This is a genomic window from Sporosarcina sp. CAU 1771, assembly GCF_054482775.1.
The window spans coordinates 1-55,967 of the sequence record NZ_JBTLRN010000005.1 but is presented as its reverse complement, the minus strand read 5'-3'; the positions used below and the strand labels follow the sequence as shown (position 1 = coordinate 55,967).

Genomic DNA, 55,967 nt, shown 5'->3' with positions numbered 1-55,967 from the left:
AAGACTAAACCCAACAATTCCGAAAATAATCCCCGTTCCTAAAATTAGATCTGGTAATTTGGAAACCAGAGCTGGAATTCTAGAGATTATCCCTTCTTCACCAGTCGTTCTAGAAGTTGCGAGCGCCTCCATGTTCGGAAGGAAATATCTTCGAAAGGCAAGTAGAAGCAACGTAATGAAAATAAATAACGTAATTGGATAAGCTAATAGACTCTTCACTTTTTCACGTGCATCATCCCTTTTTTTCAAGCGAATAGCTAAACCATTTAACGCTTCTGGAAGCCGACCATCAGCTTCCGCAAGTGAAATTGGCAACAATAAACCCGGGGGAAATCCTATAGTGTTTAAAATATGAGAGACTCCAAATCCTTCCCTAAAGCATTTATCAACTTTAAATAAAGCTTCTTCATATTCCTTTACATGATGCGGTAGTAAAAGATTCAAAGCGTCGTGAAATGTAAAGCCTTCTTTTAATAGAACGGCGAGTCTTGCTAAAAATGATGAACGGTTGATTAAATCTGTTTTATTTAACCGATTTGACTTATTCATTGTTTTCGCTATGCACGTCCATGTACTTCATCGCAAGCTCATCAATTCTCTGCTCTTTCGGAAACACAAACCGCTCTCCCTTCATGATTGTGTCCATCATGTCCTCAAGTTTTTGTTCCATAACAATCTTAAATACTGCACGAACATCTCCACTAGTTTTTCGAATTAAACGTTGCGTTGCAATGCATACTACAGTCTGCCTAAGTTCTTCGGCTGAAACACCAAAATCCATCATCCTATGAATACATCCCGCTGGATTTTTCGAATGAACTGTAGAAAGTACTAAATGCCCTGTTAATGCAGCACTAACTGCAACTTTTGCTGTTTCACTATCGCGAATTTCACCGATCATTATTACATCTGGAGAATGCCTTAATATCGCTTTCAGGCCTGTTGAGTAAGTCATTCCAGATTGTTCATTCACCTGAACTTGAAGTAAATGAGATTGTTTATTTTCAACAGGATCTTCAAGTGTGATTACATGTCGATTCAACTGATTCACGCAATAAGCGGTTAATGAATACAAGGATGTCGTTTTTCCACTTCCTGTCGGGCCGCTCAAAAAAACTAACCCTTGTTGTTCATTTGCTACTTGACGAAAATCATCTGCCCACGTTTTTTCAATACACAAATTATCCAAAGATACAATTTTGTCATGCTTCTGCAATCGGATGACAACACTTTCTCTTAACTGAATAGAAGGAATGGTCGATACTCGGAAGGAATAATTCTCACTTTGTATATTTTTGTGGAAGGAACCACTTTGGGGCTTGCGTTTATCACTAATATCTAATGATGAAAGAAATTTGTAGTACGAGATCATTCGATCCGCTAACTGTGGGGGAAGTGTGTAGGACTTTTCAAGCCTTGCATCTTTTTTAAATGAAACATCATACCCTTCTCTTGTGGGAACTAAGTGAATATCCGTGGCTTCAAAACTAAGTGCTTTTTCAAGTAGTTCAATACATTTTTGCTCAATAATATTACCTTGGCTTTCCAATTAACCCCCCTCTTTCTAAACTCAAAAACTTTGGTGTATTTCACATTCAGCTAAATGATAAGGACGAGTGACCGCAACTCGCCTTATTCAAATTATACAACGCGGGATTGACTTTTGGAATGGCATTCCCCATAGCCGAATTGTGTCAAGTGAAAACCGATTCAATTTTATAATTCAGTCCGAATTACGGCCCAAAAATCAAATTTCAATTTTGCGGGTTAAAAAACGACCTAACTACACCTCTTTGTCACAATCATTAACCAATTGAAGTTTACTTTTATAAGTGGTATCCTTTATAATGAATATGAGCTTATTGTAATGTTTTTTTAAGGAGGGACGCACACATGGATAACATGTTTAAACTGATGGGCTGGTGGACTGGTATTTTCGCAGTGATGTTTTTTGTAGGTGGAATGTATACTGCTTCACTTCTTTTTGTCGCTAGTACAATTTTCTTCTTACTGCTTGGATACCTAAATCTGACAGAGCGTATGTACATGTACATGTTCGGCGCTTACCTGATGGTGTTCATGGTCGGTTTCAGTTATTACTCGACATTCATACACGTTCCAGGACAGCACTAATCGAAACAAAAAAACAGCCTATCAATGGCTGTTTTTTTGTTTCAGTATTTTATTAAAAACCTCTTAAAAACGGATTCGAAGCCTTTTCACGTTCTGGTGTAGTTTTCGGACCGTGTCCCGGATAGATTACAAAGTCGTTATCCAAGGTCAACAACTTAGTACGAATGGAAGACAGCAACAAATCTGTGTCACCGGCAATTAAATCCGTTCTTCCAATACTATTTTGAAACAACGTATCCCCTACAACTGCAAACTTCCCTTCCTTAAAAATAAAGGAAACACTCCCAGGAGAATGCCCAGGGGTGTGACGTGTTTCTAAAGTAAACGACCCTATTTTCAAAGTTTTATCTCCATATAACAAATGTTCTGCTTCTCGAGTTGCAACATTCGGTAATCCTGGATACTTACCCGATCCATTAAGAGCAGGATCTGTGAGCCATTCATTTTCATCTTGATGAATATAAACGGCTATGGAAAAGTAATCTCTAATTGCATCGAGAGCGCCAATGTGATCGAAATGTGCATGCGTTAATAAAATTGCTGTAGGTATTAATTCAGCTTTTTCAACTTCTTTAATAATTCTCTGGCTCTCTTCACCAGGATCAATAATTAAACAATGACCCTCTTCGTTTTGAACAATATAACAATTCGTTTGAATTGGACCTAATGGATATGTACTAATTTTCAACATTTAGTCAGCCTCCCTATAGCTATATTAACGAACCGACGTAACGATTTCAAACAATCGTCACTTATTAACCTCGACAAACTTACTTGTAAACATTACAATAGAGGAGGAGTATTACTAAATTTGTATTTAATTTTTTTGTCTTGAAAGGAGTGTCATTACGATGAACTTATTAATGATTATTTTTGGTCTCGTTGGAATTCTTGCGGCTGTCGGTACATTTCAAGCTATTAAAGAACGTAACGTTTTGGGCATCCTTTTCAACGTTGGTGCTTGTGTAGTTTTCGGTGGTTTCACAATCGCGACAATTATTTTCCAAGGCTATCCAGTTTATTTGTAACAGAAAAAGAACCTTTGCATAATTTGCAGAGGTTCTTTTTTTATTCATCAAAATGAATCCATCTATTTTTTTCACCTAAAGGTATGTCAATTAGATTCTCTCCAAAATCTCCGGTCAAACACTTCGTACCCTCCGGTGAGCATCTTAAAAAGGTAGACAAACCAACGTCCGCCACAACCTTCTTTTCTCCATCTACTATATGAAAGAGTCGATAAGGAGACGTAAGCTCATCAAGTTGTCCCCCCTCATCAGGCGAGGACATAAAGAGCTTGTCTTCAGATATCCAAGAAAATTCCGGGAAAATCCATTCAGAATAATTGCTGACGGCAGGATTAAACCATTCAACAGTAGGATTTCCCTCCACATCGATTAATGTATAAATTGCTTTCTGCTCACCATCAACTTTAACTGTCAGCAGTGAATTACCGTATGTATCAAGGTAAACGATATTTGTAAGATCGGTAATTTCTTCTTCCCCAGTATTCATATTTAATAGCATTAGTGTACTGCCATCTAATGGATGACCTTCAAATAAATTTATGACGATACGATCTGTACCGTACCACTTTGGAAACGGATCTCCGCTTTCAATTAATTTAAGAACTTCTTCATCCGGATTGTATAAAAACACATCGAAAGACCAGTCTTGATGAAACGCCGTTAACAGAACAAGTGACGGATCTAAATCATTCCATTCAATTGCAAGTTCAGAAGACTCTAACGTAATCTCATGATGAATCGTACCGTCTAATGAAAGTATTTTAAGTACTGCGGATGTAGGATTGTCAGTCGTATGAAGTAGAATATACTCCTTCGAAGGATGGATGAGGACGTCTGCAATTATCGATATGTCTTTATGTATTATTTCTATTTTTCCTGTTTCCAGGTTAAATGATTTCACATAATAAAAGTTCGATTCTTTCTCAACAAATAAAACCTCAAAGTCTGAAAGCCAATCGGCAACAAAGTGGAATTTAGAAGTATTTGTTTGCAGTGTTTTAAGCTCTACTTCTTCTTTAATTGGATTTTCTTCTATAGGTTCAAGTGGTTGAATTGGTTCTTCCACGTCTTCTGTCTTCGCTACGCAGCCTCCCATCAATAATAGTGTCACAATTAAGAAGTAAAGCAATCGTCTCACCAGCACACGCTCCTTTCTATCCAAGTTCTACTTTCTATAAAAAAATTCTGCACGGAGTAACTCCGCGCAGTAGTTATTGGTTTTATTTCATTTTATTTTCGCGAAGTATTGGTTGATTCCTATCGTCTTCTTTAAAACGAAGAAGATCTCCAATAATTGTCCGATCTGAATATCCAAGTTCTGTTGCTGCTCGCTCGATAAATGGTTCACAGCCAGCAATATCTGTTTCTTCACTTGTTTCAGTATCGTAACAAACATCTTTCACAAAAACATGTTGATTCGTAACGAATCGACCATCCCTGAAGATTACAAACGGTTCATGATCTGGCGACAGTATATCTGAACCGAACTGAAGGTCTCCCTTTGTTTCGATACCCATAAGATGTAGCAATGTCGGGCGCAGATCTAATTGTCCAGAAACCTCATCAATAACTTCACCTTCACCTGAGCCGGGAATATGAATATATAATGGAACACTTTGCAATTTAGCATTGTCATATTCAGTAATTTCTTTATCCAAATACATACCCATCGCTTTATTATGGTTTTCAGAAATACCATAATGGTCACCGTACATCACGATAATCGAATTATCATATAAACCTTTTTCTTTCAATTCATCAAAAAGTACTTTAATCGCTTCATCCATGTAACGAACAGCTTGGAAATACTTATTTAATGTCTTTGAATTGGAATCATACGGTTCGATTAGCATATCTTCTTCATCCAAATCGAAAGGGTAGTGATTTGTTAATGTAATTAGTCTTGAATAAAAAGGTTGAGGCATGTCTTGCATATATGCTACAGACTGTTCAACAAAAGGAATATCTTTCATTCCCCAGTTAACCGCTTGACCTTCTCCTATCACATAACTTTCAACATCATAAAATTTTTCAACATTTAACGAATCGTACATTATATCGCGATTCCAAAAACTACGGTTATTTGCGTGCATTACATTTGTAAAGTAGCCATTTTCACCTAAACGTTCGGAAAACGAATCGTACGTATTTCCACTATTCGTGAAGAAAACTGCTCCACCATTCACTCCGTATAATGAGTTTTCTAAAATAAACTCAGAATCCGATGTTTTACCGAGACCGGTTTGATGGTAGAAATCTGAGAAGTAAAATGTGTCTGGATCTTTTGTAAGCTCATTTAAAAACGGAGTAATTACTTGCCCGTTCATTTCTTCATTAATAACAAAGGATTGTAGTGATTCTAGTGAAACAGCAATTATATTGCGTCCTTCTGCAAGCCCAAACTTCTCGGGATCAGGTTGAGCATATTTCGCATTGATATAGTTACTCACTTCTACTAGTTCACTGCCATCAGCAAGTGCACGCTGAGCATGTGATTTTGATTGAAGAAAAACATCATAAATATGATAATTATAAGCACCAATATTTTTCACTAAGATTTCTCTGTCAAAACTACGTGTAAGTAGCTGTGGTCTTTCTGCTTCTGCTAAACTAAGATTTAACATCAATATTGCAGCAGTCATTACGAAATAAAGTTTACGAGCCACTTTCCCTTGTTTTTCAGTTTGTTCAAATTTAGGGATGAACTTTATTGCTACTAGTATAATCATTACATCAGCAAAGAAAAAGATATCTGTCAAATTCATATTGCCTGTAACTGAACTTGATAAATCTCCGAAGTTACTCGTTTGAAATAAAACAGGGAGTGTTATAAAGTCACTAAAAAAACGGTAAAAGACGGCATTACTAAACATGACTATCGATGTCAATATACTAACTGTAACTATATAGATGTTTCGCCTCTTCGTACTTTTCATAAATAATGCAATTCCATAAACAAACAAAAGAAAACTAAGCGGGTTTAAGAATAGAATAAATTCTTGCATCCCATTATCGATTTTCATATTAAAGCTCGTAATATATCCAACGTACGTTGTAACCCACGTTGCAATGATTGCTATGATGAGTACGGAATGTTTCGGCAAACTAAATTTCTTCATTCCTTCTCTTCCTTTCAGATATACGATAAATTTTGTAATTTGATTCACTCTTTAATAGACGGTTGAAGTCTCTAGAAGTTTCTATTTTAGACGTAAATAGGTACTAAAGTTTTCAATTTAGGACTATTCACTTACCTTGAACTCTTCTTTGATCTCTTCATTTCGTAAAACAACCAACGCTAGTAAATAATCATCTTTTAACAATAATCCACTTTCGTAAAGATCCCTCACTTCAGACTCCATTAAAATGATATCATCTTTTCGGTTCCCAGTATAAATATAGACACCAAATCTTTTCAATAAGTTAATGATTCCAAGCAGATCCTTCATAGTTGTTCACCTTTCCGACACGATATCCGACTTTTCTCAGTAAGTATTGCCCCAATCCCGATATCATGACTCTCTACTGGGACATTGAATCCAACTTGGCATTCAAACGCTAACGACAAAGTATTCCCTTTATATGTCTTTAAATAACGATCGTAATACCCTCCTCCAAATCCAATACGATATCCATCGTTGGAATATACAACTCCCGGTACAATTTGAAGTTCAATTTCACTTTGTGGAACTCTTGTTGTTTCCGATGCAATTGGCTCCAGTAAATCCATATATACAATTTCTAACTCATCAAAAGAAGTAATTTTATGAAACTCCATCATCCGCGTTTCTCGAATACACCTCGGCACGACAACTACCTTCCCCATATCCCAAACTCGTTCTATGAGTTTCCGTGTTTCAACTTCAGGGAATCGAGAGATTGTTATCCCGATTGTTTGCGCAGTCTTAAACTCTTCGGAGGAAAAAAAGCGATCTGTGATTGCTCGTGACAATTGATTATATTCCTGCAGATTCATCTTATTCAAACGAAAAAGCATATCGGCTCTTAATCTATTCTTATTCATATCTATACCCCATATCGGCAATAAAAAACCAAAACCGAAATTGGTTTTGGTCTGAGCGATTTATTTTGTTTCACGGTGCAAAGTTTGTTTCATTTCACGTGAGCAATATTTGTTCATTTCAAGACGTTCTGGGTTATTACGTTTGTTTTTCTTTGAAGTATAATTGCGCTCACCACATTCTGTGCAAGCTAGTATAATATTTGTGCGCATTGTTGTCCCTCCCACTCATCAGTAGATAACAGTTCATATGAGCATGATTTATTCGACTTCTCAATTATAACACAGCGTTTTAAAATAGCCAATAAAAAAGAATGAAATTACCCTAATGAAATACTTATGTTAAAATAGACAAAAGAACTTAACTTAGGATGTGGATATATGGATTTTCCATTGGTTTTAATTGTTATTGGATTAGTTGCGATTGTAGCCTCTTTCTTTCTAGGCAATTCGAGTAGTAACTATTCCGACGAACTTGAAAAAGTATCAATGAGTTTACATCAAGAAACAAGCGGGTTAAAGAAACGATTAAGAGCTGTTGAAGAAGAATTAATGATTGGCGTAGGACCTGTAAATACAAAAATCCAAAAGAAGAGTTCTATAAAACCAATTCATGAAATTATTGTCAATCAGATTTTATCTCTTCAAGCACAAGACTTTTCTGTCGAAGACATTGCTAAAAGATCCTCCTTGTCGAAGGAAGAAGTCCTTTCAGTTCTTCGAGAGAAAGGCGAGATTTAATTGATACGTGAGATTTTACGCACACTTGGGGGTGCATGTATACTTGCGGGTACTTTACTTTATTTCGTTCAGACAGATGATGATGGTAAGTCAAGTAACGAAACAGTAAGTGGGCTACAAGCCAAGGTGGATACTCTCCAAGAAAAACTAAATTCAACACAAATAGAACTGTCCAATCTACAAACGGCTTCTTCTGTGGATACTAAAGAAGATGATAAGCAAGTAAATCCACAGAAAGAGGAGCCCGTAGATGTTAACGAGGAGCCACTTGAAAATTCAACTTTCGTAATTTCACCTGGCACAGATTCAGCAACGGTTGCCCAATTACTTGTTGAACAAGGGATTCTCAACGAAACTGCACATTTTGAACTTTACTTAGAAGCTAAGGGGTTAAATGGAAGGATTCAAATTGGTGAATACGACCTTGATTCGACGATGTCAATCGAACGTATTGCCAAAATAATTACAACGCCGAATTAAAAATAGCAGACCTATCAGCTAGAACTCTAGCCTGGTAGGTCTGCTATTCACTTATATACTATTCTTCTCTTTCCAAAGGAGGTTGTATCTCATTAAGTGTATTAAAATCATTTAATTGTCCACTCCGCGCTTCTTTCAATTCGAAATACGCGTCCAATGCAGCAACTGCAAGTTGGTTATGAAATGGTTTATATTTACTTTGGTTTGTGGATATATGTGGGATGATTACTGCGAAAGCAACTTCAGGATTGTCATAAGGCGCATAACCCACATGAGATAAGTTAATTGTATTGTATTTCTTTCCATCTACGTAAACTTCGTCTTGGGCTGTTCCTGTCTTCCCTGCAGCATCGTATGATTTTCCTTTTAGATACCCAAACGCGGAACCTTTTGCCCCGTAATAAGTATGGTACATTCCACGCTTTACTTGTGTTATCTCTTGTTCAGTATTGTTGATTCGATTTAACACCTTTGATTCACTCTCCTGAACAAGTGGACCAAAATGCTTTCCATCTTCAGAGGGTTCACGAATTTCTTTCAATACTTTAGGTGCAATGCGGTACCCATCATTCGCAATCGTAGACACATACTGCGCAAGTTGTAACGTTGTATATGTAGCGTATTGGCCAATTGAATAGTCCAAAATCAAACCGGGGTTATCAGGCATTCCAGGTATACGAACAGCTTCCCCAGGTAAATCAATTCCAGTTTTAGATCCAAGTCCAAAAGATTCGTATGAATTTCGCATTGTTTCAAATGCATATGCTCTATCTAATGATAAGTTCCCACCTCTACGATAGGTACCGTTTCCAATAGCAAGTGCAGTTTTAAACATATACACGTTAGAAGAACGACCAATTGCCTCGATATCAGAAATGGAAATTTGATTAAATGAACGGTTAAAGATCGAACTTTTTTTGAGTCCATTTGAAAAAAGTAACATCTCATCTATTTTACGTTCTCCAAGGCGCGCAGCTCCTTCTTGGTAGCCCGTTAAAAGTGTTGCCATTTTAACAGTTGAACCTGGAACATATGAATCTGTGAATGTTCCGAACGCGTAATCTCTCACTTCGCGTTTCCCAGTTTCCCTGTCTGTAACTATTTGCTTGCCTACTAGAGCAAGTACTTCACCGTTCTTGGGATTCATCATAACAAGAAAAGCACGGTCAAGCATTTGTGAATTGGGTTCTGCTTTTGCTTGTAACAATTGATCAGTGAGTGCAAGCTCCAGATTATGTTGCAATTCACTATCAAATGTAAGTATCAAATCTTTACCCGGAATTCCAGCATTCACTGTTTTTGTTTCAATAACTTTACCACTTCGATCTTTAATGTTTTTTGCAATTGCTTTTTGACCCTTCAATAAATCTTCATACGTTTTTTCAAGAAAGCTTCTACCAACCCGGTCATTCATCGAATAATCTCTCCAAAGGAAATAATCCAAGTCTGTCCTTGGTAACCCTTCCCTTGTATTCGTCGTAGTTCCAAGTACCGTCGCGGTTGACTTTCGGACGCGGTCCCAGTCAGTCGTTGTATTTACGCCAGGAAGATCTCCTAACTGTTCCGACACCGTTGCATATTCAACATCCGATACGTTGCCACTCTTTACAATTTGCGGTGAGTAAGCGTATCCCGACATCATTTCTCTGTAAATAGCTAGAACCTCTAGATCTCTTTCAGAAAAAGAATTAATTTCGGCATCTGTAATTCGTTGCCGAGTTCTACGATTAACTTCCCGTTGGACTTCTGAAGTTGAACCTTCAATTTCTCCCACTTCTTCTTTGGGTACTTTCATAGCTGCTGCTTCTCTATTTTTCAATATCCAAAAGTCTCTCTTATCACCGAGCGTGACTCTATTTGTATCCTGTTCAATTAAATCTGCTAATTTTTCTGCAACTTCTAAAATTTCACTTGAAGAAGTTCTTGATGTTTTCGTGTAGGTAATAGCATTCTTCGGTTCATTATCTACCAGTATTCTTCCGTCTCTGTCAAAGATCCGACCTCTAGGAACACTTGTATTTATCGGGATTTCCTCAGTTTTTTCAAGTCTTAGAACATACTCTTCGCCTTTTACGATTTGTAAATAACCTAGTCTAAATATAAGCAATGAGAAGAGGATGAATATCGAAAAGAATAGGAAGTTCATTCTAAATGTTAGTATTTTCCGTTGTCGAACTTTGGCTTCATCTACTTTTCTTTTTCTAATCGGCTGTTTCAATCAATCACTCCTCTCTAACTATCAATTATCGATTATACCATCTCCAATAAAAAAAGCACATATCTTGTGACGAACAAGATACGTGCTTAGTTTCAAAAATCGTACTTATTTGTTAAAACGCTTTGCAACTTCTTCCCAATCGACTACATTCCAGAATGCAGCAATATAATCAGGACGACGGTTTTGGAAGTTTAAGTAGTAAGCATGCTCCCAAACATCTAATCCAAGAAGTGGAGTTTTACCTTCCATTAATGGAGAGTCTTGGTTTGCAGTTGACATTACTTCTAATTCTCCGTCATTAAGTGCTAGCCATGCCCAACCTGAACCGAAACGAGTAGCTCCTGCGTTAGCAAATGCTTCTTTAAAAGCATCAAAGCTACCAAATTTCTTATCGATTGCTTCTGCTAATGCACCTGTTGGAGTGCCTCCGCCTTTTGGACAAAGAATTTCCCAGAACAATGTGTGGTTAGCATGTCCTCCACCATTATTACGAACTGCTGTACGAATGTTTTCAGGAACAGCGTCTAAATCAGAAATAAGTTCCTCGATACTTTTACTAGCAAGATCCTCATGGCCCTCTAGTGCTTTGTTAACGTTTGTAATGTAAGCATTGTGGTGTTTAGTGTGATGAATATTCATCGTTTCTTTGTCGATATGTGGCTCAAGTGCATCATATGCATAAGGTAATTCAGGTAATGTGTATCCCATTATTAAATTCCTCCTAATAAGTTTCTTTTGTGTATTCCACTATTAATACTAGCAAAATTTGGACACGCATTCAAATAAAACGGACTATTGTAAAAAGTACTTGTCTATATTTTATATGTTTTGTTAGATTACAAACACCATGAATACAATAATCATTACAATCATAATGGATCCTTTTGTAATTATTGATGTGAGAAATCCAATCAGAGAACCTACACCTGTCTTAATAGATTGTTTTAGACCAGAGCGTGTAACTATAAGCTCTGCAAGTACCGCACCTAGAACAGGCCCTATGAGTATACCAGCGACAGGAATTACAAATGGTCCAACCAGTAGACCAATCGTACTTCCCCACATTCCCGCCTTCGAGCCACCAAATTTTTTCACACCTACTAAACTCGAGAGCACATCCGCTCCAAATAATAAAATAATAAACAACACTTGAATTACCCAAAAAAACCAGTTCATTTCATCAAATGAAACAACAAAGCCATATGCCAGAAATCCAAGCGCCATAAATAAGGCCGACGGAATAATTGGGTAAATCAGGCCTGCAAAAGCAACTACGAAAAATACTATAGCTATTAGCCAACCTATAATTTCCATTTAGTTGCCCCCTTCACCACATTTTAGTAACCGCGTTTACCGAGAATAGCCTCGGATATGTTTACTGCATGGTCACCTATACGTTCTAAATTCGATACAATATCAACAAATACCATGCCGGCTTGTGCCGTACAATTGCCTTCATTCAAACGTAAAATGTGATTCTTCCTAAATTTACGTTCCATTTTATCGATTAAATCTTCTTTTTCTGAAACCGTTCTAGCAAGGTTCATGTCATTTAAATCCAATGAATCAACAGCTTTTTGAACCGTTTCAATCGTCAGTGTAAACATTTCAGTAAGATCATCCATCGCATCTTCTGTCAATTTCACTCGATTTACGTCTCTATAATCAATTAACTCAATAATGTTTTCAAAGTGGTCACCAATTCGTTCAATATCACGCACAGTTTCCATTAAAACAACATGACGTGCTGATTCAACAGGAGAGATACTTACTGCAGAAATTTCAATTAAGTAATCCGTTATCTTTCGATCTAGATTATTAATTGCATCTTCTATTTGATATCCTGTTTCCGCATGTTTTTTATGTCCTGTTTTCAAATACTCATACGTTTCTTTTAATCCCTGTATACTGAACTCGCCCATTCGAACTACTTCTTCTTTAGCTTGTCCAATTGCGACTGCAGGAGATTGTTCGATGAAGTGACGATCTAAGTGTTTAGGTTTGTATTCAATTGTTACGTCTTCACCTGGTATCAATTTAGTTACTAAAAATGCCCAAAACCCGATAAGCGGAAACTGAATAATTGTATTTGCAATGTTAAATGAACCATGGGCAAAAGCAATTTGCATTTTCTTTTCAAGTCCCAGAAGTGTCGATAGCCACTCAACATATGCCGTAAATGGAATTAGTAGTATTAAGAAAATTACTGACCCAAGAACGTTAAATAGAACATGTGTCGCAGCTGCACGTCTTGCAGCAACTGACACCCCAATAGAAGCTAATACAGCCGTTATTGTGGTTCCTATATTATCTCCAAAAAGAATCGGGAGTGATGCTTTTAAATCGATTAGGTTTTCAGAGTAGAGACCTTGTAAGATACCAACTGTTGCACTAGAGCTTTGAACAATCAGGGTAAACACCGTACCTACGACAACCCCAAGAAACGGATGATTACTCATAGATACTGTCAACTCAGCAAATGAAGGCAAACTTCTAAGTGGTGACATCCCCCCACTCATTAACTCCAAGCCTAGAAACAGACCACCAAAACCGAAAACTACTTCACCAAAGTTTTTAATTTCATTTTTCTTAAAGAAGAAAATCATAAATGCACCTACAGCCATAATAGGTAGCGCATATGCTCCTACATCCAAACCAATAATGAATGCAGTGACTGTCGTTCCAATATTCGCCCCCATAATAACGCCAATCGATTGACGAAGGGTCATAAATCCAGCACTAACTAGGCCAACTGTAATTACAGTCGTTCCTGAACTCGATTGAATAAGAACTGTTACGATAATTCCTACGAGAATACCCATAATTGGATTTGTTGTAAATCGATCAAGAATATCACGGAGCCTGTCTCCTGCTACTTTTTGGAGACCATCCCCCATATATTTAATCGCGAACAAGAAAATTCCCAGTCCACCAAAAAACTGGAACAACATTTCCTGCCAGTTAATATCCATTCAATAGTCAACCCCAATCATTCTTTTCTTTAACATACTAATTATGCAGATGCCGAACGCCTATTGTAAATAGAAACAGAGCAATCTTTACAATACCTTAACAATTGAATACAGAAATGACATGAAAATGTCGAAATCTGTTCTTACCTGATTGTTGTACAAAAATGGTAGACTAATCTATAAGGTAAGGAGGTTGTCGATTTGAAATTCCATCAAATAGTGAGTGCTAGTCTGAACCAACCCAAAAAGTTGGCAGCATTCCGACTATTACCCATAGGAAAAGTATTCTCCTATGTGTTTATTTTTGTGGCGTTTTTCACTGGAATATCTTTCATCCGATTTATCGGTGGAGATGTTGTCCTTTTCGAAAATTCACCTGAATTAATGGAACACGCACAAACAATAGGCTCATTAATTTATCCGATTGCTTTTTTAATGCAACTTGTAATAGGCACTTTCTATATTTTTATTCGAATAACCATATTTGCCTATGTCGGGGTACTTCTCATTAAAGTGTTCAAAAGGCGTGGTCAGTTTCTTCATATATGGAGAACATCAGCAATTGCACTAACGGTTCCGATTTTAATAACCGTCGTTTTCGATCTGTTTCCAATCGTAAATGGTATTACCAGTACTTTCATTACTTCAATCGTTCATATCATTTATATTGCACTCGCAGTTCAGTATTACCCAAAACAGTCTCGATGAATATCCTCACTTTTATCCGCATATAGTTTCGGATAGGGGGGATTCTATGAGAATACTATTACTCGCAATTATACTTTTTATAACGATTCATTTTATCCGAATAGATTTTGCTGAAGGAACCATCCCAATGGCTTCATTTGCGAATCAACCTGATACTTGCATAGAAAATGAAACTATATCGATACCTGTGACGTCAGTTGAAGGAGATACAATTGAATCATTGTTTGCACTTTACCCTGACACGTCAACGGGTTTCATTGAACGTTTGAATAACTTTTACGTATTAAATCCACACCTCAAGCTTCAGGATTTAATAGGAGGAGAAACTATATTAGTTCCCATTTCTCGAAAATTAACTACAACTTGTACGGATTCCAAGGTATAAGTGTTGTCTTTTTCCGAGTTTGATTGCTAAAATAGATAGAAGCAAAACGGCTTAAGCCAACTAAGGAGAGAACCTAATGTCCGAAGTAATAAAAAGAACTAATACCCGTCCAGTCCGCATTGGTAACTTGACCATCGGCGGAAGCGACGAATTATTCATTCAAAGTATGACCACAACTAAAACACATGACGTAGAAGCTACAGTTGCTGAAATTAAGCGACTTGAAGACGCTGGCTGTCAAATCGTACGTGTAGCTTGTCCCGATGAGAGAGCTGCTTATTCAATCGGTGAAATTAAAAAACAAATCAACATCCCTTTGGTAGTTGATATTCACTTTAGTTATAAGCTAGCTTTAATCGCTATCGAACAAGGTGCAGATAAAATTCGCATCAACCCTGGTAACATAGGAAGACAGAGATACGTAGAAGAAGTTGTTAACGCAGCCAAAGCGAAAGGGATTCCAATCCGTATCGGAGTAAACGCCGGTTCCCTCGAGAAGAAAATTCTTGAAAAGTACGGGTATCCAACTGCCGATGGTATGGTAGAAAGTGCACTTCACCATATTAAGATTCTTGAAGACCTTGATTTCCACGATATTATCGTGTCTTTAAAAGCATCTGATGTAAATCTTGCTGTTGAAGCGTACATGAAAGCTGCTGCAGCGTTTGATTACCCTCTTCACCTAGGGATTACTGAGGCAGGAACGTTGTTTTCTGGCTCGATAAAGAGCGCCGCAGGGTTAGGTACACTTTTATCCGCAGGGATTGGAAACACTCTCAGGGTATCGTTAAGTGCCGATCCAGTACAAGAAGTTAAAGTTGCACGTGAGCTACTGAAAATTTTCGCTCTTTCTTCTAATGCTGCGACACTTATTTCTTGTCCAACTTGCGGAAGAATAGAAATTGATTTGATTGCAATTGCAAATGAAGTAGAAGAATATATCTCAACAATTAAAGCACCCATAAAAGTGGCTGTTCTTGGTTGTGCAGTTAACGGTCCTGGTGAAGCACGCGAAGCAGATATAGGGATTGCTGGTGCAAGAGGAGAAGGTTTGCTGTTCATGAAGGGCGAAATTGTTCGTAAAGTTCCAGAAGAAACGATGGTCGATGAGCTAAAGATCGAGATCGATAAACTTGCGGAAGAATATTTCGAGAAAAAAAGACAGGAAGAACTTCTCTTGTCAGAAGGTGCAAAATGAAAAACGTTCGCTTCGGTATAGATATTGACGGTACTGTCACTTGCCCAACGTCGCTTCTTCCTCATATTAATGAACAATTTGGATGCAAGCTTGAACTAGATGACATAAAAGAATACGACTTAACAAAAGCGTTCCCAATAGATCATAAAACGTTTTATGAATGGTATAAGACGGCGGAGGGGCATATTTACGACACTTCCCCTCCTCAAGCCTTTGCAAAAGAAATTTTATCAACTTGGAATTCCCAGTTTGAGCTGTTTTATATCTCTGCACGTGGAAGTAATGTTTATGATATAACCCAAAATTGGTTCGAACGTGAAATTATTCCATTTGACCATATTGAATTAATAGGTAGTCATCATAAAATTGAAGCAGCAAAAAATCTTGGTGTTCATGCATTCTTCGAAGATAAACATGATAATGCTGTGGAAATTCATGAAGAACTGGATATTCCTGTTATATTATTTGATGCACCTTACAACCGCAAACCCATTCCAGAAGGGGTCATTCGTGTCCACGATTGGAATGAAGCAAACGAACACATACAACAATTGTTTCTTAGCGAAGAACTTTTAGGTAAATAAAAAGACAGTGTAGATTCTCTTCAAAGAGATCTACACTGTCTTTTTAGTTTGTCACACAAAGCGGACACTTGCCGTAAATTTCAAATTTATGCCCTTCTACTTCATATTCAGGTAAATTTACCGTAAGTAAATCCATCGGGCAGTCCGGAATGTTTTTAGTTTTTCCACATGTTGTACAAATAAAATGATGATGATGAACACCAGGGTCACACTGCATCCGAAAATGGCGCTCACCTGTTAAATCTGTTTCTTCCAAAATACCAAGTTCTGAAAATGTAGTGAGATTGCGATAGATTGTGTCAAAGCTAATTCCGGGATTAGCTTCTTCCATAAAGCTTTTAACATCTGCAGCTGTCATATACTTGTCATTTTTTGAAAAGAAATGAAGTATCGTTTCTCGATTTTTCGTTCGCTTAAATTGTTGTTTTTGAAGTATCTCCCAAGCTTCGTCAAGCGTCATAACAACTCGCCCCCTAGCTGCGTCTTTCGTCTACCTTCGAATTTCTTCCAAGCGAGTACAACAAGTAATATAGCAATTGAAGTCAAGACTATAGTGCCGCCTGGTGCTATATCTAGGTAAAAAGCTGTGACAAGGCCAATTAAAACCGCCGCCTCACCGAAAATGATTGAATAGATTAATGCACCTTTAAAACTTTTAGCCAGCTGAATCGATGCCGCTACAGGAATTGTCATTAAGGACGAGACAAGTAAAATACCTACAATCCTCATTGAGGCACCAATAACGAGTGCTGTAATTACCATAAAGAATATTTGAATGTACTTTGAATTAACACCTGAAACTTTCGCATATTCGGGGTCAAAAGATAACACAAAAAGTTCTTTATATAAAAACCGAATATACCCAACAACAATGATTGCAATGACAAGAACAATGAATAAATCTTGTCGACTCACCGCAGAAACGGAACCAAATAAGTAACCGATTAAGTCGGAGCTAAAGCCTTTAGACAATGAAATGAAAATAGCGCCTAAACCGATACCCGCAGATAAAATAACGGGAATCGCGAGTTCCTCGTAATGTTTATAGGTGCCCCTTAACTTTTCTATTAATAAGGATCCTGCGACAGCCGAACCAATACCTAAATAAATCGGGTTAAGTGCAGTAAAAAACAGTACTTGTTGACTTAAATATAAGCTTCCGGCAATTCCGGCAAGTGAAACGTGGCTCAATGCATCCGCAATTAACGCGAGTCGCCGAACAACTATGAACAAGCCTAAAAGAGGTGCAATTACACCGATTATTAGTCCAGATATAAAAGCATTTTGTAAAAATTCATACGTTAAAATAGCGCTAATCATTGCTTGCCCACCTCCGCATGCTGATGGACCCGCCTTACAGGATGACCATACCATCTAGAAACTTGTTCATCACCTAGCTGTTTGTAGTCTGATTGGACACCATGAAAATGCATCGTTCGGTTTAAACATGCCACATGCGTCGCAAGATCCGTCACCAAATCAATTTCATGTGTCACCAGCAAAATTGCTATTCCGTGGTCACGGTTCAATTCATTCAGCATAGTATAAAATGAATTTACATTCTGTTGATCAATCCCAACAGTTGGTTCATCCATAACAAGCAATTCAGGATCTCCTACAAGAGCTCTAGCAATAAAAACACGTTGTTGTTGCCCTCCGGATAACTCACCGATATTTCTACTGGCAAACCGATCCATACCGACGATTTTTAAAGCACTTAATACCTTTTTATCATCATTCTTTTTGAAGCTTACAAATAAACCTTTTTTACGTGTTAGTCCACTTCGAACTACTTCTAAAACCGTTGCTGGAAAACCTGAGTTAAATGAATTCGATTTCTGTGAAACATAACCGATTCGTTCTCGTTGTTTAAAAGTTTCAATAGGAGCACCGAACAATTTAATGGAGCCGGAATCGGGTTTTAGTAAACCCAATATTATATTGATCAACGTAGATTTACCAGAACCGTTCGGGCCTATTAGCGCCCAGAACTCCCCCTGTCGAACGTTTAAAGTAATATTTTCTAGGACTGTTGTATGTTCGTAACGAAAAGCTACATCGTCCAATTCTATTAAGATATTTTTCATGACTTGTTCCTTTCCACCTAAGTAGGAATCATTCCGATTGCTACAAATAAATTATAAACGATGAGTTGACAAGAAACAACCATTTGACTCAAACAAGCTTCCATGAACTCTTATTAAATCCCTGCAGAAAGATGAACACTAGGATAGAACGTTTTGTAAAGTGGGAGGTAAGCTTTTAAAAGACAAAAGTAAGTCTCAGCTCCGTCAAGAAAGGATGAATTTATGGATTATGCAGAGCTTTTACATCAGATTAGTATGAGTGATGATTACGGTGCACAGCAAATTGCGAAGTCTTACGGAATTAACCTTACAATCTCAGAAATTCAAGCATTACGCCCTTTACTTAGTGAGATTTCCTTTCATTGGATATTCACAGGAATTCCAGAGAGTTTTGTGAATAAAGTTGCGCAAGCAATTGGTTCAAAAAAAGCAGAAATGTTGTTTCGTATGTATTTAGATGCCAAAAAATAAAGTGGTAACCAAAGACTTATAACATATAAGTCCTAGGTTACCAAGAGTTTCAAACGTTCTATTATGACTTAGTTAGCTCATATATACATCTTAAATGACTCTTAACGAGTCTATTTTTTCTGGTTGAAACACGTTTTCTTGAAACATTTCAATTTCAAATTTATAAGGAGCCGATTTCTTTTTTGGGTCTACCCCTGGCACATATGGCGTTTCCAAAATTTTAGGTACGTCTTTAAAGTCCTTATGATGAACAATATAAGATAATGAACCGAATCCAATATGACCGAAGCCAATATTCTCATGTCGATCCTTCATAGCCCCTTGTTCATTTTTGCTATCATTTACATGGATAACAGAAATTCTTTCTTTACCAACGATTTGATCAAACTCTTTTAATACACCCTCAAAGTCATTCACAATATCATAACCAGCGTCATGAACATGGCAAGTATCGAAGCAAACGGATAATCGTTCATTATTCTTCACGCCATCAATGATTTTAGCAATCTCATCAAAGTTCCGTCCACATTCTGTCCCTTTTCCTGCCATTGTTTCAAGAGCAATGCGCACTGGGAAATCTTGTGACAAGACTTCATTTAAACCTTCAATAATTTTCGCGATTCCTTTATCTACACCCGCACCCACATGCGCGCCTGGGTGCAAAACGATTTCAGTCGCTCCAAGTGCCGCTGTTCGTTCAATTTCTTTTTGAAGAAAGTCTACTCCAAGCGCGAATGTTTCAGGCTTAGTCGTATTGCCAAGATTAATAATATACGGCGCATGGACAATTATATTTGATATTCCGTTGTCTGCCATATGTGTACGCCCTAATTCTATATTTAAATCTTCAATCGGCTTTCTTCGTGTATTTTGAGGAGCACCGGTGTAAATCATAAATGTGTTAGAACCGTAACTTGCTGCTTCCTCGCTAGAACCAAGCAACATCTTACTGCCGCTCATTGAAACATGAGAACCAAGAAGTAAAGAATTGTCTTTAATCATTTTTTACGCTTAATTCTCCTTTCGCGCTTTTTAATCATTTCCATTTTTTGAGTCATTTTCTTTTTGTATCCAGGCTTTACCTTAGCGGGCTTCTGAACAAAAGAAGAAACTTTCCGATCAATATCATCGACTTGTTTCACACGATTTTTTCTTGCATGTCGCTCTTTTACCTCAACCCAATGTCCAGCTTTTACTTCTTCATGAATGAATGGAACACCCATTTGTTCAATACGTACAATTTTATCATCTTCTGACGGATCATATAGCGTAATTGCATGACCTTCTAGACCTGCACGAGCTGTTCTACCCACCCTGTGGATAAAGAATTCAAGTTCATCTGGTAACTCGTAGTTCACAACATGACTGACACCTGGGATGTCAATTCCTCTTGCCGCAAGATCAGTTGCGACGATAAATTGAAAGTCTAAATCACGAATTCGTTTCATCATACGCGTACGTTCCCGTGGCGATAAATCACCGTGAATTCTACCCGTTTTGATTCCTGATTCAGCAAGGAAATCTGCAAGTCTGTCTGCATTTTGCCTCGTGTTCGTAAATATAATTGCTAAATAAGGAGAGATTCCTTCAAGTACTTGGAGTAATTTCTTTTGCCTATCCATCCCACGTACCGGGACTAAAGAATAACGCATTCCTTCAGTCAATGATTTCTGTTTTCCGATTTGAATATGTGCAGGCGATTCCATATATTTTGAAAGAAATGGCTTCAGCTTCTCTGGAATTGTCGCAGAAAAGACATACATTTCAAGATTTACTGGCATTTTTGAAGCGAACTTATCGATATCTTCAATAAAACCCATATCAAATGCAAGATCGGCTTCGTCAATAACTAGAATTTTAGCTGTATGAATAGCAAGTGCACCATTTTCAGCCATATAACTAATCCTACCTGGAGTTCCAACGATGATTTGTGGATTCGATTTTAGTTTTCCAACTAACCGTTCCTTATCCGTACCTCCAATTAAGAGTGTAGTACGAATCGTAGTACCTTCAATCATTTTAGCTAACTCATTATACAATTGCGTTGCAAGTTCCCGAGTTGGTGCAACAATAACGGCTTGCAGCTCATCAGCTGCCTCGTCTAAACGTTCCAATGTAGGGATAAGGAAACTATGTGATTTCCCTGTACCCGTGTGTGCTTGACCAATTGCGCTTGTCCCTTTTAAGATAAGCGGAATGATTTCTTTCTGAATCGGTGTCGGACTTTCAAACCCGAGCCCCCCGATAGCTTCCCGAATAAACGGCTTAAATTTATAATCTGTGAATTTTGACATTAAAATGCCTCCTAACCTTATTCTATTGTATCACGATTTCGTTCCGCCGTATGTGAATTTTGCATAGTATACTATGTGTTCATTGATATTTTATTGACGAAAGGAGATTATAATTGAGATACCAGTCCTTTTATCCATTTGTGGGCAACCAGTCAACTCCGCCTCCCATTCGACAATCGGGCTTTGGAATGCCACTGGCTCCCGGGCAACCATTCCCTCAAGGGTCACCGTTTCCAGGTGGAGAAATGAATCAATCGCCATATGCGAATATGCAAGGAAATCCACCGGCACAAAATACATCTAAATTAGAAAGTTATATGCAAACCGCTAATAATTTCCTAAACACTGCACAACAATTCGCACCCGTCGTCCAACAATTTGCCCCTATGGTCCAAAACTTGCCCGCCATGTGGAAACTGTATAAAGGCTTTCAATCAATGCCTGATGCAAATCCGCCTGGAGGAAATCCAACTTTTTCACCTAGTCAACCTACAGTACAAAATACACCTACTGGTCCACCTGCACCTAGAATTTTTCAACCCCGTGGCTTTTAACTTTGAAACGAGGACTCTACTCCGCTATAATAGATTGAAGATCCTATTAGAGGAGTGAATTTGATGAAAGTGTTGAAGATTACCCCTAGAGGTTATTGTTACGGGGTTGTCGATGCAATGATTATCGCAAGAAATGCGGCTCTCGACAAATCGTTGCCTAGGCCAATTTTTATATTGGGGATGATTGTCCATAACAAACATGTTACGGATGCCTTTGAAGAAGACGGGATTGTTACTCTAGACGGTGAAAACCGGTTAGAAATCCTTGAAAAAGTTGATTCAGGAACTGTTATTTTTACCGCTCACGGTGTTTCACCGGAAGTAAGGGAACTCGCTAAGAGAAAAGGTCTTGTTTCAATTGATGCTACTTGTCCCGATGTTACTGTAACGCATGATTTAATCGAAGAAAAAACAACTGAAGGTTTCGACATTGTTTATATTGGTAAAAAACATCACCCTGAACCAGAAGGTGCAATTGGTGTTGCTCCAGATAAAGTCCACCTTATTGAAACGTTGGAAGATGTCGAAAAGTTAACTGTCACAAACAAAAAACTTTTAGTGACGAACCAAACGACAATGAGTCAATGGGATGTTGCTCACCTTATGGAAGCACTAAAGGAAAAATATCCACATATCGAAGCGCATCAAGAGATTTGTCTAGCGACACAAGTTCGACAAGAAGCTGTCGCAGAGCAAGCTGGAGAAGCTGAGCTACTTATCGTCGTAGGTGACCCGATGAGTAACAACTCCAATCGCCTTACGCAAGTATCTGTTGAAATTGCAAATACGCCTTCCTACCGAATTTCGGACGTTTCAGAATTAAACGTTGAGTGGCTAAAGGGCATTGAGACCGTCGCTGTAACAGCTGGTGCCTCAACACCTACACTTATCGTTCGAGAAGTCATTGCTTTTCTTGATCAGTACAAGGACGATGATCCCTCTACCCATAATCCTGAGAAGAAATTCAAACTGGACCGGATATTACCAAGAATTAAAAATCCACAACCAGTTCAACGTATTGAACCTTACGCATAATATCTTACAAACCGACCTTTATTTTCAAAGGTCGGTTTTTCTTTGGTTATTTTAGATAAATTGAAAAGGTTCGGTCACTAATAAGGATTCGATAAATTCCACATCATACTTTGCTAGTTTACACGCTTCTGTCATATGAGTTGCGACGCCCTGAATCATCACTCTCTCCACATTATGACCAGGGTCTACAACATTCAGACCCATTGCTTCCGCGTCATGGGCTACATGATAATATAAGTCGCCTGTCACTAAAACGTCTGCCCCAACGCGCTTGGCAGCATAAATATATTTATTTCCATCGCCACCAAGAACCGCGACTTTACGAATTGATGAATTAGGGTCTCCGACAAAACGAACCGCTGGAACGTTAAGTGCAGATTTTACTAGTTCAGAAAACGAGCTCAACGTCATTTCTTCTTTAAGTTTTCCTACCCGCCCTAGTCCCAATACATTTACCTTTTGGTCAAGTTGAATAAGATCATATGCTGGCTCTTCGTATGGATGGGCTTTTCTCATCGCCTTTACTACCTGCTCCTTTTTGGAACTTGATACAACGACTTCTATTTTCTCTTCTTTAACTTGCTCCACCTTATTGAGCGCTCCAATAAAAGGATTTGCGCCTTCAACTGGTGTAAATCGCCCCTCTCCGTGAGAAGTAAAACTACAACCTTCGTAATCCCCAATCGAACCTGCACCAGCTTTTAGAAGGGCATGTCGTATTTCCTCAGAATGGGAGACCGGACTAAAGATAATAAGTTTAAAGAGAGATTCCGAATACGTTTCCTCAACAATTTTTGTTTCTTGAAGTCCCAATAAGGAAGCAAGCATATCATTTACACCACCAGGAGCCACATCGAGATTTGTATGAGCGGCATACACAGAAATGTCATTTTTGATACATTTCTCAATCATTCTCCCTTGTGGCGTATCCGTCAGAATACCTTTTAGCGGTCTGAATATAGGTGGATGATGGGCAAGGATCAATGTTGCGCCCTTTTCAATCGCCTCATCTACAACCTCTTCATTTACATCAAGAGTTACGAGAACTTTTTCCACTGGCCTGTTTAAAGCACCAATGTGGAGCCCGACTGGATCTCCTTCCATTGCATAGTGTTTAGGTGACCACTTTTCAAATAATGAAATCACTTCATGTCCATTCACTTTTTTCACTAGACCAGCGCCTTTCTCACTAATTGTATTTGATGTCTCAATTGCTCTTTTTTTTGTTCAATTGCAGATGTTTCATTTGCTTCTTCAAGAGCAATTAACACACGGGTCCATTCCTCAATTTCACGTTCCCATTTTTCTATAAAAACATCACTTTTTTTCAAGCGAAGAATAGGCCCTAGCAAATAGTCTGCCTCACTATAAGATATTTCACCTTTTTCTAACACTAAAATTTCGTATATTTTACTTTCCTCTTCTAGAATCCGCTCATCTATTATTTTCCATCTGTTTGCAGTTGCCCACTCACGAATTGCTTCGGCATGAATATTAGGTTGAACAATTATCCGCTCAACCGTTTCTAACCGATTTTTACCATCCTCTAAAATAGAGGCAATTAACGAACCGCCCATTCCAGCAATTGTAATCGTATGCACCTGATCACTTTCTTCAATCGCAAAAAGACCATTTGCTAAACGAACCGTAATTTGTGCTTGAAGCCCTTCTTTCTTCACACTTTTAACAGCTGAATTATAAGGCCCTTCCACTACTTCTCCAACAATTACTTTTTTTACTTTTTCTGTCTGAATTAAATAACAAGGCAAGTAGGCATGGTCACTTCCAATATCTGCGACAATTACATCTTTTTCTACAAAAGAAGCAACAGCCTTTAATCTTTCCGATAATCGTTCAATTAGCATTCGTATACCTCCAATCTTAATTATTACCTTTTTTATGAAAAGGTCATGTTAATAATAGTATATAAAGTATTTGTACACTCCTTATCAATAGAGTGAGAGGTGTGAGAATATCGCTTGGGCGCTTGGTGATGGCCTCCCGTAGTAAGCCCGTCAGAAAGTTCACTGTCGGTCTTACTACTTCGGCTCACACTTGTCGCTTCTGCGCTGGATCGTTTCGATTCAAGGTTAATGGCGTGGGAATAGTACGACAAGAGATTTTTGTACACTCCTAGTTGATTGTAGTGGAAGACGGCGACTCCGGGAGGACAGCGGGTCAGGTGAAACAACAGCGGGTTGGTCCACCGCCTGCCCTCCGGAACGCGTCAGGGAAAGATTGAACTTTATCTTTCCGCACTTCAGGGAAAGATTGTACTTCATCTTTCCACTTTTTGGGTCTGAAACGGAAATTAACAGGACTATTGTGAAATAAGTTTTATCAATATTAATTATTTAACTGAGCTAAAAAGAAAAAGCCCTCTGTTAACAGAAAAATTCTGCAAACAGACGACTTTGACATTTAAAGACTTATTGAAGCGTTAAGAGATATTCTGCTAAGTCTTCTGCATGTTCAGCAGGGATTGCATTTGGTACTTGTGCTGGCATAGCGCCTTGGCCATTTTTTAGTACGTCAACAATTTCGTCCGCTGACATTCCTAAACCAACCAATGCAGGTGCTGCACCGCCCATACCACCTTCAAGCTCGCCTCCGTGACAGCCGATACATTTACCGATTGCTACATCTGGGTCAAACTCCGTAGTAACAACTTCCTCTGCAGGATTAGCATCTTCACCTTGACTAGCAATTTCCTTTTTTTGATCAAGCCCATAGAGGGAAAGGAAGAAAATTAGACCGATTCCGAGTGAAAAAATTAGGATATACGGTATTACTGGATTTTTACTCATCAAATAACCCTCCTTTTTACATATCTAGTTTGTAATGAATTCAGTACACAATTAATATTGTACTGTATCTGTTTGAAAACATAAAGGGTTATCAGCTTTTTTTAGACTGAATGTGACAAATTCGACAAAATTGATAGTCTTCGGAACAGGATAAATCTCTTTATCATCACCCAACCTCAAACACTGTCTATTTAACAGCCAATTAGCCTTGCAATAACCATTCGCTGAATCTCTGAAGTTCCTTCACCAATTTCAAGAAGTTTAGCATCTCTCATAAAGCGCTCTACCTCATATTCTCTCATATATCCATAACCGCCATGAATTTGAATTGCTTCATTTGCAACTTCCATAGCTATTTCAGAAGCATATAATTTACACATAGCGGCCTCTTTCGAGAATGGCCTACCTTGGTCTTTTAACCAGGCTGCCTTATATACCATATTTCGAGCTAATTCAATTTTCATTGCCATATCCGCAAGTTTAAATTGAGTAACTTGAAAAGTCGATAGAGTCTTGCCGAATTGCTTTCTCTCTTTTGAGTATCGCAGGGCACGATCGAAAGCCCCCTGGGCAATCCCTACAGCCATTGCACCTATTCCTATACGTCCACCATCCAATGTGACCAAGAACTGTTTAAGGCCCTCACCACGCTTCCCAAGGAGGTTTTCAGTTGGAACATGAACATTGTCTAATACCAACTCAGTAGTATTCGACGCATTTAGACCCATCTTGTCGTATTTGTCGAGAATTGTAAATCCTTTCTGATCAGTTGGAACGATTATTGCACTGATTTCTTTTTTTCCATTATTCGTTCCAGTTATAGCAGTAAGCGCTAAATGTTTGGCGTAACTAGCATTTGTTATATAGACCTTGGATCCATTAATAACAAATTCATCGCCTTCTTCTTTAGCCGTTGTTTCTGTACCACCCGCATCCGATCCCGCATTCGGCTCGGTCAGACCAAATGCACCAAAAGAATCACCTTTACAAATCGGAGTTAAATACTTACGCTTCTGCTCCTCAGTTCCAAATAAGTTAAGTGGCGCGCCCCCCAGCGAAATATGCGCGGAATAAGTAATTCCAGTTGACGCACATGCGCGACTTAATTCTTCTGTAACAATCGCAAAACTAATCGTGTCTGCTCCGCTGCCACCATATTCTTCAGGAAACGGTAATCCCATCATGCCCATTGAAGAAAGTTTTTTAAATATCTCGACAGGAAACATCTTAGACTTATCTCTCTCAACCGCACCAGGAAGAACTTCTTCATCCGAAAACTCTCTCATCATTTTTCGAATCATTGTTTGTTCTTCTGTTAAATCAAAATTCATCCTTTTCACCCCTTTGTGAACGCTTACATTATTAATTATAACGAATTGAGCACTCGTTACACAACATATTAATTAAATGTTCGTTTAAAAGGAATACGCAATAAATATAAGTATGACCAAGAGTCCAATAACTCCAGTAATTACTAAGTAAATTTGCTTCAACAATCTCCCTGAGATTATCCATAACAAGCAATTTAAAATTAGTAAACCAATTAGGGCCATTGCATTTTCATTAAAAAAGGAAAACCAAACTTTCATCGTAATTGCGAAAAATAAATACGCACCTAATATGTATATAAAAAGTGTCATTTCAGATTTAACGCTATTTTTTCGAAATGACATGTATAGTAATAGACCTAAAACTAAAAAAGAAATACCAATAGGTAGTAAGGGATCACTCGAGAATAAAACCATACTAACACTCGATACAATAGTTAAAATAGTTAAAATCAAGAGTAGCTGAACGCGTTTCTTCTTTTCAATTTGAATGATGGATTTGGTTTTCTTCTCCACTACTTCCTCTTCATGTTCCCCTTTTGCATACAATGTAATTAAGAAATCACAATAATGACTTGGCAAGAGCTTATTTTGTCTCCAATATTTGATTTCAGAAATAATTATCTCTTTTCGTTTCTCATTCATTTTTTCACCCCTAAAAAAAGCATCAGCAGATGGTCGCCGATGCTTAGCTTTTATTCTAGGAAATCTTTTAACCTTTTACTTCTAGATGGATGGCGCAACTTTCGAAGTGCTTTCGCTTCGATTTGACGAATTCGTTCCCTTGTCACACCAAAGACTTTGCCCACTTCTTCAAGTGTTCTTGTTCGACCATCATCAAGGCCGAAACGAAGTCGTAAAACATTCTCTTCCCTATCTGTTAATGTATCAAGAACATCTTCAAGCTGCTCTTTCAACAACTCATAAGCAGCATGGTCTGAAGGAGACTGCGCTTCTGAATCCTCGATGAAATCACCTAGGTGTGAGTCGTCTTCTTCACCAATTGGGGTTTCTAGTGAGACAGGCTCTTGAGCAATTTTAAGTATTTCTCGAACGCGTTCAGCAGTTAACTCCATCTCTTCACCAATCTCTTCTGGAGACGGTTCACGGCCCAAATCTTGGAGCAACTGGCGTTGTACTCTTATTAATTTGTTAATCGTTTCAACCATATGAACGGGTATTCGAATCGTACGTGCCTGATCAGCGATTGCCCGTGTAATTGCTTGACGGATCCACCATGTGGCATATGTACTAAACTTGAATCCCTTTGTATGATCAAACTTCTCAACAGCTTTAATAAGCCCCATATTACCTTCTTGAATAAGATCTAGAAATAGCATCCCACGTCCTACATATCGTTTTGCAATGCTTACAACTAGCCTTAAGTTTGCCTCAGCAAGTTCTTTTCTAGCTTCATCATCACCTTCGATAATTCGTTTAGCAAGATCAACTTCTTGTGTTCCTGTTAATAAATCCACTCGACCAATTTCTTTTAAATACATTCGTACTGGGTCGTTAATTTTAACGCCTGGTGGTACACTTAGGTCATTTAAATCGAATTTGGTTTCATCAGCTGCTGCTTTTACTGGTTCTGTACCAGCCTCATCATCCTCTGATTTACGATCTATCTCAACCCCTTGCGTCTCTACTAAATCGAGAAACTCCTCAAATTGCTCAGGCTCAATTTCAAAAGGGGACAGTTTTTCCGTTACCTCATCAAGTGTCAATTCACCTGTTTTCTTACCTGCTTCCAACAGCTTAGCTTTCACATCTTCTATTGACATTTCTACATCTACTTCTTCGGATAATTCTTTTTTACTCATCTAACTGTTCCTCCTTTTAACATCGGACTATGACTACAAAGCGGTCAATGAATTCCGGAGCTGTATAATTTCCCTAGCAAGCTCCAACGCCAAGGTATAATCTTTCATTTTTTCAGCTTCTTTCGACTTATGCATCTTCTCTCGGATTTGAAGATCTATTCGGTACTTTTCTAAGTGACGAATGCAGTCGGCTATTTCTTCTTCTGCGTGTTCGGGATCTCTTTCAGTCATCGCTGCTTCGAGAACAATCTTTCTTAATTCACGATCTTCAAGCGATTCAGCAAATCGATGAAAGTCTGGAATTCCATGTTGCTCATAAAATCCAGCAAGACGAACATATATAGACGAATATTCATCGTGAATAAATGGTTCTTGTCTTTCTGCCCAAAAACGATCAAACAGGGAACCATCATTCAACAGGTGAAAGAGCAGAAGTCTTTCAGCACGTTCCGTCCCCGTAACTTTTCGTTTAGGTGGCATTACCGATAGAGCTTTTTCCACTTGAGCAGGCTGAGTTTTAACTTGTTTTGCCTGTTTCCCCGCCATTTTTATAAATTGTTGGTGAATTGCCTCGAAAGCTACGCCTGTTTCTTGCGATAGTTGTCGGATGTACATATCCCGCTCCACAGGAGATGTTCTCTTGACTAACTCTTCGAGTACCTCATGGATGAATTGCAATACATCATTTTCATGAGCAAGATTTTTGGAGCGCTTTGCATAAAGAAGAATAAAAGACATGTACGCATGTGGACTGCCAATAATCTGTTCACTAAAAGCTTCTCCACCTCGATTAGCGATAAAGTCATCAGGATCCATTTTATCCGGTAAAAGGGCAACTTGCACATCGATATCTTTACTAATCGCCATGCTCGCAAATCGTTTTGCCGCTTCCCAACCAGCGTTATCTCCATCACAACAAATAATTATTTCCTTTGCAATTCGTTTCAGTTTTATTAGATGCGTATCTGACAATGATGTACCCATGACGGCAACACTATTCAATACACCCGCCCGATCCGCCGATATCGTATCCATAAATCCTTCAAACAGTATTACTTTACCCGTTTTTCGCACGTTAAGACGCGCATTATGAAAATTGTATAATATTTGGCTTTTTTCAAATATCGGGGTTTCGGGACTATTCAAGTATTTTGCATCTTGATTCCCTTCAATTAACACTCTTCCCGAAAAGGCAATGACACTTCCTCGTTCATCATGCAGCGGAAACATGATCCGCCCACGAAACCGGTCAAAAAATCCAGTTCCATCATCCCTCATAATGCATAGCCCAGCAAGAGCCATTTCTTTCAAATCAAAGTTTTTCCGTTTCAGTAAATCGGTTAAAGCTGTAGAATCATCAAGAGCCCACCCAATCCCATATTTTTCGATACTCTCTCTCGTAAACCCTCTTTTTTCAAGATATTGCAGTGCCATTTCTCCTTCTACTGTATTTAGAAGTAAATGACTATAAAAGTTTGCTGCAAGTGCGTGCGCTTCAAACATCGGTTTAAATTCGCTACTAGGTTTAACTATAGAGTTGTTTTCAAAGGCAACATCTATTTCAAGGCCTGTCCTATTTGCAAGCTTCACTACAGCCTCAGTAAATTGACTGTTTTCGATGTCCATTACGAATGTAATTGCATTTCCACTTGCGCCACAACCAAAGCAATGAAAAAGTTGTTTATCCTCTGAAACAGAAAAGGATGGTGTACTTTCTCCATGAAACGGACATAGACCAAACCAGTTTTTCCCTCTTTTTGTCAGCTGTACATATTCACCTATTAAATCGACAATATCTGTCTTCGTACGAACTGCCTCAATTGTTTCTTCTGGTATTCTAGTCATCTCATCACCTTTTTCTGCTCTAACCTCTTAAATTCTATATGACTTTCAAAAATCCTTTATAATTCGACAAATACATTAAATTATTCTCGAATCTCTTATATTACACTAGTTGGGAAGAAATTTCGATTAGTTTCGATTAATATCTACTACTTTGCTCCAAAATCGTAGTATTTTCACAATCGGACTCCCCAAAAGAAGAACCTCACCACTAAATGCGGAAGGTCCTTCTCTCTTATTTATTCTGGTTCATCATGCTTGTAATGATTACATTAGCAGTCTCTTCGACCGCTCGATTCGAAACATTTACAGTTTCACAACCAATTTTTGAGACCACTTTTCTAAAGTGTTCAATCTCACTTTCAATTCGATCCAATTGTGCATAATTTGCATCGTCCTTTAATCCAAGAGCTATCAAACGTTCTTTTCGAATGGAATTTAATTTATCAGATGAAATTATAAGTGCAAAACATTTTTTAGGATCGATCTGAAATAATTCTTCTGGCGGATCAACTTCAGGTACGAGTGGAACATTCGCAACTTTATATCTTTTATGTGCAAGATATTGAGATAATGGTGTTTTAGACGTTCTAGAAACCCCAATCAATACGATGTCCGCCTTTAAAATGCCGCGCGGATCTCTTCCATCATCATATTTTACCGCAAATTCGATTGCATCTATTTTCTTGAAATACTCTTCATCCAACTGTCTAACGAGACCGGGCTCTTCTAAAGGTTCTTCATCAAGTTCAGATGAAATCTGTTGTACTAGATCACCTAGTAAATCTACACATTTAATTTCTCTAGCAATACATTCTTCTCTTAATTTTTGTCGCATGCCACTTTTCACTAATGTATAAACAACAAGCGCTTGTTGTTTTTCAGCTAAAAACGCAATTTCTTGCAACTGAATAGGGTCTTCAATATGTGAAAATCGCTTCACTGAGACAGCATCAAGTCCTGGACTAAATTGGCTTACGGCCGCTTTAGCAACCAACTCAGCTGTTTCGCCGACAGAGTCGGAAACGATGAATAATGTTAACTTTCTCATTGTGTCCCCCTCATAGTTCATGATCATCCCCAAGTGATAGGAATGCTGCTGTAATATTTGTTTTTGTTATTCTTCCAATGACAGTGAGCCCTTTTCCTTTATCCTCAACTACAGGAAGTGCATCAATCTGGTGATCTATCATCTTTTTAGCTACTTCGATAACTGTGTCTTGCTTTTCACAATACGTAATGTTTGGCATCCGCGTCATAATTACATGTACTGGCATTTTGTTAAGGTCGTTTCCGCCAAGACTCGTTCTTAATAAATCTTTTCTTGAAAGAACTCCCGAAAGTAAGAAGGAATCATCGACGACAAATAATGTTCCTACATCTTCAAGAAACATTTGGCATATTGCATCATATACAGAGATTTTTTCTTTAATAACAATCGGTATTGATTGAAAGTCACGAACTTTCATTCCAATTATACTATCCTCTAAAGACTGTGAAGGTTTCTTGCCTGAGTAAAAATACCCAACACGTGGTCGAGCATCAAGATAACCAGCCATTGTTAAGATGGCCAGATCGGGACGTATTGTAGCTCTAGCCAGACCGAGCCGTTCGGAAATCTGTTCTCCAGTAATTGGCCCGTTTCCTTTAACGATTTCTAGAATTTCTGTCTGGCGCTTATTCAATTCCATATAAGTCACCGCCCTAAACGTTCAATTCTTTATCCTCGATAATTATATACGAAAATGCTAGCTATTGCGAAGAAAGAAGAATCATGCTAAACTAATTTATGTATTTAATAGGCGCAGATTGGTCAATAAGTCATGTCAAACACTAGCGAGTAGGAACAGTGAAAGCCTACAGTGACATGAATAGGCAACCGGGAGCCATGTGTTTTTTAAGTGGGCTATTGAAATAGCCAATCGAGGTGGAACCGCGGGTCATCATGCACTCGTCCTCGGACATTACTGTCCGGGGACCTGTGCTTATTTTAATTGGAGGGATAATTTTATGTCAATGGAAAAAATTGTTAATTTATCAAAGGCAAGAGGTTTTGTATTTCCAGGTTCTGATATTTATGGTGGATTAGCAAATACGTGGGATTATGGTCCACTAGGAATTGAACTAAAAAACAATATCAAAAAAGCATGGTGGCAGAAGTTTGTTCAAGAATCACCTCACAACGTCGGACTTGATGCTGCAATTCTTATGAATCCAAAGGTTTGGGAAGCATCCGGCCATACGGGTAACTTTAATGACCCTATGATTGACTGTAAAAAATGTAAAACACGTCACCGTGTTGACAAATTAATCGAAGATGCACTTGATAAAAAAGGCATGGAAATTATTGTGGATGGCCTAACTTTTGAAAAAATGAACGAATTGATTGTTGAACATGAAGTTGTTTGTCCAAATTGTGACGCTATGGACTATACAGCCATTCGTCAATTCAACTTAATGTTTAAAACTTCTCAAGGTGTAACGGATTCTTCATCGAATGAAATCTTTTTACGCCCTGAAACTGCACAAGGAATTTTCGTTAACTTTAAAAATGTACAACGCTCAATGAGAAAAAGAATGCCCTTTGGTATTGCACAAATCGGAAAAAGCTTCCGAAATGAAATCACACCTGGAAACTTTACGTTCCGTACACGTGAATTCGAACAAATGGAACTTGAGTTTTTCTGTAAGCCCGGTGAAGATAATGAATGGTATGAATACTGGAGAGATTTCTCTAAAAAATGGCTTCTTGACTTAGGTCTAACAGATGCGAATACGCGCTTACGCGAACACACTGAGGACGAACTCTCACATTATTCTAAAGGTACTGTAGACATTGAATATAAATTCCCATTCGGTTGGGGAGAACTTTGGGGAATCGCAAACCGAACGGACTTTGACTTAAAGCGTCATATGGAGTTTTCAGGTGAGGACTTCCATTATCAAGACCCGATTACGAATGAGAAGTTTGTCCCTTACTGTATCGAACCTTCACTTGGTGCAGACCGTGTTACCCTTGCTTTCCTTACAGATGCTTACCATGAAGAACAACTTGAAGGCGATGATAAGCGTACAGTACTTCGCTTCCACCCTGCTCTTGCACCGGTTAAAGCGGCAGTACTTCCATTGTCAAAAAAGCTATCAGAAAGTGCGGATGCGGTTTACGCAGAACTTCGTAAACACTTCTCTGTTCAATATGATGATTCACAATCTATTGGTAGACGCTACCGTCGTCAAGACGAAATTGGTACACCATTCTGCATTACGTATGATTTTGATTCCGAAGAAGATCGCCAAGTGACTGTTCGTCACCGTGATTCTATGGAACAAGTACGTATGCCAATTGAAGACGTAAAAGATTATATTGCTAAACATCTTGAATTTTAATTAAAAAAACTCCTCAGAAAGATTTCATTCTTTCTGGGGAGTTTCTCTTTTAGGCAATAATGCGGGTGTTGATTCAAGTTGATCGAGAAATGAGCGCGCTTTAAATCGAATGCCAATTTGTTCATCATATATAGTACGAACAATTTTCTTCATAAAATGCTTCGTTTCTTTTTTTAATGTTAAGTCGCCCACTTGTTTGATTGGAACTGTAAAGAATGTTCGAATCAGCTTTAGTTGGTTGGGCGTAATTCGAACCAAATAAGGATCTACATGGAAGCACCTATGGCATAGAAAACCAATTTCTCGAAAAGAAAACGCAAATTCTCCTTCCGTTGCATGGCAATTTGCACATTGATGAAGTGTTGGGTTAATTCCACCTACTAGCAGCATCTTCCATTCAACAAATAAGGAAATTGCCTCTGGATCGTATTGCTCACTAATCGTATGAAGTGCGTCGTATAAAAGGTCATAGACACCGACAATCCGCTCGTTGTCTTCCGTTAGGCGATCGACAATCTCTACGATGTAACTCGCATAGGCCGTCGCTTCAAGGTCTTCTCTTATGTGACGCATAGAATCCAATTGTTCCCCTTGCTCAAGCGTGCCCATACCTCTTCCTTGTCGAATCAAAAAAGATCCATGAGTGAAAAGCTGTGTAAGTGCGGCTAGTCGACTCCTCGGCTTTTTTGCTCCACGAGCCATTACTGTTACTTTGCCGGCTTCTTTCGTAAAAAGAGTGACAATACTATTGGACTCACCGTATGGGATACTACGAATAATAATCCCTTCCCACTTGTTCAACAAGTTTGTCACCCCTCATTTAATTTAAAGCGATACGTTTTTAATATTCATCATCGCTAAAACCGAATTCTTTCAAGCGGCCCGGTTTATTCCGCCAATCCTTTTGCACTTTTACCCATAACTCTAGATATACTTTAGATCCTAACAGCATTTCGATATCGCGACGAGCTTTTGTTCCAATTTCTTTTAAAAGTGCGCCATTTTTTCCGATTACAATTCCTTTTTGAGAATCACGGTCAACAATAATTGTAGCCATAATTGTAACTATTTCTTTTTTACTCTTGCGATCGATTTTCTCGATAACAACAGCAATTGAATGTGGAATTTCTTCCCTAGTTAAGTGCAATACTTTTTCGCGAATAAATTCAGAAATAATAAAACGTTCAGGATGATCCGTTACCTGGTCATCGGGATAATATTTTGGACCTTTAGGTAAATACTTTTTCAACGTTTCAAGTAAACGATCTGTATTATTTCCATTTATGGCGGAAATAGGAACAATTTCTGCAAAATCATATTCAGATTTATAAGAGACGATTATTTCCAGTAATCGATCCGGATGCACAAGGTCAATTTTATTTATTACAAGAAAAACTGGAGTTTCTGTGTGCTCGAGCATTTCAATAATGTATCGATCTCCAGGACCAATTTTCTCTTCAGCATTTACCATAAACATGATTGCGTCTACTTCTCTAAGTGTGTTTCGTGCTACTTTTAGCATGAAGTCGCCTAGCTTGTGTTTTGGCTTATGAATACCTGGTGTGTCGATATAAATCATTTGCGCATCTTCAGTTGTTACAACTCCTTGAACTTTGTTTCGAGTCGTCTGAGGTTTATCACTCATAATTGCGATCTTCTGTCCGACTACATGATTCAAGAACGTTGATTTCCCAACATTGGGTCGTCCTATAATTGAAATAAAACCTGATTTAAATTCATTATTTTTTTCTTGCATATGAAAGATCCTCCTTAGAAAACGCACCGGGTAGAAGCTCTGCTACTGTAGTTTCGAATACTTCCCCTTTTAAATTTGTTAAATAAACTGGCATAGCCCCATCACAGAATTCCGTTATCACTTGTCTACATGCGCCACACGGTGAAATTGGTCCCTCTGTATCGCCCACAACAGCAAGCGCTTCAAATGAATGGACTCCTTCAGAAACAGCTTTAAAAAAAGCTGTTCTTTCTGCACAGTTCGTCATGCTATATGCTGAGTTTTCAATATTACACCCATGATATATTGTTCCGTCAGACGCAAGTAATGCTGCACCTACAGGGAAATTTGAATAAGGAACATATGCTTTTTCACGTGCTATTTTCGAAGCTTCAATCAACTTCTCTTTGTTCATAAACACACCTCTTCTATATTAATAAAACCATTTAGGGATAAATAGTAGTAAACCTATTATCGCGCTAATTATAGCATAAATAAGTACCGCTCCCGCAGCGAGATCCTTTGCTTGTTTCGCAAGAGGATGGACTTCAGATGTTACCAGATTTATTGCCCGTTCGATAGAAGAATTCATCATTTCAAGCGCAATCATCCCACCTATTAAAAGGAGGACGACTATCCACTCAATTAAGGATAATTTAGTTAAAAAACTGGCAATAACAACTACAAGCATAGATAGAAAGTGAAATTTAATGTTTCTCTCTGTTTTTATTCCGTGGAGAATTCCTTCTGCAGCATATCCAAACGCTCGAATAAATTTAGGCATACGTTACCTCTCGAGTCCAAATGCAGTTAAAATCTCATTCTGTCTGCCAAACATTCTCTTTTCATCTTCTTCGGTCAGATGATCATAACCAAGAAGGTGAAGGAATCCATGGAGCGCAAGAAATCCCAGTTCACGCTTCAAATCATGCCCGTAATCGACTGCCTGAGCTTTTGCAGTCTCGACAGAAATTATAATATCACCAAGTGTACGTGGCATCTTTTCATCATATACAATTTGCATTTCATCCTCGGATGTTTCTTCAAGTGCAAATGAAATAACATCCGTTGACTTATCTATGCCACGATATTCTGCGTTTATTTTTTGGATTTCATAATCTGTCATAAATGTAACTGAAACTTCAGCTTCCCCTTCAACGCCTTCTTTTTCAGCTGCATAAATTAGCAGTTCTTCGATTAATTTTTGTTGCTGCTCTTCAACTGAACTTGTTGCATCGTTAAAATATAGCTCCAACAATCTACCGTCGCCTCCTTTATTTAGTCGGGATACTCAATTCGGCTATGAAAAATACCGTTCAAGGTTTCGCAAATTGCACGCTCCACCTTCCTTAACTCCTTCATTGACAAATCACACTCATCAAATTGACCATCATTTAATTTATCGTTAATAATTGCTCGAACGAGCGTAGCAATTTTTTGGGTAGTAGGATCCTTCAGCGATCTGACAGCAGCCTCTATACTATCCGAAATAGAAATTATTGCGATTTCTTTCGTTTGTGGTTTCGGACCCGCGTACCTATAATCTGCTTCAGCTACTTCTTCTCCCATATCGCGAGCTTTTACAAAAAAGTATTTTAGTAAACTTGTTCCATGATGTTGTCTCGCAATATCTACAAGTTCCTTTGGCATCTTATGTTTCTCAAGTAGCTTTGCCCCATCTTCACCGTGTGCAATAATGATGTCGCGACTTTTTTCGGGCGGAAGTGAATCATGCGGATTCTGACTTTCATGCTGATTTTCTATAAAATAACCAGGTCGGATTGTCTTACCAATGTCATGATAATAGCTACCGACTCTTGCAAGTAGCCCATTTGCTCCAATGGCCTCACATGCAGCGTCAGCTAGATTTGCAACCATCACACTGTGATGATAAGTACCTGGTGTTTCAGTTAGCACCCTTTTCAAAAGTGGATGATTCGGACTTGATAATTCAATCAGTCTTATATCTGAAAGCAACCCAAAAACAGATTCGAAAAACGGCATAAGTCCAATGGTGAGCGCACCCGAAAGTATACCTGATGTCACAGCGGCAATCGTATAATATAGGAGTTCTGATAAACTATACGTCGATTGCGTCATCAAAAGATAAAAACCAATGAATAGCATATTGGAAACAGCAACACCTGCACTCGTTCGTAAAATCGTGGAACGCCTTCCTACATTTCCTAACAAATAAAGACTAGTAACCCCACCAAAAAGTATGTATAGTGCTACTTCCATTTGAATAATAGAAGCAAACCCTTCTTGCAACATCACGCCAGCCGTTGCTGCTGTAATGATCGTAGTCATAACTGCAAGTCGCTCATTCGTTAACAATTTTACGAGCATCGGTGCAAGCGCAGTTGGAAATAGAAATGCTAAAAGAACATCAAATTCCCCTTCAATTAAAGCCACGAGTTTCATCAAAGCAACTAACATTAAAAATACAGTTAGTACGATTATCAAAGATTTCTTTTTAACTTGGTTATTTTCTCGCCAAGTTGCAAAGTGCATATAAATAATTGCGGAGATAAACAAAACAAAAATGGCCAAGCCTGCGATTGGCTTCACAGATGATTGATTTGTCAATAAACCAAGGAGTTGAAGCTGTCTGTATACTTCACGATCAATAACCTGACCTTCACGAACGATTACTTGTCCAAGTAAGATTCGAGTTGGCTCTACAGATGCCTTTGCTTCCTCAATTTTCGTTTCAGTCAACTCTTCATTCACTTTTTCTGTTTCTACAATTGCCGACCTACCGATTCCTATAACTGTCGGAAGAACACTTGGAGCAATCGTGTCTGCGAGGCGTAATTTCCGCTCAATTTCATATTTAACAGAAGTTAAATCACTGGCTCGAACGGGTTTTGATAATTCTTCACCAATTGCGGTAGTTAATGTTTTTTGGATAGTTAATAAATCTATAATATCCTGCGTAACTAATTTCAATATCGCTTCATCACTTAAACGCATTGAAGGCTCATTTTCTTCAAGTGTGAGAAGCTTTGCACGTATTTCTTTAAGAAGGTCATTATCCGTAATAACAGAGGAAGATGTATCATCACTATTCGTACGAGAAGAGTTTTTCACCTCAATAATTGAATCGAATAACGAAGTTACAAAAGCTTGTCTGTTTGTTGATATCTCTTCTGAAAATTGATAGAAAGGAGTGACTTCAAGTGCGGCCCTTTCTCTTTCTTCCTCAGTTTTCACAGTATCTTCTATAGTTTTGATTGAGCGGATTGTTTCTGGTGAAACTTTATATTCTTCTAATTCAAATGTTTCTTTAACAACACCACTATACATAAACGAAAAAAGAAGAACTGCTGAAAGACCAATTAAGAATAGGGACAAATATTTAAATTTAAGTGACGTAAAAAATTTAGCGATTGGCTGAAACATTCTATTCCACCCCAGTATACTTTTCTCTAATTTTTAGTTCAGTTAGGAAAGAGCAGTCAATTAGGATGACTGCTCATCTTCGTACGCTTCAATTATTTTTGCGACAATTGGGTGACGAACAACATCACCTTGCTCCAAGTATTGAAAATGAATATCCTTAACATTTTTAAGTACACCTTGGGCAACAATCAAACCCGACTCTGTTCCTCTTGGTAAATCAATTTGAGTAATGTCTCCCGTAATAACCATTTTCGATCCAAACCCTAAACGAGTTAAAAACATTTTCATTTGCGCCTTCGTCGTATTTTGTGCTTCATCCAGTATGACAAATGCATCGTCTAATGTACGACCCCTCATATAAGCAAGTGGTGCAATTTCAATAACTCCACGCTCCATTAGTCTTTCTGTATGTTCAGCGCCAAGGACGTCATGCAACGCATCGTAAAGTGGTCGTAAATATGGGTCTACTTTTTCTTTTAAATCTCCAGGAAGAAAACCTAGACTTTCTCCAGCTTCAACAGCAGGACGCGTTAAAATAATTCTTTTAGCATGCCCAGTTTTCATCGCCTGAACGGCAAGCACTACGGCTAGATAGGTCTTTCCAGTTCCTGCAGGTCCAATACAGAACACCAAATCCCTTGAACGGACTGCCTGAACATATTCGCGTTGTCCTATCGTTTTAGCACGAATAGCCTTCCCTTGTGTATTGCGTGAAATTTCTTCATCATAAAGCTCAGCAAAATATTCAATTGTTCCATTTTTAACCATCTCAAGAGCAGTTACAACATCCCGCTGGTTAATATTTATTCCTTTTCGAATTACTTTGAGTAACTCTTCTAATAAGATTCGACCAGAATTCCGACTAGCTACTTCTCCGCTAATTGAAATCGTTTCTCCTCTTGTTCGTATAGAAATCTTAAGTTCCTCTTCAATTAAATTCATGTTTTGATCGGAAATCCCGAGTAACATTATTACTTCGTCTGGATTTTCGATATGCAGCTGAATTAGTTGATCATCCAATAGGTTCAGTCTCCTTGGGAAATCGTTCTTTTGATGGCAATGTTATCATTAACAAGAAATAATATAGTCCCATTAACTCTATCATTATCGAATGTCACGTGCAAAACTTTTTCTTCTTTAATTAACAAAGTGGCATCTCTTTCAGACAATAACTTTTGTTTTACTAAAGGCACAAGAATAGATTGTTCCATTCCTTCTTCAATTTCTAAGATTTCTTCAACCTCTGTCATATAACGCTCTACTCGAACGAAACGTGAGAAAAATCCTTTCCACCCAACTGGATTAGCAGTTTGTTCATTCACATCATTCCAAGGGGGGGTAAATGCGAAATCTACTTTCTCTTCACCTTGAATCTTATATCGAATAATTTTAGGTAAATCAAACGCATACTCCATCCAATAATCCGCGTAAACTGCACCCTCAGCACCAACTATTGTCGTCTTATCTCCTTGTTCAAGGATGCCTGTAGCTAGCAGCTCACCCTTCTTGGCCGTCTTGTGGACATGAGCGACCCTTTCACCACGAACCAATTCAAAGCGCGTTATTACGCCTCCTGTGCGCGCCACAAGGTCTGCGGGTGGGCCTTGTTCCTTTTCTCTTATTTCTGAAGCAGGAGACAACATCGGGATGACTGTCAGAGTTGCGCCAGTCCGCTTGAATCGCACCCAAGATAACGAAGGGTCGTCTTGCATAAGAAGTCGGCGAATCTCTCCTTCATCCGGAATCAGCATAAGAGGGCGTAATGGAACAATTGAAGATCCTACAAGCTTCTCTTCAATCCGCTCAACAACTTCGGGAATATCCGATTCGACATCTACAGTCCATAAAAAAAACGAGGCGACTAAAGGGATCATAAATAGGACTAGATATCGATAAGACGTTAAAAATGCACCGACAGAAGAATTTTCATCTCTTTGGCTAATACTTACCTTCATTCTATGTCGCTTTCTATACCTTCTAACCAATGCTAGACCTTTCCGATCTGTGTAGAAGTAAGCTGAATTGCCATCTACATAAAGAAATGTGATGTTAGCACCCGCTGACTTTAATTGCGTCAGCATTCCCGAAAGGTTCCCATCTCCATATAGTCTGATTTCGTACTTTTTATGAATCATATAAATCCTCGGTTTTTTCACCTAGACTAATTTCTATCCTCTTAATGGATTCAAAATGAAACACCGCAATTTCTTCCTTCAGCTTATCTACAGTTAACTCTTCCCCCTCTGCCTCAATTAAGTAAGAATCACATTTAATTGTTGCGAAATTGGGACCCAGATTTACTAGTGAGTATGGACCTGTAATTCGCAAAGATGAGAAATCGTCAATTACTACTGATGAACCAAATGCAAACAATTTTTTCATATAAGAAAAACCCCCCGTACATATCCTATGAAATGCACGAGGGATCAATGATTAACGCTTTGAAATTGGCGGACCGAAAATTTCTGAAAATATGACGCCTTTGATAAGATCGTCTTTGTTTTCCGGAATAAAACTAGTTGTACTTAATGATTTTTGAGTACTTGTTGATTTTGAAGCCCTGTTTCCTCTTTGCCTACTTCGGTCAGTAGATCCGGTTTTACGACTTTTACTTTCCACTCGCTTTATTTCACGTTGTGGTTTAGCAATTGGAACTTGTTCACGGACAGATACAACCGGAGGGCTGACTGGGGCAGCCATTTGTCTGTTTTGTTCAATTTCTCGTTCTCTGACCTCTGGTTGCATCTCTCTTTGGATCTCTTCATACATTTCTTTCAGCTTTCCCATCGGTCCACTTTGTGTTTCTTGAGCAGTAAAAGTTTTTACTTCCCCTTTATCTTGCGGTTTTTTCTTTTTACTGCTAAAAAACGAACCGATTAGAAGCATAATGATTAATGGAATTAGACCTTCCATTCATTACATCCCCTTTCCGGGAATTTAAGTTATAAACAAATCTTTAAATCGATTTATTTATTGCTAGTATCGTCTTTTTCTTTCGTAACTTTACCAATCGAATCACGCATTACTGTATCAGCTTGCAGATTCTTATAATTCATGTAATCCATTACGCCAATATTTCCTGAACGTAGTGCATCTGCCATCGCAAGTGGAACTTCAGCTTCTGCAAGTACAACTTTCGCACGCATTTCTTGAACTTGTGCAATCATTTCTTGTTCTCTTGCAACAGCCATTGCACGACGCTCTTCAGCTTTAGCTTGGGCAATACTCTTATCTGCTTGTGCTTGTTCAGTTTGAAGATTCGCACCAATGTTTTCACCAACATCAACGTCAGCAATATCGATTGATAGAATTTCAAACGCTGTTCCAGAGTCTAGTCCTTTAGATAAAACTGTTTCTGAAATCATATCTGGATGTTCAAGAACTTTTGCATGGTTTTCAGAAGAACCGATTGTTGAAATAATTCCTTCACCAACACGAGCAATTACAGTATCCTCACCAGCACCACCGACTAGACGGTCTATGTTCGCACGTACTGTAATACGAGCTTTCGCTTTAACCTCGATACCGTTCATTGCAACACCAGCAATAAATGGCGTTTCGATTACTTTAGGGTTAACGGACATTTGTACTGCTTCAAGAACGTCACGTCCTGCTAAATCAATTGCAGCTGCGCGTTCAAAAGGTAATTCAATATTCGCACGGTGTGCAGCAATTAGAGCGTTAACAACTCGGTCAACGTTTCCTCCTGCTAAGTAGTGACTTTCAAGTTGGTTAATAGAAACATCTAATCCAGCTTTATGTCCTTTAATAAGTGGATTAACAATTCGACTCGGAATAACCCGACGAAGACGCATCCCAATTAGTGTGAAAATACTTACTCTTACTCCAGCTGCCATTGCAGATATCCACAATGCGACTGGTACTAGTGTGAAAAATACAGATAAAATTAGTATTGCAACGAAAATAATTGCAATTGTTGTGATGAAAGCTGCATCAAATACCATTAGTTATTTTCCCCTTTCTCTTCTGATTCCCGAACAACTATTCGAGAACCTTGTACCTTGACTATGATAACACTTTTTCCTCGCTCAATGTAATTTCCTTCAGAAACTACATCGATTCGTTCTCCATCGAGATTTACTGTGCCCGAAGGTCTGAGTGGCGTCGTTGTTTCCGCGGAACGACCAAGTAATTCTACCCGATTAACGTTTGACACGTAACCGCTTTCCGTATCCGTAGCATCCATAAGTACCATCTTATTCAAAAGATGCAACTTCTTACCGAAAAACTTCATTATGATCACCATCCCTGTAATAGCTATAGCTACCGCGATAAGGACAGACATCGTCATAATCTTTGGATCGCCACCCGCCATAATAATACTCCCGACAATCGCGAGCGTACCTATCGTTCCCGCGATTCCTCCTACTAGGAAGAACTCTGCCACAATTAAACTAACCCCAATTAAGAAAAGAATTATCGTTTCATAGCCGGCAAGTCCAGCAACCAGATGTCCATAAAAGAACAACATCAAAGAACTGATTGCCATTGTTCCTGGTACTCCGAATCCCGGTGAATATAATTCTACCACGAGACCGAGTCCCGCAACAGAAAGAAGAATCGGTACTACGATAGGGTTCGTAATAAGTCTAGCTATTTTTTCTGTAAATGTTAAAGAAGTTGAGATAACTTCTGCATTTTCATATCCTGTTGCCTTCAGTAATTCATTGAAATTTGCAACTGTACCTTCACTATATTCGATTTCTAAGGCATCATTTGCCGTGAGTGTAAGAAGCTTATCTTCCCCAGCTCCATACTCAGACACATCTACCGCGGGGTCTGCCATGGCAACCGCATATTTCACTACCCTATTTGACGATTCAGCCGCACTCTTCATTGAAGCAATCCAAGCACTATCCGCTTTTGCACCAGCGGCATTCCCACTAGAGTCTATGACTTGTGCTGCACCCATACGACCTCTAGGTGACATATAAATCTCATCTGCATACAGCGCTAAATAGGCACCAGCAGATAGCGCTCTATCGTTAATATAGGCAACTGTTTTTATTGGAGATTGATCTATTATCTTCGCAATGTCCCCAGCCGCATCTACAAAGCCACCAGGCGTATCGATATCAAGAAAAACTACTTCAGCTCCCGCTTCTTCAGCTTCTTTAAATGATCGCTGTAAAAAAGCTTTCAATCCTTTTTCAACTTCATTCGTAATTGGAACTTTATATACTTTCGTTGTTTTTGCATCCGTTTCCATCAATGGTAATGAGATTGCCGTTGCAAATAAAAGGAACAGGAGTATCCTACTAACTACTTTAGTCATCTTAAATTTCACCTCTCTCCTTACATTTAATTATAATCTTTATACGTTCTAAAAGGGTGAAAGTTTCACTTTTACTCAATAAAAAATTACAGAATGACATAAGTTGTATCTTTTTATGTCTTTTATCTATTATGTTTTATTTTCCACCTGTTTTTTTGTTAATTTAAAAAACCGGTAAATCCATGAAGGATTTACCGGTTACTAACATCAATTTTGAAAGTCAAATATAGAACGAACCCAAAGTTAGTCGCAGGGACACTGGACATCTGCTGAAATTAGAACTTACGTTTTCTAGCAGCTTCAGACTTCAGTTTACGTTTCACACTTGGTTTCTCGTAATACTCACGCTTTCTACTCTCGCGGATTTTTCCACTTTTGGAAACATCTCGTTTGAAGCGGCGAAGAGCATCTTCAAGTGATTCGTTTTTTCGAACAACTGTTTTCGACATATCTCTTGTCCCTCCCTCCGAACAAACCTCGACACATAGCCATGTGCCATGTACTCAAATATTATACCGCACTTTTAAAATCTCGTCAATATAAAACTTTCATTTAATTAATAATCTGACTCAGATTGAAGCCCATTCATAATTTGTACTCCTGAACTTGCACCTATTCTAGTAGCGCCTGCTTGAATCATTTCTTCCATGTCCTCAAAGCTACGAACACCACCAGATGCTTTCACTCCCGCTTCTGGACCAACTACGGCTCTCATTAGCTTTACATCTTCTTGAGTTGCCCCGCCCGTTGAAAAACCTGTAGATGTTTTTACAAAATCAGCACCAGCAACAATTGCCAATTCACAAGCAGTTCTCTTTTCTGCATCCGTAAGTAATGACGTTTCGATGATCACTTTAACAATCGCTTTTCCTTTAGCTGCTTCAACAACAGCTATAATATCTTTCTTAACTGTCTCATCGTCACCATCTCGTAGTGCACCGATATTGATTACCATATCGATTTCTTCTGCGCCATTTTGAATTGCATTCGTTGTTTCAAATGCTTTTACTTCTGAAGTCGATGAACCTAAAGGGAACCCGATTACCGTACATACTTTCACAGGTGACCCTTCCAATTCAACTGCAGCCGTTTTAACCCATGATGGATTGATACAAACAGATGCAAATGAATACGTTTTTGCTTCTTCGCAAAGTTTTAGAATTTCCTCTTTTTTCGCATCAGCTTTTAATAGTGTATGGTCAATATATGTTGCATAATTTGTACTCAAATTAGTTCCTCCTAGTTGTCCGTACTTCTTTAATCATACCAACATGTTGGCATTTTTGCACGAAATAGTCAAAACTGAAATCAAAAAATACCGGGTCGCCACATAAAGTGGGGACCCGGCTTTGTTTACACTTCTTGCTCTTCAAGTACTCTGACGAACTGACCTTCATTATACGGATAACCAGCTTTTACAAGTTTTACACGAACGATTTTTCCAATCATCGATTCATCTGCTGGGAAAGCTACTTTTAAATAGTTATCTGAATAGCCTTCATACATGCCACTCTCTGGATCAAGTTTGTATTTTTCCTCTGGAATAATTTCCAGAACTTCATTCTCAAATGAAGCAGCATATTGCTTAGCAAGTTGATTATTTAACTCGATGAGCTTATGAACTCGTTCATTTTTCACACCTTCGTCAACTTGGTTTTCCATTCGAGCGGCCGGTGTTCCCGTCCGTTTTGAATATGGGAAAACATGCAACTCAGAAAAACGTTGGTCACGGATGAAATTGTATGTATCCATAAATTCTTCTTCCGTTTCACCTGGGAATCCTACAATAACATCTGATGTTATTGCAAGTTCTGGCAACGCTTCTCGTAGTCGATCAAGACGCTCTGCAAAAAATTCCATCGTGTATTTTCGGCGCATTCTTTTGAGAACTGTATCTGAACCAGATTGAATAGGAATGTGCAAATGACGTACAACAATCGACGAGTTTTTCAGAACTTCTATTACTTCATCTGTGAGCTGGCTCGCTTCGATTGAACTGATTCGAAGACGTTTTAACCCTCTCACTTCTGTTTCTAAATCACGTAATAAACGGGCAAGATTGTATTCCTTTAAATCCTCACCGTACCCACCTGTATGAATACCAGTAAGAACCAATTCCAAATACCCCGCCTCAACAAGTTGTTTGGCTTGGCGAATAACTTCTTCTGGGTCACGAGAGCGCATTAAACCACGAGCCCAAGGAATGATACAGAACGTACAAAAGTTATTACAACCTTCTTGTATTTTCAATGATGCACGCGTGCGATCAGTAAATGCAGGAACGTCCAATTCTTCGTAGACTCTATTTTTCATTATATTTCCGACTGCATTTATCGGTTGGCGTTCCGTTTTAAATTCATCGATTAATCCGATCAATTTCGAACGGTCTTGCGTACCAACTACAATATCGACTCCTGGAATTGCCATAATTTCAGCAGGAGAAGTTTGTGCATAACATCCTGTGACACAGACAACCGCGTTTGGGTTTTTTCGAATTGCTCTACGTATAACCTGTCTACTTTTTTTGTCCCCTGTATTCGTTACAGTACATGTGTTTATGACATAAACATCAGAATCTTTCTCAAATTCCCCACGTTCATAACCAGCTTCTTTAAATAATTGCCAAATAGCTTCTGTTTCATAATGATTCACTTTACAACCTAATGTGTGCATAGCCACAGTTTTCGTAGGCTCATTGTTACTCATTTTTATTTATCATCCTTCCATTACACTCAATAAAAATCATGACTTATCCTATAATATCATACTTGCGTGTAATGGGCATAACGCAATCTTACCAGATAGAAAAAACGGTATGCAATCTTCAAAAAAGTTCTGTATGTTAGGCGATACCTTAAGAGAGTGGCGAACGTACGAACACGGCTTTCTTCGAGAGCAAAGTTATAACTTATAAAAAAACTACCCGGGGATAGTTATAAAGAATCCAATTATCCGGAATTGGAAATTGGTTAAATCCGATTCCGGTGTGGTATGGATCATGTTCAAAAACATGATCACTTATTAGTGTGAAAAACAGGACGGTGTACTTGTCAAAGAAGGGTGAAATACACAACTTTAGACTGTTCTTCCTGCAGTGAGTACTTGAAAAAGTAACTTTCCATCCCTATGCAACATTGTACAAACGTCTGGTCAGCCCTAGATCCGTGACAACAGCGTTGGTCTAAACATCCCCGAGGCCGATTTCAATTAGTGCCCATGGATACTGTTAAATCAGCTTTTCTGACAATCTTTGTGTAAAATTTGTGTAAAATTGTTTAAGTTTATACTTTTGTCCGCTTACTCTTTCGGTAGAGTAAGCATTTTTTTATACAACGACTTCCCTTGAATGTTCGGCAATCAGCAGCGTATATAATATGTTCTGCAACGGTTTAAATCCATCATGTTTTTAAACATTGTATCTTTATTTTGATGTCTTGTAAGACGTGTTTAAATATGTAGCTAGTTGCTTTGAATTCATGAATAATACCTCTGATTCAAGTTCTTGTAAATGCTCATCTATTTTTTGAAGATAAAGCTCTTTCTGTTTTTCTTGTTCAACTTCTGTGTTATTCATTTTTCTTCGCCCACCCATTCATTCAGCCACTCGATTTCCTTTTGTGACAAGCCCTGTTCTTCTGTTTCTCTTTCTATTACATGGTGCCAATTCGCCTCTTCCCATTCTAAGTGGGTTTCCCACTCACGCATAACTTTAACTGCCTTTTCTGTTTCTAGTTGCTGTCTAGTTTTGAATGGTATTATTTTCGCCATTTTTGCCACCTCTTCCGACTTGTTCTGTTCCTTCTATAATAATGGTTTCAATCGAAAGAATCAAAAAATCCCAAACTATTTTAGTCTGGACAATCTTGATATCACATATTTTTTTAATTTCTTACATTTCTATTCCTTCATGAAAACCATTCTTCCTATACTAAAATGCCCAGTTAACACAATCAATCTAACATAACCATCATAATACCACACGCTATGTTAGATCCAGATTTCAAATAAAAAAGTAAGCAAATTAAAAGAGCCTAAACCCATGGTATAAAGGGGTTTAGGTTCTTTTGCGAATCGAACATATTTCTACTGTGTTAGATTCGAAAGTTTATTAAAAAATACCTCTTTTTTTATTTATTAACTATAAAATCAACAGTGAGAGAAAGTGAGTATTGTAACATTCACTTTTTCTTTTTTAAAATTGACAAAATCGTAAATTTATCGCACAATTTTTAGTGCACCGCTCCAAGAAAGAACTTGGTCAAGCATAGTATTTGCATTGGCTGCATGGTAATCAGCAGGTTTGAACACACTCATGCTTTCAAAGTCAGACATCAGTGAGAATGTGACTGCCGTACGTACGTCAGCAACTTGTAGCTCACCCAATATTAGACGTAGATTTTCGTGTGCACGCGTACCGCCCAAGCTACCATACCCAACAAAGCCAGCTGCTTTATTGTTCAATTCTGGGTTCAAGAAGTCCAGTGCATTTTTTAGTGCGCCACCGATCGCATGGTTATATTCGGGTGTTATAAAAATATAGCCATCGAAAGAAGCCATTTTTTCCGACCAAGCTTTTATTTGTCCTTCAGCATCTGGTTGTGCATTCGCTGAGCCTAAGAACGGAAGATTATAGTTTGCAAGGTCTACAAGTTCATACTCCGCGTCATTCCGTTTTTCCGCAAAATCATGCATCCATTTTGCTACAGCATCACCATTCCGACCTTCACGTACACTTCCTTGAACAATACCTATTTTCAATTTTTCGTTTGTCATTGTTTTTTCCTCCTCATTAGATCTACCTAATAGTCTGTTTAAAAACCCCACTGTAACAACCACCAATACGATTTATTTCTTACCTGCTTCAATACTTTATCTTTACAAATTTATCACCCTCCTTAAATCCCTAAATAAATACGATTCCCAGAAGGGTCATAAGTAATAAAAGAACCGTTTTCTTCTGTTACAGATGCACCAATACTCTTCAACTGCGCAATAACATTATTCCTTGCTACCTCATCTGCTAAAACAATCGTAAACGACTCAAGACCAACACTATTTAAAGGAGGTGTAGGAGCCCCAACCCCCGCCCAAGTGTTTAAGGCAATTTGATGATGGTATTTACCAGTAGAGATGAAAAGTGCCTGATTACCAAACCGGTTAACCACTTCAAAACCTAGTCCCTTACTGTAAAATTCTTCAGTTTTTTCTAATTCGGAAACATGTAAATGAATATGTCCCATGACTGTCCCAGCCGGTAGGCCTTTCCACGACTGCTGTTTCCCTACGGAAAGAAGGTCTTCAAAATTCAATGGATCCGCTGCCATTGCCACTTCACCGTTAATCCAAGTCCATTCAGAAGGTTCGCGGTCTATATAGATTTCAATGCCATTTCCATCTGGATCTGCCAAATATAATGCCTCACTTACCAAATGATCCGATGATCCATACTGAAAACCAATTTTCATAAAATGATGTACGATGTCCGCTAAATCAGAACGTTTAGGCAGAAGAAGGGCAAAATGATATAAGCCCGTAGTTTTTCCTTGCTTCGGAACAACATTTTCTGGTTGCTCAATTGACAACACACTCGTTTTTCCATCTGTTGTTAGTTTAACTGTCTTATCAGTTTGCTTTAAAATTTGAAAACCAAGAACTTCCTGATAAAACGTAAGTGAACGATCTAAGTCTTGCACCTTAATATTTACGTGACCTACAAAAGTGTTTGGTTTACTATGAAATTTCATATTTATTGCCCCCATTTTTATTTTCCTTCTTCTGAGCGAAAAATTTTATTACCTAACGAGAAAGAAGAGCTGTTTGCAATCGCAAGGAAAATAGCCATAGCAAGTAATGCTAATTCCAATTCATACCCTGCCATTTGACCATCGCCAAGAAATCCTGCCGAGAGTTTTACCGTAAAAATTGCCCCCAGCATAATAACACTAAACAATACTGAAACAATTCGTGTTCCAAGTCCGAGTATCAACATAATACCGCCGAGTAACTCAATAGTTGCAACAATATAAGCTGAAAACCCTAAAATACCAAGGCTTTCAAAAAAACCAACCGTGTTTCCGATGCCCCCTTGAAACTTGGATAATCCGTGAATGAAAAAGGTAAGTCCTAAAATCACTCGTAAAACAACTGCACCTGCATCATTTCTCTTCATTTTCTTTTCTCTCCTATCCCACCACTTACTTTATGTAACTTACTTTATAACGGAAACCTAATTCCGTCAAGTAAGTTGATTACATATTATTTTAACTCGAAATGTTGTATACTACATATAAAGGAGTGAACAGAATGAAACAATCCATTATCTGTCCCCAATTTGAAAAAGCCATCTCGCTTTTAAGTCAGCGCTGGACAGCTTTGATTATCAATCAAATATTATCCGGACCACATCGTTTTTGCACTCTCCAATCTTCTATTGGAATTAGCGGAAAAGTTTTGTCGGAACGCTTAAAAGACCTAGAACAAAAGGGTATTATAAAACGTGAGGTTATACCTGAAACACCTGTTATTATTGAGTATTCATTAACAGAAAAAGGGTATTCATTAGAGCCAGTTTTGAAAGAAATAGAAAACTGGTCTCAGTCGTGGGTGGAGATAGGGAGTGAAGAAACGTAAGGCAATGGTATGTCCTTATCTAACCAATGAAAGATCAATAAGAGTCGGCTGCCCTGCAAAGGCAGCCGACTCTTTCAAATCGAACATATTTGTATTGTGTTAGATTCACTTTCCTTACTTAAACGAACTATTGCACCATCCTCAATGTGCAATAGTTCGCAAGTTTTCCCAATGCTTGATTTTCTGCAATAGCGCCCGATAACTGCATAGTAGTTTATAATTTCGAACTACACTATGGACAGGAATCAATACTTATACTTGAAGAGCCACCATTTGAATGAGTGACAGGCACCATAATACAAACTATTAAAGTTGGTTTCTCATTTCAACGACTCATACAAGTTTTTCAAGATGGTCTTCCTCAGTTGGACTAATTCCGGATAATTATAAAAGAATGCAATCTTTTCATCTGTCATTGTGAAAGGTTCCTTCGGCTTTTCCGTGAAAATGAAATGCACCCACGACTCCGCGATATCTTCCTCCGGATGGCTCACTGCATAAGGCGTCAGGAATTCATCCGCATGCTTATCAAAAAATACGCTCTGAGCTTCTTCACTAGATTCCACATCTATTTCAAGCCATTCTTCATAACGGACCTCCCAGAACCTTTTGAAGTACTGATACATATACGAGTCATTTGAGCTGCAACCTTGAAGTGCATAATATGTTTTACATGCCACAGTCGCTTCCTCAAACTCCTCATCATCTAGTACCGTTTTAGAAGTCGGGGGCACCTCAGAATGGTTCAATGTCAACAAGTGGCCGTACTCATGAATCAAGGTATAGTAGAAATCCTTTATATTTGACGTGTCTTGATAGTCAATCGCCAATTTCCATTGGTCTGTATCCGATGGCAAAGGCTCTACCAACCCAAGTGTATTGTCTGGTCCGTCTGTAAAGAGGACGAACTCTTTCACCATTTTCCTATTCTCTAGAGGAATGATTGTTGAAAACAGCTGCCATAAACGTTCATGTTCCTCTTGTTCCTTAGCAAATGATAGGTTATTTGCGTCATCTGTCAGGATTATACGATTCGTTAAATCATTCCTCGCTACAGAATAGGAAACAACGTCCTGCTCGATGGGTTCGGTTTCTTCCACAAGTGACTCAGGAATATCCAGGAAATCCCCTTCCAGTTGTTGTAGCTTTTGCAAATAGTCTTCCACTAGCACTGGAGGTGGCTGTTGATCTTTTTTAGGTGGTAGTGAACACCCTCCAACTATAAAGAGTGCAATTAATAAAATAACGACTACATTCCTCATAAATTCTAACCTCTTTCAAAAAAATATACGTTACTTCACTAGCGTCGCATTAAAATGAAATGCTCATTGAGAGAAAACATAATATCCCGCAATTAAAGTATGACGTAAAAAGTCCTTATAATGGGTGACAGGTAGTAACCTATCCAAATCCAAAATAAAGGACTCACACATGGGTAAGAATACAGGAAAAACTGCATTTGAGCAATGGGTGGCACCAATTTCACTTTAGAGAAGCGGAGACGTAAAGGAATTATGTGGTGCACAGGCAACCATCACTTATTTAAGAAAATGGCCCTTTTCTTGAAAAACCAAGTTCGGTTAAAGCCCCCGCTACTAGGACAAGGATGGATCAAACTCTCTTGTGATCCGCTAAAAAAAGACCTAATTTAAGTAAAGAATACAAACCGAAGATGATCATTAGAGTTCTTGATATTACATATCCATCAATGGCTAAATCATAGCCCGCGGGGATTAGTATATCTGGTTTAACAATTATAAAAACTGTAATTAGCAGTGAGATTGAAATCAGGATATATGCAAAGCTAGATTTATTACTCATGATTGTCCCCCCTCTATTACGCATGTAAATGGCCTGATAACTGAACAAACTCATAATCAATTAAAAAATAATGGTATAGCAGGTGGTATCCCTGCTTCGGGTAGAAGAAATACAAAAATAGTAAATAGAATTAATAGAGTTGAGAATAATACCGTAAAATAAGGAACGACACGGATTCTTTCTCCAATAATTGATAAAATTGAAAGAATAAATCCCCCCACAGATAGGAAAACACATAATAAAAATGCGTACCACTGATTATAGTTCGCTACTCTGTCTAAACCAGTTGATAAAAATAAGACAATATATACTGATACAAACACGATACCTATAACTGAAAACAATCGTGCATTTCTTTTCATCAAACATAACACCTCACTTTAACCCATTCCATTCAGCAACCTGGCCCGTTTGAAGAACGGATCTTATTAGTGAATTGCGCCCGATTATGTAAATCTCATTAGTTTTTTTTAGATTTCAAACGACTTACTAACCAAATAATAAGTGCAATTACGACAAGCCCGAAAACAAGCACAATCGAACCTAGAATTATTAAGTTAATCATATTAATTCCTCCATTCCCCATAGGAGTCTATTAAGCTGCGTTCTTATGAAGTCCTAAGTCTACGCCCTTAAATCTGGCCCGATTGTTTCACTGGCGCAAGATCCTTGTTACAAGGTTGCGCCATTTTGCAGTTATAAAACAAACACTTAATTATCCAAATCGTCGTCAAGCCAGGATTTCTTCTTTTCCTCTTGATTAGACGTTTTTTTGCGAGATTGTCCTATGACTGAACTGTTAATACCTTCTTTAACAGCTTTATAAATTACAAGATACAGGATGAATAGCCCTGCAATCCAAAGAATAATCATTCCAAAAACTTGACTTGCCATTATATGTCACTCCAATCCTTGTACGACAATTTGACTCGATCGAGGCGCTAACCTTCTGCCGTTAAAGCGCCCGATTCCAGAATAACCAAGACTTCTTAATCGAAACTTACCCCTTCGGCATCACACCTCAATTTGAAAAAGTATTTAATACTTTCATGCTCACTTTCAATAGAGCTATTGAGTTTCTGTAATGTCCTTTTTCCTACTCGTCTGTCAATTAAAGTAAGGATCTTTGTAACAACATCATGTGACCTTAAAGATGCTTCTATTGGAGAGTTCAAGAACTCTTCTAATGCATCAAAAAAATCATATTGCGCTAGGATTTCTTCTGCTTTAATTACTTCATGAGCTTGCAATCCAACATCCAAATTTAACTTTTGGTCATCGATATCATATTCAATATTTTGTTTTTCCCTAATATCACAGTCTTTTCTATACATTGTTCTTTCGGCAGTAATTGTACACATACTTAATATTTCTTTTTTATCAACTGTAATAACAGCCCTTCCCAACTGGTCATGGGCTTTGCGATAATTAATAATATGAAAGTCAATCCGACCTTTTAATGAATCACAGGTGAAACTTTTTAATTGTTTTTTTACTTTACTCCATTTCGGACTATACATTTTTTTACCCCTATATCTTATAAATTTTACTTCGGCTTGTTTAACAATCTATAGCCCTATTGTTGAACGGGTGCAAATCCTTATTCCAGAATTGCACCCGTTTGCATTGGTGTCGGTGACCAAAGGACTTGATAGTTTCAGTTGGAATTTGTTAATCGTGTCTTCCATGGATTAGTCTTGAGATAAATGCAACCAACTTTCAGTATTGATTTCTCGGATTCTGTATGAAGATCCCACGACCTCCAACATCCTTTGATAAGTTTCAGTATTGCAAATGTCGTCTGCATACTCGTATAATTTTACATCTACATATTCTTGTATAATGTAATTTGTAAAAGAACTATTGTTAACTAATAACCCGAAAAACTCTCTTAACATAACGGAATCATCTCTTTTTAAAGGCTCATCACTTAAAAAGTAAATTCTAAACACATTAACTATTTCATTTAAGTCTTCTTCGTCTAAGAAACAAAGAGGATCTAGCTTTTTGTCTTCCTCTGTATAAGGTTTCCGAGTATCTTCGATGATGACATAAGCTAATGCTACATTATCTTTAAAAAAGCGAAAAATCTCTAAATCCCTTAACATTAATTTTCTAACAACTGAAATCATTTTCCACCTATCCTAATATAATTTTAGACCCTATATGCGAAATAAATAGCAAATTCATATTCAGCAAAATGGCCCTTTAAGGGCTTAATCCTTATTCAAGTATTGCACCCGATTGTGCATCTACATAAAAACAGTTCACACGTTCCCAATTCCAATTAACTAATCGCTATTTGATATTATCAATCAATTCTTTAACCTCTTCTTCATTTCTTAGCGACCCTGTAAATCCATCCACTACTATTCCTTCTTCATTTATTAAATATGTCGTTGGATAACTGATAATTTTATATAAATCTTCTACGTCACCTTTATTATCCATTAACACAGGAAAAGTTAATTCATTAGAATCAACAAATTCCTCCATTTTCTCCATATTTCTTTCGCTACTAGTCATATTAACTGCGAGAATCTCTACGTTTTCCAAATCCTTATATTTTTTGTAATAACCCTCCATAAAAGGCATTTCGACTTTACAAGGACCACACCATGACACCCAAAAATTCAAAAATACTTTCTTCCCCCTGTAATCGGACAGTTTAAGTACCTCACCAGATAAACTTTGTAATTCAAAGTCAGGTGCAACGTTATTTTTTTTAATTCCCAACTCTAAATCTGAACTTTTACTCGCTAATTCATTAAACTGATCTTCTATTAAACCACTAGGATACTCTTCCTCCACAAGGCTATTTTTAATAGTCACGGTAATCGAGTCAATTTCATAATTCCAAGCCCTTACATACCAAGGGTTTCTAGGCATAAAAAATAGAGCACCTCCCCAAATCCTGTATAATGTAAGTTACCACACAAACATAAAGACAGGAGAGAGTGCCCTTATGTCCATTATACGACAAC

At 38.2% G+C, this 55,967-nt stretch carries 66 protein-coding genes (1 of these 66 running past the window's edge); 13 read left to right on the top strand and 53 right to left on the bottom strand.

The window, feature by feature from the left end; all coding sequences use genetic code 11:
• On the bottom strand, positions 1 to 549 hold the 5' portion of the coding sequence (gene comGB, locus ACXYMX_RS06235) for a competence type IV pilus assembly protein ComGB (protein ID WP_459043382.1). Its footprint begins 495 nt before the window's first position; the window shows 549 of its 1,044 coding nt (coding positions 1-549); the start codon lies at positions 547 to 549; the stop codon falls past the left edge of the window.
• Positions 542 to 1,549, bottom strand: coding sequence for a competence type IV pilus ATPase ComGA (comGA, locus tag ACXYMX_RS06230; RefSeq protein WP_459043381.1), 1,008 nt, complete (start codon positions 1,547 to 1,549; stop codon positions 542 to 544). Before comGA ends, comGB begins: the two co-directional genes overlap by 8 nt.
• 344 nt (positions 1,550 to 1,893) lie before the next feature.
• On the opposite strand from comGA, the gene ACXYMX_RS06225 reads away from it, so the two are divergent.
• Positions 1,894 to 2,133, top strand: coding sequence for a DUF2626 family protein (locus ACXYMX_RS06225; RefSeq protein WP_459043380.1), 240 nt, complete (start codon positions 1,894 to 1,896; stop codon positions 2,131 to 2,133).
• 52 nt (positions 2,134 to 2,185) lie between these two features.
• Here ACXYMX_RS06225 and ACXYMX_RS06220 read toward each other — a convergent pair whose 3' ends face one another.
• Positions 2,186 to 2,824, bottom strand: coding sequence for an MBL fold metallo-hydrolase (locus ACXYMX_RS06220; RefSeq protein ID WP_459043379.1), 639 nt, complete (start codon positions 2,822 to 2,824; stop codon positions 2,186 to 2,188).
• A 160-nt stretch (positions 2,825 to 2,984) separates the two neighbouring features.
• On the opposite strand from ACXYMX_RS06220, the gene ACXYMX_RS06215 reads away from it, so the two are divergent.
• Positions 2,985 to 3,161, top strand: coding sequence for a DUF2759 domain-containing protein (locus tag ACXYMX_RS06215; RefSeq protein ID WP_459043378.1), 177 nt, complete (start codon positions 2,985 to 2,987; stop codon positions 3,159 to 3,161).
• 40 nt (positions 3,162 to 3,201) lie between these two features.
• Here ACXYMX_RS06215 and ACXYMX_RS06210 read toward each other — a convergent pair whose 3' ends face one another.
• From ACXYMX_RS06210 to rpmG, 5 genes are all read right to left on the bottom strand, one after another.
• A complete protein-coding gene (locus tag ACXYMX_RS06210; RefSeq protein ID WP_459043377.1) occupies positions 3,202 to 4,299 on the bottom strand; it encodes a YqgU-like beta propeller domain-containing protein in 1,098 nt (365 codons plus the stop codon).
• Between the two features lie 82 nt (positions 4,300 to 4,381).
• On the bottom strand, positions 4,382 to 6,280 hold the full coding sequence (locus ACXYMX_RS06205; protein ID WP_459043376.1) for an LTA synthase family protein: 1,899 nt from the start codon (positions 6,278 to 6,280) through the stop codon (positions 4,382 to 4,384).
• A gap of 123 nt (positions 6,281 to 6,403) precedes the next feature.
• On the bottom strand, positions 6,404 to 6,610 hold the full coding sequence (locus tag ACXYMX_RS06200) for a YqgQ family protein (RefSeq protein ID WP_459043375.1): 207 nt from the start codon (positions 6,608 to 6,610) through the stop codon (positions 6,404 to 6,406).
• Positions 6,607 to 7,185 carry a 5-formyltetrahydrofolate cyclo-ligase gene (locus ACXYMX_RS06195; RefSeq protein WP_459043374.1) on the bottom strand — a complete coding sequence of 193 codons (579 nt, stop codon included), beginning with the start codon at positions 7,183 to 7,185 and terminating at the stop codon, positions 6,607 to 6,609. Before ACXYMX_RS06195 ends, ACXYMX_RS06200 begins: the two co-directional genes overlap by 4 nt.
• A gap of 60 nt (positions 7,186 to 7,245) precedes the next feature.
• A complete protein-coding gene (rpmG, locus tag ACXYMX_RS06190; protein WP_459043373.1) occupies positions 7,246 to 7,395 on the bottom strand; it encodes a 50S ribosomal protein L33 in 150 nt (49 codons plus the stop codon).
• A 168-nt stretch (positions 7,396 to 7,563) separates the two neighbouring features.
• Between rpmG and ACXYMX_RS06185 the strand changes: the two genes are divergently transcribed.
• Both ACXYMX_RS06185 and ACXYMX_RS06180 read left to right on the top strand, forming a co-directional pair.
• Positions 7,564 to 7,923 carry a hypothetical protein gene (locus ACXYMX_RS06185; protein WP_459043372.1) on the top strand — a complete coding sequence of 120 codons (360 nt, stop codon included), beginning with the start codon at positions 7,564 to 7,566 and terminating at the stop codon, positions 7,921 to 7,923.
• Positions 7,924 to 8,403, top strand: a complete 480-nt coding sequence (locus ACXYMX_RS06180) for a hypothetical protein (protein ID WP_459043371.1) — start codon at positions 7,924 to 7,926, stop codon at positions 8,401 to 8,403.
• A gap of 58 nt (positions 8,404 to 8,461) precedes the next feature.
• Here the strand turns inward: ACXYMX_RS06180 and ACXYMX_RS06175 are convergent, their stop codons facing one another.
• The 4 genes from ACXYMX_RS06175 to ACXYMX_RS06160 form a co-directional block, all read right to left on the bottom strand.
• A complete protein-coding gene (locus ACXYMX_RS06175) occupies positions 8,462 to 10,621 on the bottom strand; it encodes a peptidoglycan D,D-transpeptidase FtsI family protein (protein ID WP_459043370.1) in 2,160 nt (719 codons plus the stop codon).
• Positions 10,622 to 10,726: 105 nt separating this feature from the next.
• Positions 10,727 to 11,329, bottom strand: coding sequence for a superoxide dismutase (locus ACXYMX_RS06170; RefSeq protein WP_459043369.1), 603 nt, complete (start codon positions 11,327 to 11,329; stop codon positions 10,727 to 10,729).
• A gap of 123 nt (positions 11,330 to 11,452) precedes the next feature.
• The gene (locus ACXYMX_RS06165; protein ID WP_459043368.1) at positions 11,453 to 11,935 is read right to left on the bottom strand and encodes a DUF456 domain-containing protein; all 483 of its coding nucleotides are present in this window, start codon (positions 11,933 to 11,935) and stop codon (positions 11,453 to 11,455) included.
• 23 nt (positions 11,936 to 11,958) lie between these two features.
• Complete coding sequence (locus ACXYMX_RS06160; RefSeq protein ID WP_459043367.1) at positions 11,959 to 13,593, bottom strand: Na/Pi cotransporter family protein; 1,635 nt, start codon at positions 13,591 to 13,593, stop codon at positions 11,959 to 11,961.
• Between the two features lie 201 nt (positions 13,594 to 13,794).
• On the opposite strand from ACXYMX_RS06160, the gene ACXYMX_RS06155 reads away from it, so the two are divergent.
• The 4 genes from ACXYMX_RS06155 (at position 13,795) to ACXYMX_RS06140 (ending at position 16,468) form a co-directional block, all read left to right on the top strand.
• Positions 13,795 to 14,301, top strand: a complete 507-nt coding sequence (locus ACXYMX_RS06155) for a DUF1189 family protein (RefSeq protein WP_459043366.1) — start codon at positions 13,795 to 13,797, stop codon at positions 14,299 to 14,301.
• 46 nt (positions 14,302 to 14,347) lie between these two features.
• Positions 14,348 to 14,686, top strand: a complete 339-nt coding sequence (locus tag ACXYMX_RS06150) for a hypothetical protein (RefSeq protein ID WP_459043365.1) — start codon at positions 14,348 to 14,350, stop codon at positions 14,684 to 14,686.
• Between the two features lie 76 nt (positions 14,687 to 14,762).
• Positions 14,763 to 15,884, top strand: a complete 1,122-nt coding sequence (gene ispG, locus ACXYMX_RS06145) for a flavodoxin-dependent (E)-4-hydroxy-3-methylbut-2-enyl-diphosphate synthase (protein ID WP_459043364.1) — start codon at positions 14,763 to 14,765, stop codon at positions 15,882 to 15,884.
• Positions 15,881 to 16,468, top strand: coding sequence for a 5' nucleotidase, NT5C type (locus ACXYMX_RS06140; RefSeq protein ID WP_459043363.1), 588 nt, complete (start codon positions 15,881 to 15,883; stop codon positions 16,466 to 16,468). The genes ispG and ACXYMX_RS06140 overlap by 4 nt, the downstream gene beginning before the upstream one ends.
• Before the next feature lie 43 nt (positions 16,469 to 16,511).
• Here ACXYMX_RS06140 and ACXYMX_RS06135 read toward each other — a convergent pair whose 3' ends face one another.
• From ACXYMX_RS06135 to ACXYMX_RS06125, 3 genes are read right to left on the bottom strand one after another with little or no spacing between them, the layout of a single operon-like run.
• On the bottom strand, positions 16,512 to 16,928 hold the full coding sequence (locus tag ACXYMX_RS06135) for a Fur family transcriptional regulator (protein WP_459043362.1): 417 nt from the start codon (positions 16,926 to 16,928) through the stop codon (positions 16,512 to 16,514).
• Positions 16,925 to 17,788 (bottom strand): metal ABC transporter permease, encoded by an 864-nt coding sequence (locus tag ACXYMX_RS06130; protein WP_459043361.1) that lies wholly within the window; start codon positions 17,786 to 17,788, stop codon positions 16,925 to 16,927. Before ACXYMX_RS06130 ends, ACXYMX_RS06135 begins: the two co-directional genes overlap by 4 nt.
• On the bottom strand, positions 17,785 to 18,555 hold the full coding sequence (locus ACXYMX_RS06125; RefSeq protein WP_459043360.1) for a metal ABC transporter ATP-binding protein: 771 nt from the start codon (positions 18,553 to 18,555) through the stop codon (positions 17,785 to 17,787). The genes ACXYMX_RS06130 and ACXYMX_RS06125 overlap by 4 nt, the downstream gene beginning before the upstream one ends.
• Before the next feature lie 222 nt (positions 18,556 to 18,777).
• Between ACXYMX_RS06125 and ACXYMX_RS06120 the strand changes: the two genes are divergently transcribed.
• The gene (locus ACXYMX_RS06120; RefSeq protein WP_459043359.1) at positions 18,778 to 19,026 is read left to right on the top strand and encodes a hypothetical protein; all 249 of its coding nucleotides are present in this window, start codon (positions 18,778 to 18,780) and stop codon (positions 19,024 to 19,026) included.
• A gap of 90 nt (positions 19,027 to 19,116) precedes the next feature.
• Here ACXYMX_RS06120 and ACXYMX_RS06115 read toward each other — a convergent pair whose 3' ends face one another.
• Both ACXYMX_RS06115 and ACXYMX_RS06110 read right to left on the bottom strand, forming a co-directional pair.
• A complete protein-coding gene (locus ACXYMX_RS06115) occupies positions 19,117 to 20,028 on the bottom strand; it encodes a deoxyribonuclease IV (RefSeq protein WP_459043358.1) in 912 nt (303 codons plus the stop codon).
• Positions 20,025 to 21,320, bottom strand: a complete 1,296-nt coding sequence (locus tag ACXYMX_RS06110) for a DEAD/DEAH box helicase (RefSeq protein ID WP_459043357.1) — start codon at positions 21,318 to 21,320, stop codon at positions 20,025 to 20,027. Before ACXYMX_RS06110 ends, ACXYMX_RS06115 begins: the two co-directional genes overlap by 4 nt.
• Positions 21,321 to 21,433: 113 nt before the next feature.
• Between ACXYMX_RS06110 and vrrA the strand changes: the two genes are divergently transcribed.
• Positions 21,434 to 21,874, top strand: coding sequence for a VrrA/YqfQ family protein (vrrA, locus tag ACXYMX_RS06105; protein ID WP_459043356.1), 441 nt, complete (start codon positions 21,434 to 21,436; stop codon positions 21,872 to 21,874).
• A 63-nt stretch (positions 21,875 to 21,937) separates the two neighbouring features.
• Positions 21,938 to 22,909, top strand: coding sequence for a 4-hydroxy-3-methylbut-2-enyl diphosphate reductase (locus ACXYMX_RS06100; RefSeq protein WP_459043355.1), 972 nt, complete (start codon positions 21,938 to 21,940; stop codon positions 22,907 to 22,909).
• A 51-nt stretch (positions 22,910 to 22,960) separates the two neighbouring features.
• On the opposite strand, the gene ACXYMX_RS06095 is transcribed toward ACXYMX_RS06100, so the two are convergent.
• From ACXYMX_RS06095 to ACXYMX_RS06055, 9 genes are all read right to left on the bottom strand, one after another.
• Positions 22,961 to 24,079: a Nif3-like dinuclear metal center hexameric protein gene (locus ACXYMX_RS06095; protein ID WP_459043354.1), complete on the bottom strand. Its 1,119-nt coding sequence runs from the start codon at positions 24,077 to 24,079 to the stop codon at positions 22,961 to 22,963.
• Entirely contained in the window at positions 24,079 to 24,774 is a 696-nt protein-coding gene (locus ACXYMX_RS06090; protein WP_459043353.1) for a tRNA (adenine(22)-N(1))-methyltransferase, read from the bottom strand. The genes ACXYMX_RS06095 and ACXYMX_RS06090 overlap by 1 nt, the downstream gene beginning before the upstream one ends.
• A gap of 564 nt (positions 24,775 to 25,338) precedes the next feature.
• On the bottom strand, positions 25,339 to 25,716 hold the full coding sequence (locus tag ACXYMX_RS06085) for a c-type cytochrome (protein ID WP_459043352.1): 378 nt from the start codon (positions 25,714 to 25,716) through the stop codon (positions 25,339 to 25,341).
• 191 nt (positions 25,717 to 25,907) lie between these two features.
• Complete coding sequence (locus ACXYMX_RS06080; protein WP_459043351.1) at positions 25,908 to 27,047, bottom strand: acyl-CoA dehydrogenase family protein; 1,140 nt, start codon at positions 27,045 to 27,047, stop codon at positions 25,908 to 25,910.
• Positions 27,048 to 27,131: 84 nt separating this feature from the next.
• Positions 27,132 to 27,689 (bottom strand): hypothetical protein, encoded by a 558-nt coding sequence (locus tag ACXYMX_RS06075; protein ID WP_459043350.1) that lies wholly within the window; start codon positions 27,687 to 27,689, stop codon positions 27,132 to 27,134.
• Positions 27,690 to 27,739: 50 nt separating this feature from the next.
• Positions 27,740 to 28,867 carry an RNA polymerase sigma factor RpoD gene (rpoD, locus tag ACXYMX_RS06070; RefSeq protein ID WP_459043349.1) on the bottom strand — a complete coding sequence of 376 codons (1,128 nt, stop codon included), beginning with the start codon at positions 28,865 to 28,867 and terminating at the stop codon, positions 27,740 to 27,742.
• Between the two features lie 33 nt (positions 28,868 to 28,900).
• On the bottom strand, positions 28,901 to 30,712 hold the full coding sequence (gene dnaG, locus ACXYMX_RS06065) for a DNA primase (RefSeq protein ID WP_459043348.1): 1,812 nt from the start codon (positions 30,710 to 30,712) through the stop codon (positions 28,901 to 28,903).
• Positions 30,713 to 30,944: 232 nt separating this feature from the next.
• A complete protein-coding gene (locus tag ACXYMX_RS06060) occupies positions 30,945 to 31,760 on the bottom strand; it encodes a pyruvate, water dikinase regulatory protein (protein WP_459043347.1) in 816 nt (271 codons plus the stop codon).
• A gap of 10 nt (positions 31,761 to 31,770) precedes the next feature.
• Entirely contained in the window at positions 31,771 to 32,409 is a 639-nt protein-coding gene (locus ACXYMX_RS06055; RefSeq protein ID WP_459043346.1) for a helix-turn-helix transcriptional regulator, read from the bottom strand.
• A 316-nt stretch (positions 32,410 to 32,725) separates the two neighbouring features.
• On the opposite strand from ACXYMX_RS06055, the gene ACXYMX_RS06050 reads away from it, so the two are divergent.
• Entirely contained in the window at positions 32,726 to 34,096 is a 1,371-nt protein-coding gene (locus ACXYMX_RS06050; RefSeq protein WP_459043459.1) for a glycine--tRNA ligase, read from the top strand.
• Positions 34,097 to 34,120: 24 nt separating this feature from the next.
• On the opposite strand, the gene recO is transcribed toward ACXYMX_RS06050, so the two are convergent.
• The 20 genes from recO to ACXYMX_RS05950 form a co-directional block, all read right to left on the bottom strand.
• Complete coding sequence (recO, locus tag ACXYMX_RS06045; RefSeq protein WP_459043345.1) at positions 34,121 to 34,900, bottom strand: DNA repair protein RecO; 780 nt, start codon at positions 34,898 to 34,900, stop codon at positions 34,121 to 34,123.
• Between the two features lie 37 nt (positions 34,901 to 34,937).
• The gene (gene era / locus ACXYMX_RS06040; protein ID WP_459043344.1) at positions 34,938 to 35,852 is read right to left on the bottom strand and encodes a GTPase Era; all 915 of its coding nucleotides are present in this window, start codon (positions 35,850 to 35,852) and stop codon (positions 34,938 to 34,940) included.
• On the bottom strand, positions 35,836 to 36,246 hold the full coding sequence (locus ACXYMX_RS06035; protein WP_459043343.1) for a cytidine deaminase: 411 nt from the start codon (positions 36,244 to 36,246) through the stop codon (positions 35,836 to 35,838). Before ACXYMX_RS06035 ends, era begins: the two co-directional genes overlap by 17 nt.
• A gap of 18 nt (positions 36,247 to 36,264) precedes the next feature.
• Positions 36,265 to 36,615 (bottom strand): diacylglycerol kinase family protein, encoded by a 351-nt coding sequence (locus ACXYMX_RS06030; RefSeq protein WP_459043342.1) that lies wholly within the window; start codon positions 36,613 to 36,615, stop codon positions 36,265 to 36,267.
• Between the two features lie 3 nt (positions 36,616 to 36,618).
• Positions 36,619 to 37,089 carry an rRNA maturation RNase YbeY gene (gene ybeY, locus ACXYMX_RS06025; protein WP_459043341.1) on the bottom strand — a complete coding sequence of 157 codons (471 nt, stop codon included), beginning with the start codon at positions 37,087 to 37,089 and terminating at the stop codon, positions 36,619 to 36,621.
• Positions 37,090 to 37,109: 20 nt separating this feature from the next.
• On the bottom strand, positions 37,110 to 39,236 hold the full coding sequence (locus tag ACXYMX_RS06020; protein ID WP_459043340.1) for an HD family phosphohydrolase: 2,127 nt from the start codon (positions 39,234 to 39,236) through the stop codon (positions 37,110 to 37,112).
• A gap of 60 nt (positions 39,237 to 39,296) precedes the next feature.
• Complete coding sequence (locus ACXYMX_RS06015) at positions 39,297 to 40,256, bottom strand: PhoH family protein (RefSeq protein WP_459043339.1); 960 nt, start codon at positions 40,254 to 40,256, stop codon at positions 39,297 to 39,299.
• A gap of 5 nt (positions 40,257 to 40,261) precedes the next feature.
• On the bottom strand, positions 40,262 to 41,371 hold the full coding sequence (locus ACXYMX_RS06010) for a sporulation protein YqfD (RefSeq protein ID WP_459043338.1): 1,110 nt from the start codon (positions 41,369 to 41,371) through the stop codon (positions 40,262 to 40,264).
• Positions 41,361 to 41,618, bottom strand: a complete 258-nt coding sequence (locus ACXYMX_RS06005; protein WP_459043337.1) for a hypothetical protein — start codon at positions 41,616 to 41,618, stop codon at positions 41,361 to 41,363. The genes ACXYMX_RS06010 and ACXYMX_RS06005 overlap by 11 nt, the downstream gene beginning before the upstream one ends.
• A 51-nt stretch (positions 41,619 to 41,669) precedes the next feature.
• The gene (locus ACXYMX_RS06000) at positions 41,670 to 42,149 is read right to left on the bottom strand and encodes a hypothetical protein (RefSeq protein ID WP_459043336.1); all 480 of its coding nucleotides are present in this window, start codon (positions 42,147 to 42,149) and stop codon (positions 41,670 to 41,672) included.
• A 53-nt stretch (positions 42,150 to 42,202) separates the two neighbouring features.
• Entirely contained in the window at positions 42,203 to 43,201 is a 999-nt protein-coding gene (floA, locus tag ACXYMX_RS05995) for a flotillin-like protein FloA (RefSeq protein WP_459043335.1), read from the bottom strand.
• On the bottom strand, positions 43,201 to 44,532 hold the full coding sequence (locus ACXYMX_RS05990) for an NfeD family protein (RefSeq protein ID WP_459043334.1): 1,332 nt from the start codon (positions 44,530 to 44,532) through the stop codon (positions 43,201 to 43,203). The genes floA and ACXYMX_RS05990 overlap by 1 nt, the downstream gene beginning before the upstream one ends.
• 275 nt (positions 44,533 to 44,807) lie before the next feature.
• Complete coding sequence (rpsU, locus tag ACXYMX_RS05985) at positions 44,808 to 44,981, bottom strand: 30S ribosomal protein S21 (RefSeq protein ID WP_459043333.1); 174 nt, start codon at positions 44,979 to 44,981, stop codon at positions 44,808 to 44,810.
• 107 nt (positions 44,982 to 45,088) lie between these two features.
• Entirely contained in the window at positions 45,089 to 45,760 is a 672-nt protein-coding gene (gene deoC, locus ACXYMX_RS05980) for a deoxyribose-phosphate aldolase (RefSeq protein WP_459043332.1), read from the bottom strand.
• Between the two features lie 125 nt (positions 45,761 to 45,885).
• Positions 45,886 to 47,238 (bottom strand): tRNA (N(6)-L-threonylcarbamoyladenosine(37)-C(2))-methylthiotransferase MtaB, encoded by a 1,353-nt coding sequence (gene mtaB, locus ACXYMX_RS05975; protein WP_459043331.1) that lies wholly within the window; start codon positions 47,236 to 47,238, stop codon positions 45,886 to 45,888.
• Positions 47,239 to 47,953: 715 nt separating this feature from the next.
• A complete protein-coding gene (locus ACXYMX_RS05970) occupies positions 47,954 to 48,106 on the bottom strand; it encodes a hypothetical protein (RefSeq protein WP_459043330.1) in 153 nt (50 codons plus the stop codon).
• On the bottom strand, positions 48,103 to 48,300 hold the full coding sequence (locus ACXYMX_RS05965) for a hypothetical protein (protein ID WP_459043329.1): 198 nt from the start codon (positions 48,298 to 48,300) through the stop codon (positions 48,103 to 48,105). The genes ACXYMX_RS05970 and ACXYMX_RS05965 overlap by 4 nt, the downstream gene beginning before the upstream one ends.
• Positions 48,301 to 48,747: 447 nt before the next feature.
• A complete protein-coding gene (locus tag ACXYMX_RS05960; RefSeq protein ID WP_199171945.1) occupies positions 48,748 to 49,305 on the bottom strand; it encodes an NADPH-dependent FMN reductase in 558 nt (185 codons plus the stop codon).
• A 122-nt stretch (positions 49,306 to 49,427) separates the two neighbouring features.
• Positions 49,428 to 50,276, bottom strand: coding sequence for a VOC family protein (locus tag ACXYMX_RS05955; RefSeq protein ID WP_459043328.1), 849 nt, complete (start codon positions 50,274 to 50,276; stop codon positions 49,428 to 49,430).
• A 17-nt stretch (positions 50,277 to 50,293) separates the two neighbouring features.
• Complete coding sequence (locus ACXYMX_RS05950; protein WP_459043327.1) at positions 50,294 to 50,701, bottom strand: DoxX family protein; 408 nt, start codon at positions 50,699 to 50,701, stop codon at positions 50,294 to 50,296.
• A 134-nt stretch (positions 50,702 to 50,835) separates the two neighbouring features.
• Here ACXYMX_RS05950 and ACXYMX_RS05945 point away from each other — a divergent pair, with 134 nt between their 5' ends.
• Positions 50,836 to 51,162 (top strand): winged helix-turn-helix transcriptional regulator, encoded by a 327-nt coding sequence (locus ACXYMX_RS05945; RefSeq protein WP_099690039.1) that lies wholly within the window; start codon positions 50,836 to 50,838, stop codon positions 51,160 to 51,162.
• A 320-nt stretch (positions 51,163 to 51,482) separates the two neighbouring features.
• Here the strand turns inward: ACXYMX_RS05945 and ACXYMX_RS05940 are convergent, their stop codons facing one another.
• The 7 genes from ACXYMX_RS05940 to ACXYMX_RS05910 form a co-directional block, all read right to left on the bottom strand.
• The gene (locus tag ACXYMX_RS05940) at positions 51,483 to 52,424 is read right to left on the bottom strand and encodes a hypothetical protein (RefSeq protein ID WP_459043326.1); all 942 of its coding nucleotides are present in this window, start codon (positions 52,422 to 52,424) and stop codon (positions 51,483 to 51,485) included.
• A 349-nt stretch (positions 52,425 to 52,773) separates the two neighbouring features.
• Complete coding sequence (locus ACXYMX_RS05935) at positions 52,774 to 52,983, bottom strand: hypothetical protein (RefSeq protein ID WP_459043325.1); 210 nt, start codon at positions 52,981 to 52,983, stop codon at positions 52,774 to 52,776.
• A 56-nt stretch (positions 52,984 to 53,039) separates the two neighbouring features.
• Positions 53,040 to 53,345 (bottom strand): hypothetical protein, encoded by a 306-nt coding sequence (locus ACXYMX_RS05930; RefSeq protein ID WP_459043324.1) that lies wholly within the window; start codon positions 53,343 to 53,345, stop codon positions 53,040 to 53,042.
• A gap of 349 nt (positions 53,346 to 53,694) precedes the next feature.
• On the bottom strand, positions 53,695 to 53,877 hold the full coding sequence (locus ACXYMX_RS05925) for a hypothetical protein (RefSeq protein WP_459043323.1): 183 nt from the start codon (positions 53,875 to 53,877) through the stop codon (positions 53,695 to 53,697).
• A 95-nt stretch (positions 53,878 to 53,972) separates the two neighbouring features.
• Entirely contained in the window at positions 53,973 to 54,503 is a 531-nt protein-coding gene (locus tag ACXYMX_RS05920; RefSeq protein ID WP_459043322.1) for an SF0329 family protein, read from the bottom strand.
• 171 nt (positions 54,504 to 54,674) lie between these two features.
• On the bottom strand, positions 54,675 to 55,115 hold the full coding sequence (locus tag ACXYMX_RS05915) for a terpene synthase (RefSeq protein ID WP_099634652.1): 441 nt from the start codon (positions 55,113 to 55,115) through the stop codon (positions 54,675 to 54,677).
• Between the two features lie 166 nt (positions 55,116 to 55,281).
• Positions 55,282 to 55,872: a redoxin domain-containing protein gene (locus tag ACXYMX_RS05910; protein ID WP_459043321.1), complete on the bottom strand. Its 591-nt coding sequence runs from the start codon at positions 55,870 to 55,872 to the stop codon at positions 55,282 to 55,284.
• Positions 55,873 to 55,967: the final 95 nt, after the last annotated feature.

Coding starts and splice junctions, on each gene's coding strand:
- ACXYMX_RS05945 (WP_099690039.1), top strand. CDS start 50,836: ATGAAACAATCCATTATCTGTCCCCAATTTGAAAAAGCCATCTCGCTT.
- ACXYMX_RS06090 (WP_459043353.1), bottom strand. CDS start 24,774: ATGCTAATTGAACGATTATCGGAAAGATTAAAGGCTGTTGCTTCTTTT.
- ACXYMX_RS06150 (WP_459043365.1), top strand. CDS start 14,348: ATGAGAATACTATTACTCGCAATTATACTTTTTATAACGATTCATTTT.
- dnaG (WP_459043348.1), bottom strand. CDS start 30,712: ATGACTAGAATACCAGAAGAAACAATTGAGGCAGTTCGTACGAAGACA.
- ACXYMX_RS06225 (WP_459043380.1), top strand. CDS start 1,894: ATGGATAACATGTTTAAACTGATGGGCTGGTGGACTGGTATTTTCGCA.
- ACXYMX_RS06075 (WP_459043350.1), bottom strand. CDS start 27,689: ATGAATGAGAAACGAAAAGAGATAATTATTTCTGAAATCAAATATTGG.
- ACXYMX_RS06160 (WP_459043367.1), bottom strand. CDS start 13,593: ATGGATATTAACTGGCAGGAAATGTTGTTCCAGTTTTTTGGTGGACTG.
- ACXYMX_RS06130 (WP_459043361.1), bottom strand. CDS start 17,788: ATGATTAGCGCTATTTTAACGTATGAATTTTTACAAAATGCTTTTATA.
- ACXYMX_RS05915 (WP_099634652.1), bottom strand. CDS start 55,115: ATGATTTCAGTTGTTAGAAAATTAATGTTAAGGGATTTAGAGATTTTT.
- ispG (WP_459043364.1), top strand. CDS start 14,763: ATGTCCGAAGTAATAAAAAGAACTAATACCCGTCCAGTCCGCATTGGT.
- ACXYMX_RS06220 (WP_459043379.1), bottom strand. CDS start 2,824: ATGTTGAAAATTAGTACATATCCATTAGGTCCAATTCAAACGAATTGT.
- ACXYMX_RS06110 (WP_459043357.1), bottom strand. CDS start 21,320: ATGTCAAAATTCACAGATTATAAATTTAAGCCGTTTATTCGGGAAGCT.
- ACXYMX_RS06000 (WP_459043336.1), bottom strand. CDS start 42,149: ATGGAAGGTCTAATTCCATTAATCATTATGCTTCTAATCGGTTCGTTT.
- ACXYMX_RS06135 (WP_459043362.1), bottom strand. CDS start 16,928: ATGACGCTTGACGAAGCTTGGGAGATACTTCAAAAACAACAATTTAAG.
- ACXYMX_RS05940 (WP_459043326.1), bottom strand. CDS start 52,424: ATGAGGAATGTAGTCGTTATTTTATTAATTGCACTCTTTATAGTTGGA.
- ACXYMX_RS06085 (WP_459043352.1), bottom strand. CDS start 25,716: ATGAGTAAAAATCCAGTAATACCGTATATCCTAATTTTTTCACTCGGA.
- mtaB (WP_459043331.1), bottom strand. CDS start 47,238: ATGAGTAACAATGAGCCTACGAAAACTGTGGCTATGCACACATTAGGT.
- ACXYMX_RS06115 (WP_459043358.1), bottom strand. CDS start 20,028: ATGATTAAAGACAATTCTTTACTTCTTGGTTCTCATGTTTCAATGAGC.
- ACXYMX_RS06020 (WP_459043340.1), bottom strand. CDS start 39,236: ATGTTTCAGCCAATCGCTAAATTTTTTACGTCACTTAAATTTAAATAT.
- ACXYMX_RS06030 (WP_459043342.1), bottom strand. CDS start 36,615: ATGCCTAAATTTATTCGAGCGTTTGGATATGCTGCAGAAGGAATTCTC.
- ACXYMX_RS06140 (WP_459043363.1), top strand. CDS start 15,881: ATGAAAAACGTTCGCTTCGGTATAGATATTGACGGTACTGTCACTTGC.
- ACXYMX_RS06120 (WP_459043359.1), top strand. CDS start 18,778: ATGGATTATGCAGAGCTTTTACATCAGATTAGTATGAGTGATGATTAC.
- rpmG (WP_459043373.1), bottom strand. CDS start 7,395: ATGCGCACAAATATTATACTAGCTTGCACAGAATGTGGTGAGCGCAAT.
- era (WP_459043344.1), bottom strand. CDS start 35,852: ATGCAAGAAAAAAATAATGAATTTAAATCAGGTTTTATTTCAATTATA.
- ACXYMX_RS05960 (WP_199171945.1), bottom strand. CDS start 49,305: ATGACAAACGAAAAATTGAAAATAGGTATTGTTCAAGGAAGTGTACGT.
- ACXYMX_RS06080 (WP_459043351.1), bottom strand. CDS start 27,047: ATGAATTTTGATTTAACAGAAGAACAAACAATGATTCGAAAAATGATG.
- rpsU (WP_459043333.1), bottom strand. CDS start 44,981: ATGTCGAAAACAGTTGTTCGAAAAAACGAATCACTTGAAGATGCTCTT.
- ACXYMX_RS06205 (WP_459043376.1), bottom strand. CDS start 6,280: ATGAAGAAATTTAGTTTGCCGAAACATTCCGTACTCATCATAGCAATC.
- ACXYMX_RS05930 (WP_459043324.1), bottom strand. CDS start 53,345: ATGAAAAGAAATGCACGATTGTTTTCAGTTATAGGTATCGTGTTTGTA.
- ACXYMX_RS05925 (WP_459043323.1), bottom strand. CDS start 53,877: ATGGCAAGTCAAGTTTTTGGAATGATTATTCTTTGGATTGCAGGGCTA.
- ACXYMX_RS06005 (WP_459043337.1), bottom strand. CDS start 41,618: ATGAAAAAATTGTTTGCATTTGGTTCATCAGTAGTAATTGACGATTTC.
- ACXYMX_RS06195 (WP_459043374.1), bottom strand. CDS start 7,185: ATGAATAAGAATAGATTAAGAGCCGATATGCTTTTTCGTTTGAATAAG.
- ACXYMX_RS06010 (WP_459043338.1), bottom strand. CDS start 41,371: ATGATTCATAAAAAGTACGAAATCAGACTATATGGAGATGGGAACCTT.
- ACXYMX_RS06185 (WP_459043372.1), top strand. CDS start 7,564: ATGGATTTTCCATTGGTTTTAATTGTTATTGGATTAGTTGCGATTGTA.
- ACXYMX_RS06125 (WP_459043360.1), bottom strand. CDS start 18,555: ATGAAAAATATCTTAATAGAATTGGACGATGTAGCTTTTCGTTACGAA.
- ACXYMX_RS05955 (WP_459043328.1), bottom strand. CDS start 50,276: ATGAAATTTCATAGTAAACCAAACACTTTTGTAGGTCACGTAAATATT.
- ACXYMX_RS06050 (WP_459043459.1), top strand. CDS start 32,726: ATGGAAAAAATTGTTAATTTATCAAAGGCAAGAGGTTTTGTATTTCCA.
- ACXYMX_RS06170 (WP_459043369.1), bottom strand. CDS start 11,329: ATGGGATACACATTACCTGAATTACCTTATGCATATGATGCACTTGAG.
- ACXYMX_RS05920 (WP_459043322.1), bottom strand. CDS start 54,503: ATGTATAGTCCGAAATGGAGTAAAGTAAAAAAACAATTAAAAAGTTTC.
- ACXYMX_RS06215 (WP_459043378.1), top strand. CDS start 2,985: ATGAACTTATTAATGATTATTTTTGGTCTCGTTGGAATTCTTGCGGCT.
- ACXYMX_RS05950 (WP_459043327.1), bottom strand. CDS start 50,701: ATGAAGAGAAATGATGCAGGTGCAGTTGTTTTACGAGTGATTTTAGGA.
- ACXYMX_RS06165 (WP_459043368.1), bottom strand. CDS start 11,935: ATGGAAATTATAGGTTGGCTAATAGCTATAGTATTTTTCGTAGTTGCT.
- ACXYMX_RS06200 (WP_459043375.1), bottom strand. CDS start 6,610: ATGAAGGATCTGCTTGGAATCATTAACTTATTGAAAAGATTTGGTGTC.
- rpoD (WP_459043349.1), bottom strand. CDS start 28,867: ATGAGTAAAAAAGAATTATCCGAAGAAGTAGATGTAGAAATGTCAATA.
- floA (WP_459043335.1), bottom strand. CDS start 43,201: ATGGTATTTGATGCAGCTTTCATCACAACAATTGCAATTATTTTCGTT.
- ACXYMX_RS05990 (WP_459043334.1), bottom strand. CDS start 44,532: ATGACTAAAGTAGTTAGTAGGATACTCCTGTTCCTTTTATTTGCAACG.
- ACXYMX_RS05910 (WP_459043321.1), bottom strand. CDS start 55,872: ATGCCTAGAAACCCTTGGTATGTAAGGGCTTGGAATTATGAAATTGAC.
- ACXYMX_RS05935 (WP_459043325.1), bottom strand. CDS start 52,983: ATGAGTAATAAATCTAGCTTTGCATATATCCTGATTTCAATCTCACTG.
- ACXYMX_RS06100 (WP_459043355.1), top strand. CDS start 21,938: ATGAAAGTGTTGAAGATTACCCCTAGAGGTTATTGTTACGGGGTTGTC.
- ACXYMX_RS06060 (WP_459043347.1), bottom strand. CDS start 31,760: ATGAGAAAGTTAACATTATTCATCGTTTCCGACTCTGTCGGCGAAACA.
- ACXYMX_RS05965 (WP_459043329.1), bottom strand. CDS start 48,300: ATGGCGAAAATAATACCATTCAAAACTAGACAGCAACTAGAAACAGAA.
- ACXYMX_RS05970 (WP_459043330.1), bottom strand. CDS start 48,106: ATGAATAACACAGAAGTTGAACAAGAAAAACAGAAAGAGCTTTATCTT.
- ACXYMX_RS06035 (WP_459043343.1), bottom strand. CDS start 36,246: ATGAACAAAGAGAAGTTGATTGAAGCTTCGAAAATAGCACGTGAAAAA.